This is a genomic window from Nonomuraea diastatica (assembly GCF_004349015.1).
Classification (GTDB): Bacteria; Actinomycetota; Actinomycetes; order Streptosporangiales; family Streptosporangiaceae; genus Nonomuraea; species Nonomuraea diastatica.
The window spans coordinates 1-51474 of the sequence record NZ_SMKP01000061.1; the positions used below are offsets into that span (position 1 = coordinate 1).

Below are 51474 nucleotides of genomic sequence, written 5' to 3' on the forward strand. Positions count from 1 at the left end.
GGCGGGGGGCGAGCCGCGCCAGCTGGTCGACTGCGGTTGTCAGGTCGTCCGCCAGCGGGTGGAGCAGGACGTGGTCGGCGCCGGCGGCCAGGTGCCGCTCCGCCCGGGCGGCGACGGCGTCGTCGTCCCCCCAGGCCACGATGGCGTCGACGAGGCGGTCGCTGTATCCGCCGTCGAGATCGGCGTCGCCGTACCCGAGCCTGCGGTAGTTGGCGGTGTAGGCGTTCTCGCTGCCGCCGGCGCCGAAGAGGGCGCGGATCCGTCCCCTGGCGCGGACCTCGTCGGTGTCGAGGATGAGGGCCAGATGCGGGATCAGCAGCGGCCCGGGGCCGAGAGCGTCGCGCGCGGTCCGGGTGTGCTCGACGGGTTGCAGGAAGGGGTGCACGCCGCCGGCTCGTTCGGCGGCCAGCCGGTGCGTTTTGGGGCCGAGAGCCGCCAGGACGCGCGGGTAGCGCGCTTCCGGCAGGATGCGCGCGGCGGCGGCGTCCATGGCGTCCAAGTAGGAGCGCAGTTCGGCCAGCGGACGCTCGCCGCCGTGGCCGCCGAGTCCGAGGATCACGCGGTCCGGGTACGTCTCGGCGAGCGTGGCCGCACCGCTGTGCGTCGCCCGCGGGTGGCGCATTTTGATGTTGGCGACGCCGGCGCCCGCGACCAGTCGTTCGGTGGCGGCGAGCACCACGGCCAGCTGGGTGAGGATGTCACGCCCGGCGATGGGGGCGGTCGCGGGGGGTTCGCCCGTCCACACCGAGCCGTACCCGAGCCGCTCGATCCGCGCGAACTGCTCGCGTTGCCTGGCCATCGGCGTGTGCAGCAGCGTCATCGGCGCGATCCACACGCCGAAACGGCCGAGGCGGTCCTGCGTCGGGTTCATCGTCACTCCTGCCGGGGGACTTTAGCGGAGCTAGCCTCCGCTTATCTGGAGCATACGATACGGAAGCAGGCTCCGGATTGTGAACTTCAGGAGGCGGATGTGAGCGACACCACCACCCGGCGCGCCATGCGGGCCGACGCGCGGCGCAACCGTGACCGGCTGCTGGCCGAGGCGCGCACCGCCTTCCTGGACCACGGCACCGACGCCTCGCTGGAGGACGTCGCCGCGCGCGCCGGGGTCGGCGTCGGCACCCTCTACCGGCACTTCCCCACACGGGAGGCGCTGCTGGCAGAGCTGCTGCGCGAACGATTCGACGCCCTCGCCGCGGGCGCGCGGCAGCTCGCCGGTCACCCGTCGCCCCGCGAGGCGCTGATCATCTGGACACTCGACTTCGTGCGGACCACCACCGTCTACCGAGGGCTGACCGCGGCGGTGACGGCGACGCTGCACGACCCGGCCTCGGCCCTGCACGCCTCCTGCGAGGCGATGCGCGGCGCGGCGACGGCGCTGCTGACCCGCGCGCAGGAAGCGGGTGAGGTACGCGCCGACGTCGCGCCGCTCGAGTTCCTGGCTCTGGTCGCGGGCGCCTCATGGGCGCGCGAGCAGATGCCGGGCGCAGGTGTCCGCGGCGACCGCCTGTTCCTGCTGCTCTTCGAAGGCCTGGAACGTCCCGATCAGGGACCGCCGGAAGATCAGTGACGGGTCGTGACGGCCGCCGGCGCCGGAGCCAGGCTGCTCAGCAGGTCGGCGGCGTCCAGCAGGCGGGCCGCGCCGAGCCCGTCCGCGTGCAGCGCGTACACCTGCGCGCCCGGCAGCCCGAGGTCACCGGAGACCAGGACCGCCAGGTCAGTGCCGTCCAGATGGTCCTCGAACGGCCCCTCGAACGGCCCCTCGAACGGCCCCTCGAACGGCAGGGCGGGGGCCCGCGCGGCGAGCCGCGCGGCGAACCCCTCGACGTCCTCACCGAGGCGGCGCTCGTACCGGCGGAGTGAGCCGTCGCGGCCGCGCACCACGACGTCGGCGGCGCGGGCGGCGGCGTGCCAGCAGGCCACCTCCCACAACGTCACCCGGCCGGTGAACGCGCTCTCCATCGCGGCGCCCAGCGCGGCCACCTCGCCGGCGCTGCCCGCCACGTTGTGGTCGTAGCCGGCGGCGGACAGGTTGAGGTCGGTCCAGCGCATCGTGCGCGTCCACAGGTCGGCCACCAGCGGTACGAGGATCTTCGCCGGCCCCGCCAGGTCGAACTTCTGCCGCACCGCCAGCGGGTCGAACAGCCCTTCCGGCTGCTCCATGAACCCGGCGAAGCCCCGCGGCAGCTCCTCGAACGGCACGTCGTTGTAGCTGAACACCACCGGGACGAGGTAGCGGGCGGGCAGGGCGCGCACGTCCACGTCGATGAACTCCGACGCCCCGAGCGGCTCGGGCGCGGAGGTCAGGTCGCCCGAGTGCACCAGGCCCTTGCCGAGGCGCAGGCGCGTGTAGTCGCACAGGCCCGCGAAGCGCCAGTCCTCGACGAACACCGCCACCGACAGGTCCAGGTCCACCCGGGTGCCCGGCGGCTCCGCCCAGTGCAGGAAGAACCGGATCCGCTCGGCGCGGGGGATGGGCTGGGTGCTGCCACGGGCCAGGCGGACGAGCGCTGCGCCCGCCGTACGCTCGGATGTGGGCGCGACCAGGTCGGCCAGCCACGGGGTCCTGATCTGGCCGAGCGCGGCGACAGCACCCCGGGCGTGACCCGGCGCACGGCGCCTTCCAGCGTCTTCAGCGGCGTCTCGGCGGCGCGCGCTCCGTCCGCGGCGGCGCCGCCGCCGTCGGCGTACGTCACGCGCAGCAGGCGGGACAGGCGGCGGAGGAGCTCGCCCGGACGGTGCGCGAGCAGCGTGACGGCGTCGGCGTGGCGGCCGTCCGCCAGTGCCGTCTCCACGCGGGACGCGAACGTCTTCGCGCGCACGCGCCCGTCGCGCACCTCCAGCTCGGGATGGCCGGCCGCCCGCTCCAGCAGGGCGCGCCCGAACGCCGTGCCGGGGTCGAGCCTGGTGCCGCGCAGCGCCGCGAACGCCAGCGCCGCGCCGGGGAAGCGGGCGTGCTGCTCGTGCGGGTGCAGCACCTCGGCCATGTGCTTCCACCGCTCGCGGTGGCGCAGCAGGTCCTCCAGCAGGTACGGCATCCCGTCCAGGCACGCCAGCACGGCCCGCCGTACCGCGCGGGGCAGCGACGTACGGCGCTCGGGCCGGATCCGCAGCCCTGGGTCGCCCCCCATCAGCGTGTGCAACACCCGCAGCACGTCGGTGGCGGTGCCGGCGTGGCGCGGCAGCAGCTCACCGGCTTCCTTGCGCAGCGCGTGCGCCAGCACCACCGCTCTGGTCTCCTTGACCGGGATCGTCTCCGGCAACCAGGAGAGCGCCGCGGGCCGGCAGGCGTCCAGCAGGGTCTCCAGATCGGCCCGCTCGTGCGCCGGCATGGGGGTGCGCCGCGCCAGCATGGCCGTGGCCAGCTCGCGGCAGGCGGCGCCGGGGTCGGCGCACGAGCCCAGCAGCACGGTGGTGGTCACGGCGTCTCGGTGCACGGAGACGCTTCTCTCCGACGGGCGCAGGAAGGGGTCGTCCAGGTGACGGCCGCGCTGGCGATGCGCCGGTGGCAGAGCGGGCAGGCGCTGAAGTCGGCGCCGTCCCAGCACGTACGGCACACCAGGTGGGCGCAGGGCGACACGGGGCGCACGGTCCCGGTCTCCCCGCACAGCACGCAGGGACGGGCCGGGTCCTGCAGCAGCAGGCTGAACACCCGGCGCACGTAGAAGTCCGCGGTGTCGGCCGGCACGCTGTCCGGAAATTTCCGGAACAACGGCACATGGGTGGCGTTCGCCCCGACGTCCTCGCGCAGGCAGTGCAGCAACCGCCGCCCCACCCGCGTCAGCTCGGCCACCTCTGATGTCTGCCGACCTGTACCGGGCGCTGGCGGGACTGGAGAAGGAAGCACGCCCAGGAGCCGCCTGTCCGGCACCTTACCCGGCTAGATCACGACATGCCGCTCAATTTCCTCACCGTGCTGATCACAGCCCCGTTGGCGACATGTCCGGCTGGCCGCGCCGGGCTTCGTACGCCGTTCGCCGACCAGACTTGACCGCTCACCGTAAACCTGTGCCTGGATCCGAAATACGGCATACCGTATGTGTTACCCGTATCTTCGTGGCAAACAGTACGAGGTTCGCGAGTCCCACAGGTTTCCTGAGCCGTTCCCGTACCGTGGCGGCGCCCACGTGGAGCCGGTGGCTGGTGCCGCCCGCCGCCCTCTCCGTGCATCTGGCGATCGGGCAGGCGTACGCGTGGAGCGTGTTCAAACCGCCACTCGAATCCTCTCTCGGCCTGTCGGGCACCCAGAGTGCCCTGCCGTTCCAGCTGGGCATCGTCATGCTCGGCCTGTCGGCGGCCTTCGGCGGCACGCTGGTCGAGCGCAACGGGCCGCGCTGGGCGATGTTCGTCTCGATGGCCTGCTTCTCCTCCGGGTTCCTGCTGTCCGCGCTGGGCGTGGCCACGGGGCAGTACTGGCTGGTGGTCCTCGGCTACGGTTTCGTGGGCGGGATCGGGCTGGGGATCGGCTACATCTCGCCGGTCTCCACGCTGATCAAGTGGTTCCCGGACCGGCCGGGCATGGCCACCGGCATCGCGATCATGGGGTTCGGCGGGGGAGCGCTCATCGCCTCGCCGTGGTCGGCGCAGATGCTCGATTCCTTCGGCACCGGCACGGGCGGGATCGCCACGACGTTCGTCGTGCACGGCGTCGTCTACGCCGCCTTCATGTCCATGGGCGTGCTACTGGTGCGCGTCCCCGCCGACGGGTGGGCGCCGAAGGGGTGGCGGCCGCGCGAGGCGGCCACACGCCGGCTGGTCACCACCGCCGACGTCTCGGCGCGCAACGCCGTCCGCACCCCGCAGTTCTACCTGCTGTGGCTGGTGTTGTGCCTGAACGTCACCGCCGGGATCGGCATCCTGGAGAAGGCCGCGCCGATGATCGTCGACTTCTTCTCCGGCACCTCCACGCCCGTCGCGGCGGGAGCGGCGGCGGGCTTCGTCGCGCTGCTGTCGCTGGCGAACATGGCGGGGCGCTTCGGCTGGTCGTCCACCTCCGACTTGATCGGGCGCAAGAACATGTACCGCGTATACCTGGGCGTGGGCGCGCTGCTCTATCTCGCGATCGCGCTGGCGGGCGACACCTCCAAGCCGCTGTTCATCATCTGCGCGCTGGGCATCCTGTCCTTCTACGGCGGCGGCTTCGCGACGGTCCCTGCGTACCTGAAGGACCTGTTCGGCACGTACCAGGTCGGGGCGATCCACGGCAGGCTGCTCACCGCCTGGTCCACCGCGGGCGTGCTCGGCCCGCTGATCATCAACGCGATCGCCGACGGGCAGGAGGCCGCGGGGCGCTCGGGACCCGCTCTCTACACCACGTCCCTCTACATCATGATCGGTCTGCTCGTGGTCGGCTTCGTCGCCAACGAGCTGATCCGGCCGGTGCACGAGAGGTACCACGAGCGGCCACGGCAGGAACAGGTGACGGGAAAGGGGCAGGCGGTATGACGGGCACCACGGACCGAGCGGGCGCCGCGGACACTGCGGGCAGGGCGGGCACGGCGAACCGGCGGACGGGGCTGATGGTGCTGGCATGGGCGTGGGTGGGGGTGCCGTTCGCGTACGGCGTCTACGAACTGTTCCTCAAGCTCACCCAGCTCTTCTCCGGCTGAGCGATTTCTGAGATAAATTCACTTTTCATTGCCTTGCGCGCGCAATTGTGTGTGATTTCCGGTTATATCTCCATTTTGGATGTTATGTAGATGCCTTGAATGGGGCACCGGATCCCAGGAGTGCTGCGAAAAAGAGAAGGGGGTTTGGCATTCTGTTGACCGAACGTTCTCACCCGGTCACAACACGCGGGAAAACGCACCCGGACAAGGAATGCCATGATCACATCGGATCTCCTGCTTGGGGCGCTGCTGGGCTGCTGCGCCGTCGTCGTGGTCGGAGGCGTCGTCGTCGCGCTGACGGTGCAGGCCCGCGCCAGGCGCACCGCAATGCAGGCCAAGGAAATCGCGGAAAAAGCCGCCCGTGACGCCGTCCAGGACAAGGCCACCGCTGTCGAGCAGGCCCAGGCGGCCCGCTCCCAGGCGCACGCCAACTGGCAGTGGTACGAAGCCGCCCAGACCGAGGGCGCCCGGCTCGTCGAACGGCTGCAGGCCGTGTCCGACATCGAGGCCAGGGGCTACACCGGCGTCGACATCCCCGGCCTCTTACACCCCTATTTCGCCGGCAGCCCGCTCGACAAGCAGCACCCAGCCGCTGAAGACCTGCTGCGCGAGGCGGTCGAGATCACCCGCACCGGCGTGGGCAGCGCGGCCAGGGCGGGCGTGCGCGGCGTCACCGACGGGGCGCAGATGTTCCTCAACCCGGCTCCAGCTGAAGATCGACGAGGAGCTCCGCGAGTTCCCCCAGGCCAGCGTCTACCACCAGAGCCTGGTCGACATCGACCACCTGGCCACGCAGGCCCTGCACAGCGTGCAGCGCCTGCGCCTGCTGGCCGGATCGTGGCCGGGCATCCAACTCGTCGTGCTGGTCGGCGCCGGGACCATCCCCACCGCGGCCTGGATCGCCTCGGGCCTGCGCCTGCTGCTGACCGACGACGATTACGCCGGCGACCTGATCGGCGGAGCCGTCACCGTACGCCGTGCCATGGACAGGGTGTTGTGGACCCGCTCGCCCATGGCGAACTTCTCCGCGCGCTACGCGCGCCACGCCACCACCCTGCACGGCGTCCCCGTTCCCGCCGGCGTGCCGATCCTCATCAGCCACGCCGCGACCGGCACCGATCCGGCGCTGCCCAGCCTCGGCTACGACCACCGCTCCCACCTGGCCTGGTCGGCCGGGCCGCACCGCTGCCCGGCCGACAGCCAGGCCGCCGTAATAGCGCAGACCGGGATCGAGACGCTCCTGGACCAGCTGTGGAACCTCGACCTCACCGACGCCGAGGTTCCCAACCGGCCGGGGCCCTTCCACACGTGCCCCGCTGCGCTGGGCATCCGCTTCCGTCCTCAGCCGGTCGACCCCCCTGCCACCGGAGGTCCCCGTGACCTGCACACCGCCGATCCTCGACACCACCGGCATCCACCTTTATGACCAGGTCGACGAACTGCGCGCCGCAGGCCCCGCCGTCCAGGTCCGGCTCCCCGGCGACCTCGTCGCCTGGTCCGTCAGTCGGGGCGACGTGGTCAAGCACCTCCTGACTCACCCCGACGTCTCCAAGGACGCCCGCAGATCCTGGCCCGACTACCGCCCCTTCGCCATCGCCTGGCTGACCGCCTGGGTCGACGTCGTCAGCATGTTCACCGCTGACGACGCCGACCACAAGCGGCTGAAGGATCTGGTCGGCCGGGCCTTCACCGCCCGCCGCATCGAAGCGATGCGGCCCGCGATCGAGGACATCGTCGCCGCCCTGCTCGACGACCTCGCCTCCGCACCTCCCGAGCAGCCGGTCGACCTGCGCGAACGGTTCGCCTACCGGGTCCCCACCCAGGTCATCTGCAACCTGTTCGGCGTGCCCGCCGAACAGCGGCCCACCATGCTGGGCGTCATCGACTCCGTACTCGACACCAGCCTCACCGCCGAGCAGGCCACCATCGTCCAGCGGGACATGTACGCCGCGATGCACCGGCTCATCGCCACCAAACGGGCCGAACCCGGCGACGACATGACGAGCCTGCTGCTGGTCGCCCAGGAGGCCGACGGTGACCGGCTCAGCATGGACGAGATGGTCAGCACCCTGATCCTGATGATCGGGGCGGGCAGCGAGACGACGGTGTCGCTGATCGACCGCGCGATCATCGCCATGCTGACCCATCCCGGTCAGCTCGCCACCGTCATGGCCACGCCGGACCGCTGGAGCGACGTCGTCGAGGAGAGCCTGCGCCGGCACGCGCCGATCATGCATCTGCCGCTCCGCTACGCCACCGCCGACATCGACCTCGGCGACGGCGTCATCATCGGCAAGGGCGGCCTCATCCTCATCGCGTTCGGCGCGCACGGCCGCGACCCGGACGTCAATCCCGACCCCGGCAGGTTCGACATCGACCGGCGCGACCGCCAGCACCTCGCGTTCGGGCACGGCATCCACTTCTGCCTCGGCGCCCCGCTGGCCAGGCTCGAGGCCGGCGTCGCCTTACCCGCCCTCTTCCAGCGGTTCCCGTACATGCGGCCGGCCGCCGACCTGAGCACGCTCCCGCCGGCACCGTCCTTCATCGGCAGCGACGTACGGTCGTTGCCCATCGTGCTGGGGCCGGCCGGATAGCCGGCGTCACGTCCGGCCGACCCGCAGGGGCAGCGTCCGCGGTCCGCGGACCTGCCCCGTCGCCCAGGTCACCGCCGCCGGGTCGGCCAGGGTGAACTCCGGGATCCGCTCCAGCCAGACCTCCAGGGCGACCCGCAGCTCCATGCGCGCCAGGTGGGAGCCCACGCAGCGGTGGATGCCCAGGCCGAACGCGACATGCCGGTTGACCTCGCGGTCGATGACGACCTCGTCCGCCCGCTCGACGTGCGCCGGGTCACGGTTGGCCGCGGGGAACGACAGCAGCACCCAGTCGTCGGCCTTCATGTCGACGCCGCGCCAGTGCATGTCCTGTTTGACCAGCCGCGCCATCGTGACCGGCGCGTACGCCCGCAGGAACTCCTCCATCGCGGTGGGCAGCAGCTCCGGCTCGGCCACCAGGCGCTCCCGGTCGGCCGGCGTCTTCGCCAGGTGCCACAGGGAGGCGCCGATCGCGCTCCACGTGGTGTCGATGCCGGCGATGAGCAGCAGGGCCATCGTGCCGGACACGTGTGCCGGCTGGAGCTTTTGGCCGTAGAGCTCCGCATCGATGAGGTAGGTGGTCAGGTCGTCGCGCGGGTTGTCGAGGTGGTCCCGGATCTGCTCCAGCAGGTAGTCGAACAGTTCCGACATGTGCGCCATGCGCTCTTCGGGCGGCAGGTTGACGCCTTCGAGCGAGTGCTCGATGAACGCGCGGAAGCGGGGCCCGTCCTCCGGGGGGAAGCCCAGCATGTCGGCGATGACCCGTACCGGGATGTGCTGCGCGTACTCGCGGGCCGCGTCGACGTCCCGCCGGCCCTCTAAGGCGTCGACGAGCGCATGGCAGTACGCCCGCGTGGCCGCCTCCCGCTTGGCGACGGTGCTCTTGGTGAAAGCCGGCAACAGCAGCCTGCGCGCGTCGCGGTGGAACGGCGGGTCGGAGGAGATCGGGGGCACGCCGCCGACCGGAGCCAGGTCGAGCGGCGGCCGGTAGTTGCTCATGACGATCGCGCGGGAGGAGAAGTGCTCGGTGTCGTAGGCGATCGCGGCGACGTCCTCATATCGCGTCGGCAGCCAGCCGCCGCCGAACCGCTCGGTGTGCGCGATGGGGCAGCCCTGCCGCAGCTCGTCCTGGATGGGGTACGGGTCGGCGGCCCACTCGGGCTCAAGGTGGGAGAAGTCGGTCGTCCAGTCGGAGACGGGACCGGTGACGATCTCGCTCCGGGTGCCGACGAACTCGTCGTCCTGCCCGTCCCGGTAGTCCTGTGTGAAGCGCTCGTCAACGGCCATGTCAGGTCTCCTCGTGCGCGTCGATCGCCCGTTCGGGACAGTTGGCCACCGCCAGGCGCGCCGCCTCCTCCTCGCCCGGCGGAACGACGCCGTGGCCGAGAACCTGCCCGTAACCCTCGTCGTCCTCGCCGAACAGGCCCGGAGCGAGGTCGTAGCAGCGCCCGTGCCCCTGGCACCGTTCGGGATTGATCTGTACTTTCACGAAGTCGACTCCCTCTTTTCTGTGATGCCGGCGGGGCCGAGGACCGTCACGACGCGGGCGAGCAGCTCGGCCCACTCCTCGTCGGCGACCGCGTGCAGGTCCGGCGTGACCAGCACGCTGCCCATAGCCAGCAGGAGGCAGAAGTGCGCCAACGCGTCGGGCGACAGCGCCGGATCGAGCTCGCCGTCGTCCTGCGCGCCGCGTACGAGCCCGGAGATCTGGCCGGCGCGTTCGCCGATGTAGTCGCGCATGGGCAGGGCGACGTCCTGGTCACGGCGGGCCGCGACGAGCGCCTCGACGATGAGACGGCCACGGATGTCGGGCCTGCGGGGGAGCCGGCGGCCGATGACGAGGAGCAGCTCCGTGACCGGCCGGGTGGGGTCGGCGGCGAGCAGGTCGGCGAGCATGCTGCGGCCGTGCGCGCGCAGGGCCGCCACGAGCAGGTCCGCCTTCGAACCGAAGTGCGCGTAGAGCGCGCCGTTGCTCACCCCGGCGGTGGCCGCGATGTCGGCGACACGGGTGCCGTCGTATCCGCGCTCGGCGAAGACGTCGGCGGCCGCCCGCAGCAGTCGCTCCCGCGTTTCCGCGGCGGTGACACCGGCTATGCGCCCCATGAACGAATTAAAAAGTCGTTCATTTGATTCGTCAAGGGCACCTGGCACTACATCTGTCTTGTCTGACGCGCTTGCAGATGTCAGTACGGCGCAGGAGATGTCAGCGGACTTGGCAGTAGGCCATCGGGGTGACGTTGGGGGCGATAGTTGGCCCCGCGTGTCCGACCATGCTGAAGATCACGTCAAGCCCGCAGACCCCTCCCCACTCAACGCCTATGACATGATCGCCGAGGGGTACGCGGCCGAGAACGAGACCCCACTGTCATCTTCACTGCGTCCAGACAGTGGTCGGAGTCATGCGGCTAGAAGAGCTGTTCTCTGCTCACCTGATCAGTGACCGGTCGCTGGATTCGCTGCTGCTGAGCCCGCAGTGGCCACGCCGGTGGAGTGCGACGTGGCGGACGCCGGTCGGTGAGCTGGCATGTCCGGCCCGTCAAGGGAGGAATCCGGTTCAGGCCGGATCTGGAGGTTCGATGGGATAGCCGCATAGCCCCGCAAGGTCATGACCCCGCCGGGCGAGATCATCGGCAGGACCTACGATCGGCGCATGACAAGCCATGTGATCGCTGTGGACGTGGGCGGGACGGCGATGAAGGGGGCACTCGTCACCCGCGACGGCGATGTGGAGGCCTTCGAGAAACGCCCGACCAGACGCGAGCGAGGGCCGGAGCACGTGCTGAACAGGCTCGGGGACTTCGCGGCAGACCTGGCGGCGCAGGCGCCAGTGCCGCCGCTGGCGACCGGTGTGGCCGTTCCCGGCCTGGTGGACGAGAAGGCAGGCGTCGCCTCCCGAGCGGCGAACCTCGGCTGGCGGGACGCGCCCATCTCCGCGATGCTCGGCGAGAGGCTGGGCATTCCGGTGGCCCTCGGGCACGACGTGCGGGCGGGCGGCCTCGCCGAGAACGTCTACGGCGCCGGGGCGCACGCGCGGAACTTCCTGTTCCTGGCGATCGGCACGGGCATCGCGGGCGCGATGATCCTGGAGGGCCGGCCGTACGGCGGCGCCTGCGGCCATGCGGGAGAGGCGGGCCACATCCCGGTCCGTCCAGATGGGGAGCCCTGCGTGTGCGGGCGACGCGGATGCCTGGAGACCTACGCCTCGGCCGCCTCGATCGTCCGACGCTACGGAAAGGGCCGCCTGCGGACGGAAGACGTCCTCGCCCGCGCCAATCAGGGCGACGACCATGCGAAGCGGGTGGTGAACGAGGCGATCGAGGCGCTGGCGACAGGTCTGGCCACGTGCACGCTCCTGCTCGACCCCGAGCTCATCGTGATCGGCGGCGGCCTGGCCGGCGCGGGGGAACGGCTCCTGGATCCGCTGGCGAAGGAGCTGGCGGCCCGGCTGTCGCTCCGGGAGCCGCCGCCCATCTCGCGGGGGGCGCTGGGAATCCGCGCGTCTATGCTCGGTGCCGGAATCCTCGCCTGGAGTGTGGTGGAATGACCGATCAGATTCTTGCCGGCGCCCGCGTGGTGACCCCCTCGGACGTACTCGAACCAGGCTGGGTCCAGATCAGGGGCGGGCGCATCGCCGGCGTCGGGGCCGGAGCGCCACCGCGTGATGGCACCCCGATCCGTGATCTCGGCGGTGGCTGGCTCCTGCCCGGGTTCGTGGACATCCACGCGCACGGCGGAGGCGGTGTGTCGGCGATCGACTCACCGGCCGACCTGGCGGCCACCGTGGCCTTCCACCGCTTACACGGAACCACCCGGACCCTGATCAGCCTGGTGTCCTCTCCCGTGGAGCAGATGGCCCGGGCCGCCGGTTGGGTGGCCGACTTGATGGCGAGTGAGCCCGGTGTGGCCGGAGCCCATCTCGAAGGGCCGTTCCTGTCCCACCTGCGTTGCGGGGCCCATGATCCTGATCATCTGCGCGCGCCGGCGACGGCGGAGCTGCGCAAGCTCCTGGAGGCCGGACAAGGCGGCATCCGCATGGTCACGGTCGCCCCCGAGCTTCCCGGTGGCCTGGATCTGGTCAGGGAGCTGGTGGCGTGCGACGTCATCGCCGCCGTGGGCCACACCGACGGCGACTACGCCACGTGCCGCGCGGCCTTCGAGGCCGGCGCGCGGGTGCTCACCCACACCTTCAACGGCATGCGGGGGCTTCATCACCGCGAGCCCGGGCCGTTCCTCGCGGCCTGCGAGTCGCCGGATGTCGTCCTCGAGGTCATCAACGACGGCATCCATCTGGCCGATCCCATCGTCAGGCTCATCGTGCGCCAGGCGCCCGATCGCGTCGCCCTCATCACCGACGCGTCGGCCGGGGCCGGCATGGGCGACGGCCGGTACGCGCGCGGCGCCCGGCAGGTGCAGGTGAGCGCGGGGCGCGCGGAGCTGGTCGGCAGCGGATCGCTGGCCGGCAGCACGCTCACCATGGCGCAGGCGGTACGGCGGGCCGTACGCGAGGTCGGGCTGCCGGTGACCGTCGCCTCGGCCGCGGCCTCAGCCGTGCCCGCCCGGCTGCTCGGCCTGGACTGCGGGCGCATCGAAGCGGGCCGCGCGGCGGAGTTCGTGGTCATGACCGACGACTTCGAGGTACGCGAGGTGCTGGCCCATTGACTCGGCCACGGCCATTGGTATACCAATGGTCTACTTAAGCCGAGGAAAGGGTTTCTGTGGCGCGTACGGCGAACAAGGCTCAGATGGTCAGGACCCTGATCGAGGCAAGGTTCATCACCGTTCCCGGGCCCGCCACCGTGCTTCCCTCGGAGCGCCGCCTCGCCGAAGAGTTCGGCGTCGCCCGCATGACTGTTCGCGCCGCGTTGAAGCTGCTGGAGGCCGACGGGCTGATCCGCTCGGCGCCCGGGGCCAGCTACATGGTGGTTCCTCCGCAGGTGTCCAAGGGCCCGACCCTGTCGTCGTTCACCCAGGACGCGCAGAAGCGCGGATGGCGGCCGGGATCCCGGGTGATCGAGCGGACCGCCTTCGACGCCGACGCGCGGCTCGCCGCCACCCTCGGAATCAAGCCCGGCGACGCCGTTTACCAGATCGGCAGGGTGCGGACCGCTGACGACACCCCGCTCAGCTACGAGCGGGTTTGCCTGCCCGCCGCCTTCGTTCCCGGACTGATCGACGAGGACCTCACCGGCTCGCTCCACCAACTGCTCGCCGATCGCTACGACATCCGGATAACCCGGCACGAGCGCACGATCACCGCTATCAACGTGGACGCGGAACAGGCCGAGCTCCTCGGCGTCGAGGAGGGCACCGCGGCCCTCTGCGTACCCCACATCGGCTACGACCAGACCGGTCGCCGGGTCGAGCAGGTGCACGCGCTGTACCGCGGTGACCGGTACGAGTTTTCCAGCGTGACCTATCTGCGGGAGACGAACCCATGAGGAAAGTCACCTTAAGCGTGGCGACGACGGCTCTGCTGCTAACGGGAGCCTGTGGCGGCGCGGAACCTCAGGAGTCGTCCGCCGCGGCGACCCTCACCTTCTGGACGCCGCACACCACACCGGACCGGCTGGCCGTCCAGCAGTCCGTCGCGGCGAAGTTCACCAGCAAGACCGGCATCAAAGTCGAGGTCGTGCCGCTCGAGTCCAAACAGGCCAGCCAGAGCCTGGTGACCGGCGCCGCCTCCGGCACATTGCCCGACGTGATCCTTTACAGCCCCAACCTGATCGCGGCCTGGAACGCCCAGGGCCTCATGGACACCGAGGCGCCGCGGCAGATCGTCGATGAGCTGGGAGCCGACACCTTCACCGAGAGCGCCATCCGGATGGCCACGGTCGGCGGAAAGCTCGGCGCTGTGCCCAGCGACGGCTGGGGGCATGTGATCTCCTACCGCAAGGACTTGTTCAAGAGCGCGGGCCTGGAGGCCCCCGAGTCGGTCGAGGACATCGTCACCGCGGCGCAGAAGCTGGCGAAGGACGGTGTGCGGGGCATCGCGATGGGCACCCAGCCAGGCGACGGCTACACCGGCGAGGGCCTGGAGTCGCTGCTGCAGGCCGCCGGCTGCCAGCTCGTCACGAACGGCACCGTCGCCATCGACTCGCCGGAATGCGTCACCGGCCTGGACGCCGTCCAGAAGCTCGGAGCCGCAGCGGGCACCGGGGAGCTCGACGTCGGCGCCGCACGAGCCGCCTACCTCGCCGGAGACGCGGCGATGCTCCTGTTCTCCTCGCACATCGTGGACGAGGTCGCCGGCCTGGACAAGGACAACCCGGTCACGTGCCAGGAATGCAAGAAGGACGCGACGTACCTGGCGGAGAACACCGGTTTCGTGACGGCTCTCGGCACGGCTCCGCAGTACGGCCAGACGTCCAACTACGCCATCCCCCGAGGCGCGTCGGTGGAGAACGCCAAGAAGTTCGTCTCCTTCGCCATGTCCGAGGGATACGTGGAGATGTTGTCGACGGCCGCCGAGGGCCGGATCCCGATGCGGCCGGGACCGGCGAAGGGGTCCACCGAGTACCTAGACGCGTGGGCCGATCTCCCGGTCGGCAACGACCCGGCCACGAAGAAATCGATCAAGGCGGTCTACGGCGAGGACGTCGTGGACCAGCTCGCGAAGGGCGCCGCGTCGTTCGGCCGCTGGGGATGGGGCACCGACGATGCCACCCTGGCCGGCGTGGTGTTCTCCCAGGGCACCCTGTCGAAGGAGCTCGGGCCCCTGTTCAGCGGGACGTCGCCGGCCGACGTCGCGAAGAAGATGGCGGCAGAGGTCGACTCCGTCAAGCAGGACCTGGGTGAATGACCTCGAAACGGCTGGTGTTCACCCGGTGGGGCCGCCCGCTCAACCGGTCCCAGCGGGATGACCTGCACGGCAGGTTGCTGGTCAGCCCGACCATGCTCGTCGTGCTGGCCTTCGTCGTGCTGCCCTTCCTGGCCGTCCTCGTGCTCTCGTTCGCCGATGTCCGGCTCGTCGACATCCCCCGGCTGTCGCTCGACCGGCTCACGCTGACCCTGGCCAACTTCCGGTCGGCCTGGGGGAGCGACAGGTTCTGGTCCGCGCTGGGCACCACGCTCGCGTACGCGGCCTGCACCACCGCGGGGGCGATCACGGCCGGTCTGGTGGTGGCGTTGGCGCTGCGCCGGCCGTTCCGTGGTCGTGGGCTGGTCCGGGCCCTGGTGCTGATCCCGTACGTGCTGCCGGTGGTGGCGGCCACCACCATCTGGAAGACTCTGCTCAACACCGAGTACGGCCTGGTCAACGCCGTCGGCAGGCAGCTGATCGGCTGGCAGGACCCGATCGCCTTCCTCACCACGCGCAGTCAGGAGCTCGGCGGGATCCCGATCCCGGTCGCGCTGGTGACCGTGATCGCCTTCGAGGTGTGGAAGACGTTCCCGCTGGCCTTCCTCTTCATCACCGCGCGACTGCAGGTCACGCCGATGGAGCTGGAGGAGGCCGCGGCGATCGACGGAGCGGGCAAGGTCAGGGTGTTCTTCCACATCGTCCTGCCGCAACTGCGCGGCGTGATCGCCCTGCTGATCGTACTGCGGTTCATCTGGTCCTTCCAGAACTTCAACGACATCTACCTGCTCACCGGAGGAGCGGGCGGCACCGAAGTGCTGGCCGTACGGGTGTACGAGGAGCTGGTCACCCGGGCCAACATCGGCACGGCCTCGGCCACCGGGCTCCTGATGACCGCCATGCTCCTGGTGCTGCTGGTCTTGTACGCCTGGATGATCAGGAGGGAGCGGACATGAGCGAGCGCAGCGAGCGACCGGGCAAACACAGCCGGCTGCCGTTCATGCCGCCGACGAAGGAGGCGGCATGAACGGCGGAGACCGCATCCTCGGGGTGCTCAAATGGCTGGTCATCACCTTGACGGTCATCGTGTGCGCGGGCCCGCTGGTCTACGGCTTCCTGCTGTCGCTGCGGCCGTTCGCGTCGGTCGCCGCGACGCCGCTGTCGCTGATCCCCTCGGCCGAGGAGGTGACGCTGGAGGCCTACCCCAGGGCGATGGGCGAGTACGGACTGGGCGGCTTCATGCTCAACTCGCTGCAGGTCGCTCTGGCGACCGTGGTGCTGGCCGTCCTGTTCAGCGTGCTCGGCGGGTACGCGGCCGTCCGGCTGGACTTCTTCGGGCGCCGCTCCGTCAACGTCCTCTTCCTGGGTGTCTACATGCTCCCCGGCATCGTCCTGGCCGTTCCGTTGTTCGTGCTGCTCAGCCGCGTGGGGCTGACCGGCACCCTGATCGGGCTGGTGCTGGTCTACATCGCCCAGACCGTGCCGGTCGCGCTCTACATGCTCCGCAACTACTTCGTCGCCGTGCCCGCGAGCGTGGAGGAGGCGGCGATGATCGACGGTTGCGGGCGGCTGGCTCTCATCCGCAGGGTCGTGCTGCCGATGGCGTTGCCGGGCATCGCCGCCACGTCCCTCTACGTCTTCATGATCGCCTGGAACGAGTACCTGTTCGCGCTGCTATTCCTCGTGCACGACCGGCCGCGCTGGACGGTGGCGCTGGGCATCTCGCAGCTCACCGAGTTCTCGGTGCCGGCCACCGTGCTGATGGCCGGGTCCATCGCGGTCACCATCCCGGTGGTCGCGGGGTTCTTCCTGGCGCAGCGGTTGTTGATCTCCGGGCTCACCGCCGGAGCGGAGAAGGGATGAAAGACATGCCGGTTCGGCTGGGCGTCCTCGGCGCCGGGAGCCGCGGGAGGGATTCCTACGGGCGATGGATCGTCCGGCATCCCGAGCGGGCGCGGATCGCGGCCGTGGCCGACCCGATCCCGGATCGCAGGGACGGTCTCGCGGCCGCGGCGGGGGTTCCGGACGAGCGCCGCTACCACGACTGGAAGCCGTTGCTGGCCGACGCCGAGCACCTGGACCTGGACGGGGTGATCGTCGCTCTGCCCGACCGTGACCATGTCGCGCCGACGCTGGAGGCGGCCCGCCGCGGCCTGGCCGTGCTCGTGGAGAAGCCCGTCTCGTCGACACCGGCGGAGCTGGAACAACTCGCCGATGGCGGCAGCCGCCTGAACGCGCGCATCTCCGTCGGCCACGTCATGCGCTACCAGCCGTTCTGGCAGACCCTGCACCAGCTGGTGGCGGGCGGCGCGATCGGACGCCTGGTCACCATGCGCATCGAGGAGAACATCGGTTTCTGGCACTTCGCGCACTCCTACGTGCGCGGCAACTGGCGAAACTCCTCGACGTCGAGCCCGATGGTGCTCGCCAAGACCTGTCACGACCTCGATGTGATCCGCTGGTTCGCCGGTTCCCCTCCGGTGAGCGTGTCCAGCGTGGGCGAGCTGACCTACTTCCGTCCGGAGAACGCGCCGCCCGGCGCTCCTGAGCGATGCCTGGACGGCTGCCCGCACGCGGACGACTGCCCCTTCTACGCCCCCCGCTACTACGTGGACGCGCTGCGCGACGTGCACGGCTCCCCGGTGGCGCTGCTGGGCGCCGACACCTCGCCGGAGGGACGGCTGCGAGCCCTCGAACACGGGCCGTACGGCCGATGCGTGTTCGGCGGCGGCAACAACGTCGTCGACCATCAGCAGACCGTGATGTCCTTTCCCGGCGGTCTCACCGCGACGCTGTCGACCTCGGCCTTCACCGGGCAGAACACCCGGACGGTGCGGCTGACGGGGACCGGCGGGGAGATCGCGGGGCATGTTCGGTCGGGGTCGGTGAAGATCGACCTCTTCTCCCCCAGCGCGGTCCTGCCCGAGCTGCCCCACGCCAGAGACGTCGTACGAGGCAGGCGGGGCCCCCTGCGGCACCAGGCGATCGAGCTGCTCGCCGGTCCGGCCGAGGGCGAGACGAGGGATCATCGCGGCCATTCGGGCGGCGACGACGGGCTCATGGACGCCTTCGTCTCCTCGCTGACCGGCGGCGGCGCTCCGGCGACTTCTCTTGAGGCGTCGCTCGACAGCCACCGGATGGCTTTCGCGGCCGAGAGATCGCGGTTGGAAGGCCGCACGGTGCTGTGGGGGGAGGCGTGAGCTGGTGGCGGGGCGCCGCGATCTACCAGGTGTACCTGCGCAGCTTCGCGGACGGGAGCGGCGACGGCGTGGGCGACCTCGCGGGGCTGCGCGCCCGCCTGCCGTACCTGCGCGAGCTCGGGGTGGACGCGCTCTGGCTCACCCCCTGGTACGTGTCGCCGATGGCCGACGCCGGCTACGACGTCGCGGATTACCGCGATATAGACCCGCTCTTCGGGACGCTGGCGGAGGCTGACGCCCTCATATCCGAGGCCCACGACCACAGGCTGCGGGTGATCGTCGACATCGTCCCGAACCACACCTCCGACCGGCATCCGTGGTTTCGAGCAGCGTTGGCCGGCGGACCCGGGTCCCCGGAACGCGAGCGCTACCACTTCCGCGACACTCCCAACGACTGGCCGTCGCGCTTCGGCGGACCCGCCTGGACACGGGTGCCCGACGGCGAGTGGTACCTCCACCTGTTCGACTCGTCCCAGCCCGACCTCAACTGGGAGCACCCCGACGTGCGGGCGGAGTTCGAGTCGATCCTGCGGTTCTGGCTCGACCGTGGCGTGGACGGCTTCCGCATCGACGTGGCCGACCGGCTGGTGAAGGCGGACGGCCTGCCCGGCCTCGGTCCCGACCCCGATCCAATGGACCAGCCGCACGCCGACCGCCCGGAGGTCCATGAGATCTACCGCTCGTGGCGCAAGCTGCTCGACTCCTACCCGGGCGAACGGATGTTCGTCGGCGAGATCTGGGTGAGCGACCCCGCCCGCTTCGCTCGGTACCTGCGCCCCGACGAGCTCCACACGGCGTTCAACTTCCCCTTCCTGCGCAGCCCCTGGGAGGCCGGCCGGCTGCGCGCCGTCATCGACTCCACGCTCGCCTCGCACGCGCCCGCAGGGGCGCCTCCGACCTGGGTGCTGTCCAACCACGACGTCACCCGGCACGTGACCCGCTACGGCCGGAGCGACACCGGATACAGCCAGCGGACCCGCGACGAGCCCGCCGACCTCGCGCTGGGCACTCGGCGGGGCAGGGCCGCCGCGCTGCTCACCATGGCGCTGCCCGGCGGCGTCTACCTCTATCAGGGGGACGAGCTCGGCCTGTGGGAGGTCCTGGACATCCCGGCGGAGCTGCGACAGGATCCCGTGACCCGCCGTACGAACGGGGCGGAGCTCGGCCGCGACGGATGCAGAGTGCCGATTCCCTGGGAGGGGGCGGACCCGCCGTTCGGGTTCGGCCCGGCACGCACGTGGCTGCCGCAGCCGCCGGAGTGGCGCGCGCTCACGGTCGCGGCGCAGGAGCGCGACCCGGACTCGATGTTGTCGCTGTACCGGACCGCGCTGCGGATCCGCGGAGACGGGCCCGCCCTCGGCGACGGCGCGATGACGTGGCTGCCCGCGGGGCCCGACGTGCTCGCCTTCACCCGCGACCCCGGCTTCGCCTGCGTGGTCAACCTGTCGCGGGCGCCGATCGAACTACCCGCGCACACCCGGGTGCTGCTGCTGAGCGGCGACCTGGCCCACGGCCTGCTCCCGCCCGACACGGCGGCCTGGCTACAAAAAGGAGAACCATGACACAATCCCGCGTCCGCGCCCTGATCGTCGTGCTCACCGCCGTCCTGTCCCTCGCCGCCACCCCCTCCCACGCCGACAGCGTCCGGCAGTTACGCGTCGCGACGTACAACATCCACCATGGCGTGGGCAACGACGGCAAGCTAAACCTCGAACGGATCGCGCAGGTCATCCAGGACTCCGGCGCTCAGGTGATCGGCCTCCAGGAGGTGGACCGCCACCACAGCGTGCGCTCCGACTTCGTGGACCAGGCGAAGTGGCTGGGTGCCCGGCTCGGCATGCACGCCGTCTTCGGCGCGAACATCGACCGCGATCCTCCCGAGCCCGGCGCCGAAAGGCAGCAGTACGGCACCGCCATCCTGTCCAGATACAAGATCCGCGAGTGGCGGAACACGCTGCTCCCCCGGCCGGAAGGCGGGGAGCAGCGGGGTCTGCTGGAGGCGCGGATCAAGGTGCGCGGCGTCGACGTCCGCGTCCTCACCACGCACCTCCAGCACAATTCCCAGGTCGAGCGCATCGCCCAGGTGGCCGCCATCCGGGACCTGCTCGCCGAGTCGCCCGATCCCATCATCTTCACCGGCGACACCAACGCCTTGCCGGACTCCGCCGAGATGGTCACGCTCAAGGAGTCTCTGGCCGACGCCTGGGACACGGTCGGCCACGGCGACGGTCTCACCTACAGCACGGACAACCCGCGCACGCGCATCGACTACGTCATGTCCTCGCCCGACGTCAGGGCGACCTCGGCCACCGTGCTGAACACTGACGCCTCGGATCACTTCCCCGTCGTGGTCGACGTCGAGCTGCCGTCACCTGCCTGATGTCCAGGTGACCCGCGGGGGTACCCATATGGCCAGCGATCTCCAGGGGTTCCCACGCGGTCACTGCGGGACCGGTTTGTCGGTCTTGATCGATAATGTGCCGCCGTTTCGGCTGCGGTTCGAGGCCGACGACGGGTTCCGCGAGCATGTCCCGGACTTCCTGGCGGTGCCGCGAGGCAGATCGGGATGGTTGTTCGACGTCCGGCCCGCTCCGTTGATCCGGAATCGAGCTGAGGTCGCCTTCGCCGCGTCGCGGGAGGCGGCGTGGGCGGTCGGGGTGGCGGTATTCAGCGGTGGCGGGATGGCGTCCGCACGTGCTGCTGAGCCCGGCGTAGGCGGCTGTGGCCGCCAAGACCGGTACGCTCAGCGTGGCCCCATCGGCCCAGCGCAGCACGGCCGGTGCAGGCGCTTCGGCCGAGAGTTCGGTCTCCAGTTTCCAGGCGCTGTTGATCAGGCTCCGGGCCACCCACCGCGGCGTGTGCTCCCATCGGCGCTAGGGTCAGGTTCCGCAGCGGGACGAACCCCCTGATCCAGGGCTCGCGCTCCGCGGAGGTCTGCCAGCGTTCGGCGACCTCACGGGCGCGATCGGTGAATTCGTCGGCAGTGACCGTTGCTCGGGCGGAACCGCAGGCCGCCGCGAGCACGAGCACCACTGCGGCTCAAAGTATGCGCATATCCGGTAGACGGGCCGACGGACGGCGCGGTTCGCTCAGCCCGCGGCTAAGCTCGGGCACGAATGCGGCGCTCTGGGAACAGCTGAGGGTAGTCACAATCCGCCTTGACCGCCCCTTACCGATCTCGACACCATGCCCAACATGAGTGTCGGCTTGATCATCGAGATGCCCTCCGTCAGTGGGGGCTCATCGACCTATTCATGGACAACGACGCCGGCGCCGAGACAGTGGACGGTGATCGTCAACGGGCCGACCTTGCGCGTCGAGCCCTGGAGGCATAGCCCCAGCCCACCCGAATTCATGGCAGGCGCGGTCTCGCTTGATCTTCGGTTGGGTACTGTCAACGTCGATGACGCGAGCACCGGTATTTCGGCGCCCGTCGAAGTGACAGTGCCCAGGTCGGGAGCAAGTCCTGCTGTCATCTTCGCTACGTCCAGACATCTGCTGTTGACGATGATCTGGCAGCGGTGGCGAGGCGGGCGGAGAGGGTGCGGATGCGGTCGACGAGCTCAGGCGGCTCGTGCACGTCGAAGTCGATGTCCATCAGAGCGACCCAGACGGCGAGTTCATCGAGGTCGTTCGCGCCGCTGGACAACGTGCAGGACCCCTCGTCGATCGGCTCGATCGTCCCCGTCGTGGGCGGCATGTGCTCGGCGACGACCTCGGCCGGAGCATGCATCGTGAAGCGGCCCTGGTAACGATAGGGCGCGCTGGAGATCGACCGGGACATGTAGGTGGCCAGGTCGGAGTCGGGTGGGTCCCGTGGGACGAACCGCGGTCCGTTCGGCGTCTGCAGGCTCAGGCGGTCGACCCGGTAGGTGCGCCAGTCGGCGCGGCTGGTGTCCCAGCCGAGCAGGTACCAGCGCCGCCCCGAATGGACGAGCCGGTAGGGCTCTGCGGCGCGGGTGCTCTCCTGCCCCTCGTGCGTCCGGTAGCCGAACCGCAGGGTCTCGTGGTCGCGGCAGGCGGCGGCGATCGCGGTCAGGGACGCCGGGTCCACCGCCGAACCCGCCCGTCCCATCGGCACGGTCATCGACTGCAGTGCGTGTACGCGATGCCGGAGCCGGGATGGCAGCACCCGTTCGAGCTTGGCCAGCGCCCGCATGGAGGTCTCCTCGATCCCCGACACCGAACCGCCGGCCGCGGTCCGCAGCCCCACCGCGACCGCCACCGCCTCGTCGTTGTCCAGCAGGAGGGGCGGCAGGTCTGTGCCTGCGCCGAGCCGGTAGCCGGGCGTGCCCGCGGTGGCGTGCACGGGATAGCCGAGTTCGCGTAGCCGCCCGACGTCGCGGCGGACCGTCCGCGCGGTCACGCCGAGCCGCTCCGCCAGTTCCGCGCCCGACCACTCCCCGTGGGTCTGCAGGAGCGAGAGGAGTCTGAGCAACCGGGCCGATGTCTCCACCATGCGCTCCAGATTGCCCCATTCCTAGGACTGATCCTGTCCTAACCCGTCTCTAGCGTGTTCCCCATGAGGTTCACCACGGAGATCAGCCCGTTCCGCATCGACATCGCGCAGTCCGCGCTCGACGACCTGCATGACCGGCTGGCGCGCACCCGCTGGCCCGACGAGCTGCCCGGCGTCGGCTGGTCGTACGGAATCCCGGTCTCGTACGTGCGGCGGCTGGCCGAATACTGGCGCAGAGGATATGACTGGCGAAAGCACGAGGCGGCGCTCAACGAACACCCGCAGTTCACCACCGAGATCGACGGCCAGAATATTCACTTCCTGCACGTGCGCTCCCCAGAGCCGGACGCGCTGCCGCTAATCCTCACCCACGGCTGGCCTGGCTCGATCGTCGAGTTCATGAAGGTCATCGGCCCGCTCAGCGACCCCCGGGCCCACGGCGGCGACCCCGCCGACGCCTTCCACGTCGTGGCCCCGTCCATCCCGGGCTTCGGTTTCTCCGGCCCCACCCGCGAGACCGGCTGGGACCTGCGCCGGGTCGCCCGCGCGTGGGCCGAGCTGATGAGCCGCCTCGGCTACGAGCGCTACGGCGCCCAGGGCGGCGACAGCGGCTCGGTCATCTCCCCCGAGCTCGGCCGCGTCGCCCCTGACCGGGTGGCCGGCGTGCACGTCAACGGCGCGCTGGGCTTTCCTGCCTTCGACCCGTCCGAGATGGAGGGCCTCACCGAGACCGAGCAGGCCCGCATGGAGATCTACACCGACGACGACCGCTCCGGCTACGCGATCGTCCAGGCCACCCGGCCGCAGACCGTCGCCTTCGGCCTGCACGATTCCCCCGCCGCCCAGCTGGCCTGGATCGTGGAGAAGTTCAAGGAGTGGACCGACCCCGCGCACGACCTGCCCGAGGACGCGGTGGACCTTGACCAGATGCTCACCGACGTGACGATCTACTGGCTGACCCGCACCGCCGCCTCGTCCGCCCGGCTCTACAAGGAGGGCTCGGCGCAGTGGGGCATGCCGGTCGAGCGATCGGAGGTCCCGCACGGGGTCGCGGTCTTCCCCGGCGACGGCGGGATCCGGCGTGTCGCCGAGCGCGAGCACAAAGTGATCCACTGGTCGGAGTTCGACCGGGGCGGTCACTTCGCCGCCATGGAGGCCCCCGACCTGCTGGTCGACGACGTCCGGGCGTTCTTCCGCAGGGTCCGCTGACCACGAGCTCCGCGTTGCGTCGGTCCGTGGTCAGGCCCGCCGTGTGTGGTCAGGAACACGAGCCGTCAGCTCGCCTGCTGGCGCCGCATCAAGTGACGTCCCCGGCCGAGGACCTCGGGCGGCCCACCGCCACGAAACCGAGCGGGCCAGAGGGCGAGGTGGTGCCGTGCTCTCCACCGCACAGTGCGGCTGCTGGAGCCACACCCGGATCGCACGGTCACGGTGAATGTCGTTCGGTGGCTCTGACGAGATGCTGACCTGAATGACAGTGCCCAGGTCAGCCGCAGGCTCTGCTGCCACGTTCAGGGGCGCCGCACAGGACCGTCCTGACGACGATCCTCAGCATCCCGTGGGATGATCCGGGTCCAGCCAGGATGTTGTGGGCATGGCCTACGGCGCTCGTTCTCCCTGAAGGAAGGCGGCGACGCCCTCGTATGCGCCCTGGGAAGCCTGGCCTGTCGTGTCGTACTCCAGGAGCAGCAGGCCGTTCGGTGTCGCCTCGTGGTGGACCAGGCGCAGGCCGGACGTGGCGCCCGGGCCGGTGACCAGGCGGCGGCCGGTGCGCAGCAGCGTGGGCGCGATGGCGAGGCGGAGCGTGTCGACCAGGCCTGCCGCCAGTAGCGCGTCGGCCAGGCGGGCGCTGCCGTGGACCTGCAGCTCCCGTCCTGGTCGTGTCTTCAGCGCGGCGAGCGCCTGGGCGACGTCGCCGTTGAGCACGGTCGTGGGGTGCCACGTTCCCTCGGTGAGGGTGTTCGACACGACGTACTTCGGCAGCGTGTTCATGCGTTCGGCATACGGGTCGGCCGGGTCGGTGATCTTCGGCCAGTCGCGTGCGAACGCTTCGTAGGTGCGGCGTCCGAACAGCAGGCCGTCGGCGAGGCCGAGCCATTCGGAGGTGCGCTGGACGAATGTCTGGTCGATGTGGGGCACGAGCCAGCCGCCGCCGGTGAAGCCGTCGCTGGTGTCTTCGTCCGGTGAGCCCGGTGCCTGGCTGACCCCGTCGAGTGTGAGGAACTGGAGCAGGGCGATCTTCATCACGGTGCCGTGCTCTCGGCGAAGGCGGCCAGCTGGCGGGTGACCGAGCCCCAGCCGTCGGCGAAGCCGAGTTTCTCGTGGCGGGCACGGGATTCCGGATCGCCGTGCCGGACGAGGATCCGGTAGTCGGTGCCGTCGGGGTGGTCGTTCAGGGTGATCGTGGCGGTCATGGCGACGGGTGCGGGATCGGCGGGGCGCCAGGTGCTGGTGACGGCGTTGGTGAACACGATCCGTTCGGGTTCGTCCACGGCGAGGAAGCACGCGTCCAGGTGGGGGGCGAACTCCGGCCCGCCGTCGCTCATCCGCGTCACGAACGCTCCTCCGGGCCGAGGGTCGAGGCGGTCCACCCGGCAGCGGAAGGGGGCGGGGATCCACCATTGCTCGAGCCGGGACGGGTCGGTCCAGGCGCTCCACACGGTGGCGCGCGGGGCGCGGATGATCCGCTCCAGACTGAGGTCGAGGTCGGGATTCATGGCCTGTTCTCCTGTGGGTCGGTGACGAACCGTTCGAGGCGGTCGGTGCGTTCCTGCCAGATCCGGCGCTGCTCGGCGAGCCAGTCGTCGACGAGGGCGAGTCGCTCGCGGTTGAGCACGCAGGTGCGTACCCGGCCGGATTTGGTCGTGCGGATGAGCCCGTTCGATTCGAGGGTCCGTACGTGCTTCATGAACGAGGGAAGTGTCATGGGGAAGTCGCGGGCGAGGTCGCCGACGCTCGTGGGCCCGTGGCCGAGGCGCCGGACGACGGCGCGCCGGGTCGGGTCGGCGAGGGCGAGCAACACGCCGTCCAGGTGCGCCGAATACTGTGCCATAAGGCTAAGTGTTGCAGGACATCATGGTCAGCGCAAGGGCTAAGTGTTCGGCTCGCCCGATGGACGGCAGGCCCGGCTCGGCCTCCTCCATCCGTTGCCCGGCCGGCGGCTGAGCGTCGGGTCAGGTGAAACGCCTGCCCTCGTCGCGGCGGTAGGCCCAGACGGCGGCGGCCGCCGTGGCGCCGGTCCAGACGGCCAGCATGACCAGCGGCACCGCGCCCGGCCGGGCACCGGCGATCGCCCACCAGATCAGCTCGGCCGCGCCCCTGGTGGGCACGTACGGCGAGACGGCCTGCACGAACCCCGGCAGGATCTGCGGCGGCAGCAGCAGCCCGCCGAGGATGGCCATGGGGAAGAACAGCAGTTGTGACACCGCCATGGCGGCCTTCGAGGTCAGCAGGAAGCCGACGCACAACCCCATCAGCATGAACGGCACCACGCCCGCGACCAGCGCGCCGATCCCCAGCAGCAGCCCGGCCGGCGTGATCGTCGCCTCCGTGAACAGCGTCGCCACCACCAGGACGGGGATCACCGAGATGAGCATGACGGCCAGTGTTGACAGGATCCGCCCGGCGAAGCGCGGGAGCGGGCCCGCGGGCAGCGTGCGCAGGTACGGGTTCCACGGCAGGTCGCGGTCCTGCGCGACCGCGCTGCCGAGCCCCATGAGCGCGGCCGACATGGCGCCGAAGAACCGACCAGCCGGTCGGGGTCGTTGACGACCAGGTCGATCCGGCCGCCCGAGCGTTCGGCGCCGAGCACGCCCGGCAGGTGCGGCAGGTGTTCGGCGACGAGGGAGACGCGCCGGGTGCCCACCAGGCCGCGGACGGCCCGCACGGTGCCGTCGGCCAGGACACGGCCGTGACCGACCACCAGGACCCGTTCGGCCAGGGCCTCGATCTCCTCCAGGTAGTGGCTGGTGAGCAGTACGGTGCCGCCCTTCTCATGGAAGGACCTGATGCCCTCCCACAGTGCCCGCCTGGCCTCGACGTCCAGGCCGGTCGTCGGCTCGTCGAGGAACACCAGCCGCGGCTTGCCCGCGAACGCCAGCGCCACCGCCAGCCGCCGTCGTTGCCCGCCGGACAGGCCGCCGACCTGCCGCCTGGCCAGGTCGGCGAGGCCGAACCTGCCCAGCAGCTCGGCCGTGCCGGCGCCGTTCGGGCCGAGCAGGCCGACCAGTTCGCCCGCTCTGATGTCGAGCGAGACGTGGTCGAGTGCGAGCACGTCGCCGTAGCGGCGGGTGGCGTCGATCGCCCTGGCGAGGACCGTCATGCCGGGTCTCCTGCGTCGTGGTGTCGGCGGGGTTCGGTCATCGCCGTGCCAGCCCTGGAATGAGCACGGCGCCGACGATCAGGTGCAGCAGGACCAGCACCAGCCTCGCGGTGGCGTCGGCCGCGCTGCCGAGCGGGCCGAGCAGGGACAGGGCGAGCACGACCAGGGCGACGATCGTCCAGAATCGGCCGGCCCGGGAGGCGAACCGCTCGAGAGCGGCCAGCAGCGCCCAGCCCGCCAGCCCGGCCAGCAGGCTCGCCACCACGACCGCAGCCGGCCCGACCTGCTGGGTGCCGCCGCCCGTCCGCACGGTCAGCGCGATTCCGGCCACCGGGACCGCCAGGACCCAGCAGGCCAGGGCGGCCGCGGACGCGCCGATCACGGTGAGCGGCCTTCTGGCGGAGGTGTTCACGGAGGCGTGCACGGGGGTGTTCGAGGACGTGTTCATGCCGGTCAGCCTCGCCCGTCGGCCCGGCCCGCCGCATCGGGCGCGCGGTCGCGCCGTGTCCTCCCCCCGGTGGGGAGCGGCTCCGACTTTGGGAGGTGATGGGCCTGCCGCACCGGCGACTGGCCGGGCCGATGCGCCGCGTTGCGCCCGCCCGCGCGGTGATGCCGGCTGTTCCGCTGTCGGGCACGGAGACGGTTCCCACGTCCCGGCGACGCTTCTCGCCAAGATCGGGTCAGCGCGGAGGCGGAACGGTGACGACGGACCCGGCCGGGATGCCGTGGCGTCTGGACCGTCGGGCCGCGGTTCACCGAGCGGCGGCGCGGCGGCGGGCGGGGTCGGAGAGGACGGCCGCGTTGTAGCCGGCGTCGTCGGGGTTGAGGTCGGTGCCGGGCGCCACGACGCGGTCGACGCGGTCCAGCACGGCGGGCTCCAGGACGATGTCCGCGGCGCTCAGCTGGGAGTGCAGGTGCTCGGCGGTACGCGGGCCGATGATCGCCGCGGAGACCGCCGGGTGTGTGGTGACGAACGCCAGCGCCAGCTGGATCAGCGTCAGGCCCGCTTCGCCGGCGATGCGGGCGAGCTCGGTGGCGGCGTCGAGCTTGGCCTGGTTGCCCGGCACGGTCAGGTCGTAGTGGGCGGACGTCTGGCGGAAGGGCATCGTCCGCGTGCGGTGGCTGGACAGGTCGGGGGCGCCGCGGCGCCAGCGGCCGGACAGCCAGCCCCCGGCGAGGGGACTCCAGGCCAGCACCCCCATCCGGTACGCCTCGCAGGTGGGCAGCACATCGGCCTCGACGCCCCGGCTCAGGAGGGAGTAGGGCGGTTGTTCGCAGACGAAGCGCTCGCGCTGCCGCCGCTCGGCGGTCCACTGCGCCTGCACGATGGCCGAGGGGGCGAATGTCGAGGACCCGGCGTAGCGGATCTTGCCGGCGCGGACGAGGTCGGACAGTGCCCCCAGGGTCTCGTCGAGGTCGGTGCCGGGATCGGGGCCGGTGCACCTGGTAGAGGTCGAGGTGATCGGTGCCGAGGCGGCGCAGGCTCTCCTCGCAGGCCCGGACGATCCAGCGCCGGGAGGCGCCGCGCTCGTTGGGGCCGGGACCCATGGGGCTCGACACCTTGGTCGCCAGGATGACGTCGTCGCGGCGTCCGGCGATCGCCTTCCCGACGATGACCTCCGATTCGCCGCTCGAATAGACGTCGGCCGTGTCGATGATGGTGACGCCGGCGTCGAGCGCCGTGCGGATGATGCCGATCGATTCGGCATGATCGGGGTTTCCCCACTTCCCGAACATCATCGCACCCAGGCACAGCGAGCTGACCTGGACTCCCGTGCCGCCGAGCGTGCGGTAGCGCATGACCTTGGACGGTCCTTCCGGTGATCGAGGCGGTGTGGTGTCAACGTCCGGCATGCCTCTGCTACCGTCCGCATAAGCGGAGCAGGGTCCGGTTGGCCGCCATGCTAAGCGGAGTCGACTCCATATAGCAAGCCGGGGAGAGAAGACGTATGCCTGAACCGTCCGGACGGCCGATCCGGGCCGACGCGCGGGCCAACGAGGACAAACTGCTCGCTGCGGCGGCCGCGGCCTTCGCGCGGGACGGCGCCGCCGCGACCCTGAAACAGATCGCCAAGGACGCGGGCGTGGGGATCGCCACCCTGTACCGGCGTTTCCCGACCCGCGAACAACTCGTCGACGCCACCTACCGCTACGAGACCGCCCGGCTCGCCTCCCGAGCCTCGGACCTCCTCGCCGGGCTGCCCGCCGACCGGGCCCTGCGGGCGTGGATGTCCGAGGTGCTGGACTATCTCGCCGCCAAGCACGGCATGGCCGAGACGCTCAAAACCCTCCTGCAGAGTGACCAGCGGCTGAGCTCGATGACGCGCGAGCAGCTGACCGGCGCGGTCGAGGAGTTCCGCGTCGCCGGGATCGCCCAGGGCGTGATCAGGGACGACGTGCCGTCAGGCGACATCCTCATGGCCCTGGCGGGCGCCACCCTGGTGACCGGGGCCGCCCACCAGCGCCCCCAGGCCGAACGGCTGCTCGACCTGCTGATGGACGGCCTCACCCGCGCGGACGGACGCCGCCGGGACACGCCGTGATCCCGGCGCGCACAACACTCCGGCCCGGGCGCGGCGCCCGATGCTGCGCGCCGGGCACGGCGGGCCCGCCGTGCATCCGCGATCAGGAGCGCGCGAGGCGCGCGGCCACCTCGAACAGCAGCGCCTCGTGTCCAGGACGGCAGACTAGCTGGAGCCCGACCGGCAGGCCGTCCACCGGGCCGCCCACCGGGCCGCCCACCGGGCCGCCCACCGGGCCGGCCGGCACGGTCAGCGCGGGCAGGCCGAGCACGTTCCACGGGCTCGTGAACGCCAGCAGGGCGGCCCGGACGGCGATCTTCTCCCCGTCGAGCACGGTCTCCCGCAGACCGATCAGGGGCGCGGTGATCGGCACGGCCGGCAGCGCGAGCACGTCATGGCGGCCGAACAGCTCTCCGATCATCGGGGCGAGGCGCTCGCGGGCGGCCATGGCGCGCACGTACCGCCGGCCGGGCACATCGGCGGCGGCCCGCAGGCGGTCGAGCACCTCGGAGTCGAACAGCTCGGGCGCCCCGGCGAGGCGGCCGGCGTGCACGGCGACCGCCTCGCAACTCTGGATCGTCGTGTACGTCTCCCGCAGCTCGCCTCCGGCGTCCGCGGGAAGCCGGACCTCCTCCTCCGCCCCCGACGCCGCCCGCACCGCACGCACGACGCGCGAGTCTCCGGGGAACAGCCCGGCCGGATCCAGCCACGCCACCCGCGCCCGGCAGGCCTCCTGCCCGCCGTCGTGCCCGCCGTCCTGAGCGGTCAGGCAGCGGTAGGCCAGCAGGCAGTCGCGGGCGTCGCCGGCGAGGACACCGACGTGGTCGAGCGTGCGCGACAGGGGGAAGACGCCGTCCGAGGGGATCGCGTCGTAGGCGGGCTTGAACCCGGCGATCCCGCACAACGCAGACGGGATGCGGACGGAGCCGCCCGTGTCGGTGCCGAGCGCGAGCGGGACCATGCCCGCCGCCACCGCGGCCGCGCTGCCGCCGCTGGAGCCGCCCGACATGCGCGCGGGATTCCAGGGGTTGCGCGAGGGTCCGGTGGCCGAGCGGTCGCCCGTGGGCCCGTAGGCGAACTCGTGGGTCGTGGTCTTGCCGACGATGACGGCGCCGGCCTGGCGGAGCCGCGTCACGCAGGCCGCGTCATGGTCGGGGACATAGCCGGAGAAGTGCCGCGACCCCATGGTCGCGGGCAGGCCGGCGACCATGATGAGGTCCTTCACGCCGACCGGGATGCCGTGCAGCGGGCCCCGGTCGGTGCCCCCGGCCAGCTCGCCGTCGGCCCGCCGGGCGGCTTCCAGCGCCCCGGCGGGGTCCACGTTGACGAACGCGTTGAGCGCCGGGTCGAGGCCGGCCACGGCGTCGAGCGCCTGCCGGGCCAGCTCGGTCGCGGTGGTGCGCCCCTCGCGCAGGTCCTGGCCGAGCGCGGCCACGGTGCGCCCGGCGAACGGTCCGGTCTTGATGGACTCTGGGGGTGTCGGCATGCATCCCTTTGTACGACATCGCGCCCGTCTCCCGCCGACCGGCGCGCATGGAGCCGGCCGAAGGCGAGGTCGGTACGGTGGCGCGCTCACGCGTTCAGCGGCTTGCGCGGCGGCGTACCACGGGCGATGCCGGGACCTGCGGGCCTCCTTCCCACGACTCGAAGATCAGCTGGGTCTGCACGCGTCCCACCTCCACGCGCGCGGTGAACTCCAGGACGAGCCGCTGCAGGTCCGCGGTGTCGGCGCAGGACACGTGCACCAGGTAGTCGTCTCCGCCGGTGAGATGGTGCAGGGCGCGCGTCTCGGGAAGGCCGCGGACGAACTCGACGAACGGTCCGACGAGAGCCCGTGAGTGCGCCTGGAACTGGATCGCGAGCAGTGCCTGCACGTTCCGGCCGATCGACGCCGGGTCGATCCTGGCCAGGAAACCCGTGATCACGCCGAGCCGCTGCAGCCTGGCCGTTCGGTCGAGGCAGGTGGAGGGTGCGATGCCGACCCGCTGGGCCAGGGTCTTGTTCGGGAGCCGTCCGTCGCTCTGCAGCTCGCGCAGGATGGCGATGTCCACCGGATCGAGAAGGTCGGTAGCGTCCATGTCCCGAATATAGTCCGGGTACACGTCCTGACTTCCGGGTCCGGCGGGGCGGGGAGGTGCCTATGCCGTCTCGTGCTGGATTCGGTCACGCTGGTGGATCAGCGAAGTGTTCCGTAGTCTGTCCGGGAAAGTTCGGCAGGACCGAATATAGTACGGCATATAGGCCATGATTCCGGATTCTGTGTCACCGTGGGCGCATGACCTCAGGACGCAGTTTGGACACCCGGGCCGTGCACGCGGGCCGCGACGACCTCGTCGATCACGGAGTGCACGCCGTACCGATCGACCTGTCGACCACGTATCCGTCGCGTGACACCGCCGGCGAGGCGGCCCGTCTCGACACCCTCGCCACGGGCGAGCAGGTGCCGGGCATGCCGATCTACGGCCGGATCGGCAACCCGACCGTGGGGCGTTTCGAGGATGCGCTCGCCGAACTGGAGGGCTGCGAGGCGGCCGTCGCCTTCGCGTCCGGCATGGCGGCGCTGAGCGCCTGCCTGCTGGCGGGTGTCGCCGCGGGAAAGGCGCATGTGGTTGCTCTGCGGCCGCTGTACGGCACCAGCGATCACCTCCTGAGCGCCGGCCTGCTCGGCACCACGGTCACGTGGGTCAACACGGCCGGAGAGATCGCCGGCGCGCTACGGCCTGGGACCGCCTTCGTCATCGTGGAGACGCCGGCCAACCCGACCCTGGCCGAAGTGGATCTCCGTGCCCTGGCCGAAGCGTGCGGGGACGTGCCGCTGCTCGTGGACAACACGTTCGCGACGCCGGTGCTGCAGCGCCCCGCAGAGCTCGGGGCCTCGATCGTGCTCCACAGCGCGACCAAGTTCCTCGGCGGTCACGGCGACGTGCTCGGCGGGGTGGTGGCGTGCGCGGAAAACCACGCGCGGACTCTGCGGCAGATTCGCCTCGCCACCGGCGCGGTGTTGCATCCGCTGTCGGGCTATCTGCTGTTGAGAGGTCTGTCGACGTTGCCGGTCCGGGTCAGGGCCGCGTCCGCGACGGCGGCCGAGCTCGCGAGCCGGCTGGTTTCGCACGCCGGTGTCACCGGCGTCTCCTATCCTGCGCTCGCCGCGAACCGTCCGGCACGCCAGATGACGGGAGGCGGGGCGCTGCTGTCCTTCGAGGTGGCGGGGGATCCGCACGCGGTGCTCGGCGCCGTACGCGTCATCACCCCCGCTGTCAGCCTGGGCAGCGTGGACAGCCTGATCCAGCACCCCGGCGCCCTCAGCCATCGTGTCGTCGACCCCGCGGACCGGGCACTCGGCGGCATCGGCGAGCGCCTGCTGCGGCTCTCCGTCGGCCTTGAGGACGTCGAGGACCTGTGGAACGACCTGGACCAGGCGCTCAAGGCCGGCGCGGGGTGAGGCGCCGTGGCCTCGCCTTTCCTAAAGGCGTCCCCCGGGCAGGTGCGGCCGGTCGACTCGACCGTCGCGGTGGCGTCGCTGCGGCTGCACGCGCCTGAGACGTTTCATGGAAGGCCCGGCCCGTCATGTGCGGCGGGTGGCGCTCAGCCGGTGGGCGAGGCGGTCGAGGCTGAGGTTGATGAGGATGAAGATGGCCGCGATGAGGATCGCCGCCGGGATGACGTTGGAGAAGTTGGCGGCGATCCCGTTCAGTCCCCGGTCCACCAGCTCGTCATAGCCGACGATCAGCCCGAGCGCCGAGTCTTTCAGCAGCACCACGAACTGGCTGACCAGGGCCGGCATCATGGCCCGCAGCGCCTGCGGCAGCAGGACGAGCCGCATCACCTGCCCCTTGCGCATGCCCATCGCGTACGCCGCCTCCCGCTGCCCCCGCGGCAGGCTCTGCACCCCGGCCCGGATGATCTCCGCGATCACCGACCCGTTGTAGAGGGTGAGCCCGAAGACGACGGCGCTGAAGGCGGAGATGTTCGTGCCCAGCAGGGCGAACGACCCGAAGAAGGCGAAGAAGATGAGCAGGAGCAGCGGGACGGACCTGAAGAACTCCACCACGGCGGCCGCGGGCACCCGGATCCACCGGTGCTCGGACATCCTGGCGGTGGCGAACACGATCCCGAACAGCCCGGCCAGCACCACTCCGGTCACGGCCGCGGCCAGCGTCCCGGCCAGGCCGGGCAGGATGAACGTGGCCCAGACGTCGCCGCGCAGCAGCGGCGCCCACTTGTCGGCGGCCCACTGGTCCTTCTCGTCGAAGCGCACGAAGACGAAGTACGCCACAGCCAGCAACACGAGCGCCACGCCCGCGGCCAGCGTCCGGTTGCGCCGGATCCCGCGCGGCCCGGGAGGCTCGTAGAGGTTCGCGTACGTCATCGCGCCACCGCCATTCGCCGCGACAGCCAGCCGAATGCCAGCCCCATGGGCAGGCACAGCAGCACGAATCCGGCGGCGAAGCCGAAGAAGATCTCGATCACCTGGTCCCCGTACGTCTCGATCATCTCGCGCATCCGCACGGACGCCTCGCTCACGCCCACCACCAGCGCGATCGTGGTGTTCTTGGTCAGCGCGATCATGATGCTGCCCAGCGGCGCCACCACGGAGCGGAACGCCTGCGGCAGCGTGATGAGCCCGAGCGTCTTGACGAAGCCGAGCCCCAGCGACCTGGCGGCCTCGGCCTGGCCCACCGGCACCGTGTTGAGCCCGGAGCGCAGGGCCTCGCAGACGAACGCCGAGGTGTAGGCGGTCAGCCCGATGACGGCGAGCCAGAAGTTGTTGGTCGCGATGTCGTCGGACAGCTCCACCCCGAGGTTCGCGCCGACGCCTAGCCCGGTGAAGAGCAGCACCAGGGTGAGCGGCGTGTTGCGGGCCACGGACACGTAGACGCTCGCGGCGCCCCGCAGGGAGGCCAGCGGCGCCACCCGCATGGCCGTCAGCAGCACCCCCAGCACCAGCGAGCCGAGCGCGCTGACGGCCGTCAGCCGTACCGTCATCCAGAACGCGGCGAAGACGGTGTCGCTCTCGATCAGCAACGCGTCCATGGGATCAGTACCGCTCCAGCTTCGGGGCCTGCGGCAGGGCGAAGCCCGAGGAGCCGACGCTGGCCTGCAGCGCCTTCGTCCAGCTCCCGTCGGAGAACATCTTCTCCAGCGCGTCGTTGACCGCCTTGCGCCCGGCCGTGTCGTCCTTCTTCAGCCCGATGCCGTACTTCTCGGTGCTGAACGGCTTGCCGACCACCTTGAGTTTGCCGGTGTGCTGGGCGGCGTAGCCGGCGAGGATGACGTCGTCGGTGGTGATGGCGTCGAGCTGGCCGCCGAGGACGCGGTCCACGCACGCCGAGTACGTCCGCTCCTCCTGCAGCTGCACCTCCTTGGCGTACTCCGCCTTGACCTTCTGCGCCGGGGTGGAGCCGGCGACGGAGCACAACTTCTTGCCGTTGAGCGCCTCCGGCCCGGTCAGCGCCGCGTCGGCGGCCCGCACCAGCAGGTCCTGCCCGGCCACGAAGTACGGCCCGGCGAAGGACACCTTCTGCTTCCTGGCGTCGGTGATGGAGTACGTGGCCACCACCATGTCCACCTGGCCCTGCTCGATGAACGCCTCCCGGTTGGCGGAGACGGTCTCCTTCCAGGTGATGTCCTTCGCCTCGACCCCGAGCTGCTTGGCGACGTACGTGGCGACCTCGATGTCGAATCCGGAGAAGTCGCCGTTGGGGGTGCGCAGCCCGAGCCCGGGCTGGTCCGCCTTCACACCGATGACCAGCTTCTTGGCGTTCTTGGCCTTGTCCACGATGGAGGCGTAGCTCTCCTGGCCGCCGCCGCAGGCGGTGGCCAGCGTGACGACGGCGAAAACGGCATAGAGGGATCTGCCGAACATGACACTCCTTAGTGGGTGAGGATCTTGGCGAGGAAGGACTGGGCGCGCTCGCTGCTCGGGGCGCCGAAGAAGCCGTCAGGGGTGTCCTGCTCGACGATCTCGCCGTCGGCCATGAACACCACACGGTCGGCCGCGCGCCTGGCGAAGCCCATCTCGTGGGTGACGACGACCATGGTCATGCCGTCGCGCGCCAGCGCCGTCATCACCTCGAGCACCTCGTTGACCATCTCCGGGTCGAGCGCGGAGGTGGGCTCGTCGAAGAGGATCACCTTGGGGTCCATGGCCAGCGCCCTGGCGATGGCCACCCGCTGCTGCTGCCCGCCGGAGAGCTGTGCGGGGAACTTGGCAGCCTGGCCGCCGATGCCCACCCGGTCGAGCAGTTCCCGGGCCTTGCGCACGGCCTCGTCCTTGGGCCGCCTGAGCACGTGGACCTGCCCGAGGACGACGTTGTCCAGGACGGTCTTGTGCGCGAAAAGGTTGAAGGACTGGAAGACCATGCCCACTTCGGCGCGGAGCCGGGCGAGCTGCCGCCCCTCGGCGGGCAGCGGGGTCCCGTCCACGCTGATCATGCCGGAGTCGATGGTCTCCAACCGGTTGATCGCGCGGCACAGGGTCGATTTGCCGGCCCCCGACGGGCCGATGATCACTACGACCTCGCCCTGCCGGACGGTCAGGTTCACGTCCCTGAGCACATGGTGCTCGCCGTAGCGCTTGTTGACCTGGTCCAGGACGATCAGGTCCGCCTGGGTCATGCGTCACGCTCCTCGTGTCGGTCAGCGTTGGCGTAACCGTAGGAGTCGCGTGTTCTGCGGAAAGGCTTGTGAGCGTTCTGCTCAGCGGTTAGCGGGGTTTCGACGATTCCGAGGTGGCGCCGGAGATCCCGATGGTGGACATGAAGGCGCGGTCCCACTGCCCGTCACGCAGCCAGCGTGTGATCAGCCCGTTGAGGTAGTCGCGGAAGACGGTGTCCTGCCTGCGGACCCCCATCCCGTACGGCTCGCGTCCGAACGGCTTGCCGACGAGCCGCAGCGTGTCAGGATGCTGGGCCATCAGCCCGTGCAGGATGGTGTCGTCGGTGCTGACCGCGTCGATGCGCCCGGATATGAGCGCGGGCACGCACACGCTGTAGACGTCGACGATCTCGAGGTCGGCGCCGGGCAGGAGGGTGCGCAGCCGCTCGACGGACGTGGAGCCCTTGGCCGTGCAGACCCGCTTGCCGTCGAGGTCGGACACGTCGCGGATGGTGGAGTCGCCCGACCTCACCAGCATGTCCTGCCCGGCGTAGTAGTACGGGTCGGTGAAGGTGACCAGCTCGGCGCGGGCCGGCGTGATCGAGTACGTGGCGATGACGAGGTCCACGACCTCCTGCTTGAGGAAGTTCTCCCGCTCGCGTGACACGGTCTCGACGAAGCGGATGTTGCGCTCGCTGCCGGTGAGGTCCTTGGCCACCAGCCGGGCGATCTCCGCGTCGAAGCCGGTGATCCGCCCGCTGGCCGGGTCCTTGTAGCCGAACAGCGGCTGGTCGAACTTGATGCCCACGGTGAGGACACCGCGATCCCTGATGCGCTTCATGGTGGAGCCCTCGGGGAACGGGCTCGCCTCGCCGCAACCCGCGGCCAGCAGGCATAACAGCGCGGCGAGCAGCGCCCTGAGCGCGGTCACCGTACGCGGTACCGGTGCTGCGGGCGCCCGGTGGGGCCGTATCTCGGCCGCCCCTCCACCAGGCCGCGCTCGGCCAGGTGCTCCAGATAGCGGCGGGCGGTGGCCCGGCTGACGCCGATCAGCTCGCCGAGCTCGTGTGCGGAGGCGTCCTGCTCGACGCCGGACAGCGCGTCGAGCACCGCCTGCTCGGTGGCGGCGGAGATGCTCCTGGGCCGGGCTCCCTGGTCGAGATGGAGCGAGCGGAAGATCCGGTCGATCTCCTGCTGCTCGGCGAAGCGGCCACCCGACTCCAGTTGCGCGACCGTCGCCGCGTACCGCAGCAGCGTCTGCTCCAGCGTGCCCGCCCGGGTCGGCTTGACCAGGTAGTACAGGGCGCCGCGCTGGATGGCCGCGCGGACCGTCGCGGACTCCTTGCGGCCGGAGATCACGATGACGTCGGCGGGCGGCTGGTCGGGCCGGCGCAGCCGGTGCGCGACCTCCAGCCCCGGCAGGTCCGGCAGGTGCAGGTCGAGCAGGACCAGACGGGGCGCGAAGCGGGCGGCGGCGGCGAGCGCCGCGTGCCCGCTGTGGGCGATGCCCACCACCCTGAAGCCCAGGACCCGGTTCACCTGCGCGTGCAGCGCCGCGGTGACGACCGGATCGTCGTCCACGATGAGAACGGTGATGTCCCTGGGCTCAGGCATCGCCACGCTCCTCGTCCAGCTGATAGGGGGTTCTTGCAGCTTAGGTGGCTTTTATCACAAAAGATCGACTTTTGCTTGTTCTGCTCATCATGAGCCGCCGCCCACGCCCGTTTCCTCCTAATCTGTACGCGAACGACAGCGGGAAGGGACGGACGCCGGTGAGATGGCTGCTCGCGGTCACGGCCCTGTGGACGTTACTCGGCCTGCTGCCCCTGGCACTGCTCACCTCCTCCAGCATCTCCCTGTCGGAGCAGGCGGTGCGGGACGAGGTCACCGACCGGGTCAGGACCACCGCCTCGGTGAGCCGGGTCGTGGTGGAGCAGCAGATGGACTCGCTCAAACAACTCGTCACCGCGTTCGCGCAACGCCCCCAGGTGCGCGAGGCGGTCGGGCGCGTCACCACGAAGTCCATGCGCGACTACCTCGACCAGCTGGAACGGCAGCGCGACGGCGTCAGCGGCCTGATCCTGATCACGCCCGACGGCGACATGATGGGCGCCGAGCCGCCGAGCGGCCTGCCCCAGGACATCGGCAACACCGACTGGTACCGCGCCGTGCGCGACCGGCGGCAGGCCCACGTCTCGCAGGCGTACACGCCCACGATGGTCGGCGTGTCCAGAGCCGTCGCCGTGGCCGCGCCCATCCCGAGCGCCGACGGCGAGCGCATGCTCGGCATCCTCACGGTCGTCTACAGCCTGGACGCCATCCAGAAGTTCGCCGAGCAGGCCGCGAACGCGCAGGGCATCAGGCTGCTGATCACCGACCAGGCGGGCGTTCTCGTCGCCGACCCCGGCAGGAAGCTCTACGCCCTCACCTCCCTGCGCGAGGACCCGCGGGTCGACGCGGCGCTCGCCGGGCGCACCTGGAACGGCACGTTCCGCGGTGTCGACGGCACGGTGCTGTCGGCGTCCGAGCCGATCCCCGGCATCGGCTGGACGGTCACCGCCGAGGTGCCGGCCGCCGCCGCGCTGGCCTCCGCCGAACAGCTCAGGTCCAACGTGCTCACCGTCGCGGCCCTGCTGGCGCTGCTCATCCTCATCGGCCTCGGCCTGCAGATCCACAGCACGCGCGGCCGCCGCCGGGCGCAGGCCACGCTGGCCAGGTACGCGGCCGAGCTGGCCGCCGCCAGGGACGACGCGGTCAACGCCTCCAGCGCGAAGTCCGAGTTCCTCGCCAAGATCAGCCACGAGATCCGCACTCCGATCAACGGCGTGCTCGGCATGAACTCCCTGCTCATGGGCACCCGGCTGGACGACGAGCAGCGGCACTATACCACCACGGCCCAGGGCGCGGCCCAGAACGTGCTGCGCCTGCTCGACGACTTCCTCGACCTGTCCAGGATCGAGGCGGGCCACCTGCAGGTCGAGGCGGTGCCGTTCGACCTGCCGCGGCTCTGCGACGAGGTGGTCGCGCCCTTCGCGCCGCACGCCTACGAGCAGGGGCTCTGGCTCACGCTCCGGCTCGACGAGGGCGTGCCGCGGCAGGTGGCGGGCGATCCCGCGCGGCTGCGCCAGGTGCTCACGAACCTGGTCGGCAACGCGCTCAAGTTCACCGTCCAGGGCGGGGTCGACCTGCACGTCACGCTGGACGAGGGCAGTCCCGGCGACCAACGGGCGGTGCTGCGGTTCGCGGTCGCCGACACCGGGATCGGCGTCGGCCCTGACGACCGTGATCGGGTCTTCGGCGTCTTCCGCCAGGTCGACTCGCCGATCACCCGCAGGACCGGCGGCAGCGGCCTGGGCCTGGCCATCAGCAGGCAGCTCATCGAGCTCATGGGCGGGCGGATCGGGCTGGACAGCGTGGAGGGCGTGGGCAGCCGGTTCTGGGCGACCTTGCCGGTCGACGTCCTGACGTGGTCGGAGCCGAAGCCCGAGGCGCTGGAGGGGCGGCGCGCGCTCGTCGCCGACCCGCGCCCCCAGGACCGCACCCTGGCCGGCAGATCCCTGGCGGAGGCGGGGCTCGCCGTGGAGGAGACCAAGGACGAGGCGTCCGCGCTGACGCTGCTGCGGGCCGCCGCGACGAGCGGGCGGCCGTACGAGCTGGCGGTCGTCGCCCTGGACCTCGGTGAGTCGGAGTCGCTCGCGCACGTGATCCTCACCGACCCGCTGCTCCAGGCCACCAGCGTCGTCGTGGTCGTGACGCCGGGCCGCGCGGGGTTCGCCTGGCCGGGCGCCTCGGGGGAGCGCGCCGTGCAGTCGATCACCCGGCCGCTCAGCCGCCGCCGGCTGCTCGCCGCCGTGGAGAACGCCCTGGGCACCGCCGATGCCCAGGGCGTTCTCCACGGCGAGCCGGGCGAGGGCGCGCAGGCCGAGGGGAAGGACGACGGCACGCGCATCCTGGTGGCCGAGGACGACGAGGTGAGCCGCCAGGTGGCGATGCTCATCCTGGAGCAGGCCGGGCACGAGGTCGAGACCGTGGACGACGGCGAGCAGGCCGTGCGGGCCGTGCTGGCCGGCGGCTACGACCTCGTGTTCATGGACTGCCAGCTGCCCGTGCTCGACGGGCTGGCCGCGACCGCGGAGATCCGCGGCAGGGAGGAGGGGCACACCCCGATCATCGCGATGACCGCGGCGGCGATGCCGGACGACCGGATCCGGTGCCTGGAGGCGGGCATGGACGACCACCTGGCCAAGCCGGTCGACTGGCCCAGGGTGCTGGCCAGGATCCCGGAGTGGGCGGCGTACTCGAGCCTGCCGCCGGAGCTGGCGGGCCTGTCTCCGGAGGCGGTCGCCGACGTGGCGCAGGCGTACCTCGCCACCGCGACGCGGACGTTCGACGAGCTGCGGCGGGCGGCGGAAGCCGGCGACGCGGCGGAGGCGGGCGAGCTCGCCCATCGGCTCAAGAGCGCCTGCGCGACCGTCGGCGCCGTCCGGGAGGCGGCGTTGTGCCAGCGCGTGGAGGACGCGGCCCGTACGGGGACCGTCGAGGGGGAGGCGATCGATGAGCTGGGCGGGCTGCTCGCGGAACCTCCCTCATGGATGAACGCCCTTTTAACATGAAATAGCGCTATATTCCTGGAGATTAGCCTGTACGAGGTTCGTCGCCGTCACTGTCTCTCTGTCGTTGCGTGATCGCCTACTGGTGAAGGAGGGGTCGATGGCGGATCCGTCCAGTGAGCCCGGCCCGGCACCCACCTCGGACGGCTCGACCGGCTCGGCGCCCCAGCCTTCGGAGACCCCGAGCGGCACGCCGTCCCCGTCGGAGAGCGCGACGCCCGATCCCACCCTGTCGCCGGACGCGCCCGCCGGGCAGACCCCGATGCCGCGCCGGCAGCCCCCGGCGACGCCGGGCGGGAACGGCGAACAACTCGCGATCGACTGGCGGTCGATCCGCGAACTCGCCTGGCTCTTCGACGAGACCGGTGACGAGGTGGTGACGCTACAGCACGTGGCCACGGCGCTCGCCGGCACGTCGGCCCTGGTCGGCGGCGACGACCAGGGCCACGCGTTCGCCCAGTGGTACGCCGACGGCTACGACTCCCTGACCGACGCCATGCGCCTCATCGCGGAGAAGAGCTTCGTCTCGGCGACCGGCCTGCGCGACTTCGACGAGCTGTGGGACTACCTGGAGTCGCAGATCATCGAGTCGCTTCCCGAGATCCCCGTCCTCGCGCCGCCGCCGATCCCGCAGGCGCCCCCGCCGAAGGAAGGCGCCTGATGTTCGACCCCTTCCAGGCGCTCGCCTGGTTCGCCGGGGTCCACGTGCCAGAGGCCGACACCACCAACCTGAGGGCGCGCGCCGAGGCCCTGCGGAACCTCGCCGACGCCATCGGCAAGGTCGCGGCGCGCACCGAGACCGCCGTCGCCGTGGCCCGCAGGCAGAACGACAGCAGGGCCGTGGACCGGTTCGCGGACGTGTGGCCGTACGAGCTCGCCCCCCGCTACGCCGCCCTGCGGGAGGAACTGCGCGAGCTGGCCGCCGGCTGCGACGAGTACGCCGACGCGGTCGACAGGCACCGGGACCAGCTCTGGATCATCGGCACCCAGCTGGCCGCCCTCGCCTTCACCATGATGTTCGGCTTCATCTACCCGGCGGCCAGGCTCGTGGCGCAACGGGCGTTCACCATGCTGGTCGCCAGGGCCAGGCTGGAGCGCACCCTGTTCCAGAAGATCGTCAAGCTGATCCTGGAACAGCGGCTGGGCAAGCGCCGCGTCGGCACTTACCTGGTGCGCGAAGGGCTCGACGCGCTGGCCGACTCCGTCACGTGGGCCGTGCTCAAAACCGGCGTGCACGCCGCCAGCTCCGCCGCCACCGGCCAGCCCATGGGCAACCTCTTCGAGTACGCGGGCAAGCACTTCGCCGCCGAGCTCGCCTACAACGGCGGCATCAAGGCCCTGAGCGACGTGCGCAGGTTCTTCCCCGCCACGAAGGTCACGGAGACGCTGCTGGGCACCGGCTCGGCCGGCCGGTTCTTCCGCCGCACCGTCTCGGCCTCCACGATCTACCCACTCGTCATCAGCGGGTCGCTGAGCGACGAAGGCGCCGTGCGCTCGGCCCTGGCACACGCGCCCAGGGCGTTCATCTTCAAACGTTGAGCGAGGAGCGAGATGATCACACCACCGCCCACCGGCGACCCCGAGCTCGACCGCGTCCTCGCCGAGATGGCCGCCCAGACGGCCGGGTTCGAGGAGATCAGCCGCCTGCTGCAGGAGACCAGGGGCCGCGGCGAGAGCGCGGGCGGGCAGGTCGCCGTCGAGGTCACGCCCGCCGGGTCCCTGGCCGCGCTGCACATAGACCCCCGCGCCATGCGGCTGGGCTCGCGGGCGCTGAGCGAGGCCATCGTGGAGGCGTACCGGTTGGCCGAGGAGGACGTGACGGGCCAGTCGTTCGACATCGCCAGGACCGCCACCGGACCCTGACGGCCGCGCTCAAGAGCAGTCGCAGCAGGTGCAACACTCGCAGCAGTCGCCGCACTCGCGCAGGTAGCAGCGCTCTTCGCACGGGCCGCCGGTCGCGCTGGTCCTCGGCCGCGTCCAGCAGATGCGCGATCCGGCCGAAGAACCGGCTCGCCTCCGCGACGGTGCCGAAGGCGGCGTCCCCGTCGGCGACGTGGTCCCGCAGCCTGCCGGCGACGAGGACGAGCGAGACCGCGGCCCCCAGCCGCGCGCCGCGCGCCCGCGCGTCCACCACCTCGGCCGTGCGGAATCCCCGCCCCGCCGCACGGCTCGGTCGTGCGGCGGGGCGCGTCCCCCGGGAGCTGGGCCTCGGTGAGCACAGAGAGGAGCAGCGTGTCGTAGTTGGTGGTCAGCCGTGCCCCTTGCCCCTGCTCGTCCCTCAACGTCAGGCACAACCCGCACAGATGCGCCCGCCACGCGGCACGCAACGACGGGCACCCATGGTCACCGCAGGGATGATTCCGAACACACGACCTCACAGACGTTCAGGCACGGCCAAAGGGAAAAGCGTAAAGATCGAGGCTTTCAGCCGGCCTGCACGGTCATGAAATGGTTTACGGCTTTCCGCCATCGAGGTCGGCGGATCGCCCCCATGGTGGCCGGAGCGGCGTCTGCCTAGCGTGGGGCAGTGTGATCAGTCTCAAGAACCTGAGCAAACGGTACGGCGACCGGCTCGCTGTCGACGACCTGTCGCTGGACCTGAAGCCGGGCGCGGTGACCGGCTTCCTGGGCCCCAACGGCGCCGGCAAGTCGACCACCATGCGGCTGGTCCTCGGCCTTGACCGGCCCACCTCCGGCACGGCTTTGGTCGGCGGCGTCCCGTACCAGAAGATCAGGAACCCGCTGCGCACGGTCGGGGCACTGCTCGACGCGCGCGCCCTGCACCCGGGGCGCAGCGGTCATGCGCACCTGGCGGCTCTGGCGCGCAGCAACGGCATCGCGCGGCGGCGGGTGGCGGAGGTGCTGGAGACGGTCGGCATGGCGAGCGCGGCGCGCAGGCGCGCGGGAGCGCTGTCGCTGGGCATGAGCCAGCGGCTCGGCATCGCGGCGGCACTGCTCGGGGATCCCCAGGTGCTGATGTTCGACGAGCCCGTCAACGGGCTCGACCCGGACGGCGTGCGGTGGGTGCGCGGGCTCATGCGGTCGCTGGCCGACGAGGGGCGCACGGTGTTCGTCTCCAGCCATCTGATGAGCGAGATGCAGCTCACCGCCGACCACCTCGTGGTGATCGGCAAGGGACGGCTCATCATGGACGCGCCGCTGGCCGACGTCATCGCGGGCAGCTCCCTCACGGCCGTGCTCGTGCGCACGCCGCACGCGGGAGACCTGGCAGTACGCCTGCGCGCCGCCGGGATCGCGGTGGACCGGCTCGGCGAGAACGAACTGGAGGCCACCGGTGCCGCCGTCGAGCGGGTCGGCGACCTGGCGCACGAGGCCGGCATCCGCCTGCACGAGCTGCGCACCCGCGAGGCGTCGCTGGAGCAGGCCTACCAGGAGTTGACGTCGCAGAGCGTCGAGTACGGCGCGGGGAGGGCCGGGGCATGAGCACGCTGTGGCGGGCTGTCGGGGCCGAGTGGAGCAAGTTGTGGTCGGTGCGGTCCACGTGGTGGTGCCTGGCCGGCGCGCTGGCGCTCATGGTGCTGAGCGCGGTCACGCTGGGGGGCGCGACGGTCACCGAGGCGCTGCGCGACGGCGGCTCAGGCGTGCGGATGACGGCCGGCGAGCCGGTGGTGTCGGCGACGTCGTTCGTCCAGTTCGCGATGGTGGCGGCGGCGATGCTGGTGGTCACGTCGGAGTACGCCTCGGGAAGCATCCGGGTCACGTTGCAGGCCACTCCCGCCCGCGGCGTGGTGCTGGCGGCCAAGGCGCTGGTCGTGGGGCCGGTGATGTTCACGGCCGGGGTGGTGTCCGGGGCCGTGGCGGCGGCGTGCGTCTACGTGGTGTTGTCGGCGGACGTGTTCGGGGGCCCGGTCGTGACGCCGGTCGGCGAGGTCGTGCCCGACCTGCTCGGAGCGGGGGTGTTCCTGGCGCTCGTGTCGGTGATGACCGTGGGAGCGGGGGCCGCGATGCGCAGCGCGGCCGGCACGCTGACCGCGGTGTTCATGCTGCTCATGGGTCTGCCGCTGCTCCTGCTGATGAGCGGCGCTCCGGTGGCCGTGGACGCCTCCATGCGCCTTCCGACGTTCGCCGGGCTGGCCTTCATGGGCAGCACGGACAACCTGACCGGCGGGCCGATCCCGTACTCCGCGGGGGAGGGGCTGGTCTGGCTGCTCGCCTGGACGGCGGCGGCGCTGGCGACCGGATTCGCCGTGCTGCGCCACCGTGACGCCTAGACTCGCGCCCGTGCCGGGGATCGTGGTCGTTCGTCTGCTGGCCGGGGTCCTCCTGGGGATGGTCCTCGGCCTCGCCGAGCTGGCGTTCCTCATGGTGGCGTGGCCCGCGGCGCTGATCCCGGCCGTCCGGCCGCTCGCGACGCGGGGGCGGGATCGGCTGGTGGCCGCCGAGCGGGCCAGGCTGTCCCGATGGTTCGGCCACGAGACGGCTCGGCCGGACAGCGGCTACGCGTTCCTCGCCGCCCGCGCCGCGCTGGGCGTCTTGAGCGGCTACGTCTGCGCGGTGGCCCTGTTCGTCGGCGGGCTGCTGCTCGCCGGTGGGTCGTGGGAGCTGATCGCGGGCGGGTCGGAGACGGTGCCGCTCGACCTGCCCGGCGTGCGGCTCGTCACCAGCGCATGGACGCTCGGGCTGACCGGCGGGATCGTGCTGCTGGCGGTGACCGCCCTGCTCGTGGTGGGGGTCGCGGCGCTCGAACGGCGGCTGGCCGCCCGCTTCCTCGGCCCGGGAGGCGAGGAGCTGATGCGCAGGCGGATCGCCGAGCTGACCGCCACCCGCTCGGGCATCGTCAGAGCCGTCGACGACGAGCGGCGCAGGATCGAGCGGGACCTGCACGACGGCGTGCAGCAGCGGGGCGTGGCCCTGGCCATGTTGCTCGGCCGTGCCCGGCACACCCGCGACCACGACAGGACCGCCGAGCTGGTCGGCCAGGCCTACACCGAGTCGCGCCGGCTGCTGGACGAGCTGCGCAGCGTCGCCTGGCGGATCTACCCGACCGCCCTCGACGAACTGGGGCTGCACGCCGCGCTGGCGGGTGTCGCCGAACGGTCGAGCGTGCCGGTGACCGTGCACGACGGGCTGGCCGGGCGGCCCGTCTCCGCGGTGGAGACCGCGCTCTACTTCGTGGCCCGCGAGGCGATCACGAACGCGATCAAGCACGCCGGCGCCCGTGACATCCTGGTGGTGCTGGACGAGGACGATCAGGTGGTGAGCGTGGCGATCTCAGACGACGGCGAGGGCGGCGCCGACCCCTCGGGCGGCGGCCTGTCCGGGCTGGCCAGGAGGGTCATGGCCCTCGACGGCACGTTCACCGTCGACAGCCCGCCCGGCGGTCCCACCAGGATCATCGCGTCGCTGCCGAAGGCGCCGCCGTGCGGGTGATCCTGGCCGACGACTCCGTGCTGCTGCGCGAAGGGCTGACCCGGCTGCTCGACGACGCGGGCCACGAGGTGGTCGCCGCCGTGGGTGACGCGCCCGCGCTGCTCGACGCCGTCGAGCGCCACCGGCCCGACGTGGCCGTGGTCGACGTGCGGATGCCGCCGACGCACAAGGACGAAGGGTTGCGGGCGGCGCTGGAGATCCGCGGCCGCCTGCCCGGCGTCGGCGTCCTCGTCCTTTCACAGTATGTCGAGCAGCACTACGCGACGAGACTGCTGGCCGGGCCCACCGAGGGGCTCGGCTACCTGCTGAAGGACCGGGTCTCCGAGGTGGGCGAGTTCCTCGACTCGCTGGAGCGGGTGCGTGCGGGCGGCACGGCGTTCGATCCGGAGGTGGTGCGCCAGTTGCTCGCCCGCACCACCCACGCCGACCCGCTGAGCAGGCTGAGCCCGCGTGAGGGCGAGGTGCTGCGGCACCTGGCGCAGGGCTTGGTCAACGCCGCCATCGCCGAGCGCCTGCACGTCTCGCTCAGCACCGTGGAGAAGCACGTCAACGCCATCATGGACAAACTCGACCTGCCCCGCGAACCCGGCTACAGCCGCCGCGTGCTGGCCATCCTGCGCTACCTCGAGGGCTGATCGGGGCCCAGCGCGTACGCCGCGTTCCTCGGTGAGCGGCGAGGGCACGAATGCGACAGAAGTGGTTGTTTCGGGTGGGTATCGGGCAAGGGTGTGGCCATGACCATCATGCTTTGCGACGGCCGCCCGATGCCGCGCCTCGGTCTGGGCACGTGGCCCATGAACGACGACGGAGCGCATCAGGCCGTGAAACACGCCATATCGCTCGGTTACCGGCTGATCGACACCGCCGCCAGCTACGGCAACGAGGCGGGGGTGGGAGCCGCCGTGGCCGAGGCGAGCGTGGACCGCGAGGACCTGTTCATCACCACGAAGCTGCGCGGATCCCACCACGGCTACGACGCGGCCCTGCGCGGATTCGACGAGAGCCGGGCCAGGCTCGGCCTCGACTACGTCGACCTGTACCTGATCCACTGGCCGCTGCCGGGTCGCGACCTCTACGCCGACACCTGGCGCGCCTTCGTCCACCTGCGCGAGCAGGGTCTGGCCCGCTCGATCGGCGTCTCCAACTTCACCCCCGCGCAGATCGAGCGGCTGGCCGAGGAGACGGGCGTCCTGCCGGCCGTCAACCAGGTCGAGCTCCACCCCGGCTTCACGCAGCGCGAGCTGCGCGCCTGGCACGCCGAGCACGACATCGTCACCGAGTCGTGGAGCCCGCTCGGCCGCGGCTCCAAGCTGCTCGACGAGCCCGTCGTCGCCGACCTCGCCACCACCCACGCGCGCACCCCCGCGCAGGTCGTGCTCCGCTGGCACCTGCAGCTCGGCGCCGTGCCGATCCCCAAGTCGGCCCACCCCGAGCGCATGCGGCAGAACCTGGAGGTGTTCGACTTCAGCCTGTCGGACGCGGAGATGGCCAGGATGGCCGAGCTCGACGGTGGCGGACGGCTCGGCGGCGACCCCGACACCTACGTCGAACTCTGATCTGATGTCGCATACGGCAGGTCCCCGATCGTCTGCCCAACGACGACCGAAGGAGACGGGACGATGGACACCGTGGAACACGAGAAGGAGCGGGCGCGGCCATGACGGACGTCCCCCACGCCGAACTGGCTCGCGTGGTGCGCGAGCATGCCGGCCGGCTGGCCGCCTCGCTGGTGACGCTGCTCGGCGACTTCTCCGCCGCCGAGGACCTGGTGCAGGACGCGGTGGAGAAGGCCCTGGTGCGCTGGCCGGAGGACGGCGTGCCGGAGCGGCCCGAGGCGTGGTTGTACACCGTGGCCCGCCGGCGCGGCCTCGACCTGCTGCGCCGCGAGAGCAACCACCGCGACAAGCTCGCCCTGCTGTGCGTGCCGGAGCCGGGCGAAACCGACGGGAGGCTCCGGCTCATCTTCACCTGCTGCCACCCCGCGCTGCCGCGGCAGGCGCAAATCGCGCTCACGCTGCGGGTGGTGTGCGGGCTGACGACCGCGCAGATCGCCGCCGCGTTCCTGACCCGGGAGAGCACGGTGGCCCAGCGCATCACCCGCGCCAAGAGAAAGATCGCGGAGGCGGGCATCCCGTACCGCGTGCCCGCGGCCGGGGAGCGGCCCGAGCGGCTGCGCGAGGTGCTCACCGTCATCTACCTGCTGTTCAACGAGGGCTACCTGTCCAGCACGCTGGAGCGGGCCCAGGCACGTGACCTGGTCGACGACGCCGAGTGGCTGGCCTCGCTGCTGGCCGGGCTGATGCCGGACGAGCCCGAGGCGGCCGGGCTGCTGGCCCTCATCCGGCTCCACCGGGCCCGCGGCGCGGCCAGGTTCGGCGCGGACGGCCGGCTCGTGCTGCTGGCCGACCAGGACCGCTCCCTGTGGGACCACGCCGCCATCGAGGACGCGATCCGGATCCTGACCCGGACGGCCCGCACGCACCGGCGTCCCGGGCCGTACCAGCTGCAGGCGGCCATCGCGGCCTGCCACGCCGAGGCCACGTCGTGGTCGGGCACCGACTGGCGGCAGATCGTCGTGCTCTACGACATGCTGCTGTGCCTCGCCCCGTCGCCCGTGGCCCGCCTCAACCGGGCCATCGCGCTGCGGTACGTGGACGGCCCGGAGGCGGCGTTCGCCGAGCTCAAGGAGCTCGGCGAGGTGCTCGGCCGCTACCCGCTCTTCCACGCCACCCGCGCCGAGCTACTGCGCGATCTCGGCCGGAGGGCGGAGGCCCGGCGGGCCGACGAGCGCGCCCTCGCGCTGACCGCCAACCCCGCGCAGCAGGCGCTGCTGGAGGAGCGGATCGCCTGGGGCTAGAACGCGGTGTGCGCCAGCCAGTGGTCGAGCAGCGCGCGGTCACCCGTGACGTTCCGCGGGGGCACGCGCCGGGTGAACACCAGCATGAGCTCCGTCACCGAGCCCGACACCACGACGTCGCCGTCGCCGCCCCCGCGATCGCAACGGATTCCGTCCGGCGTTCTGGTGATCATCCAGTCCTGCCCCGAGTCAGGCCGCAGCACGATCGTCTCGCCCCGGCCCCGCAGCTCCGCCAGCTCCGGCTTGAACTCCGCCGCGGCCGGCACCGCGAGCAGCCCCATCCCCTCGGAGATCACGTCGGCCGCCAGGTCGTCGGCGACGTCGAACGCGGCGCCGGTCGTGGCCGCCGCGTCATAGTGGTGGATGACCGTGTCGCCCAGCATCCTGCGCAACCAGAACACCGGCGGCGTCGGACCCATCAGCGACCAGACCCGGGCGTCGGCGGGCGCCTCCTGGACCGCGCCGATCACCTCTTCCGCGCCGTCCCGCAGCCACCGCGCCCACGTGTCCCGAGGACCGGGATCGTCGGTGGCGGGGTCGGCGATGGGCACGGGCGCGGCCTCGCGCACCAGCTCGGCCGCCCACCGGTGCGCGTGCCCGATGTGCCCGGCCAGCTCACGCAGCCGCCACTCCGGGCACGTCGGCACCCAGGCGTCCGGGTCGCCGCCGGTGACCGCGCGGGCGAACCCCGCCGTCTGCTCCCGCAACCCCTCCGCGAGCCGGGCGGTGTCCAGCGTCGTCATGGCGAAACTCCTCTCAACGGGTACGCCGGTACCGTAGAAACTCCAGCCCGGTGGAGGTTCAAGTGGTTGTGAGGCACGACACGCTCGGCATCGGCGATCTGGCGGCGCTGACCGGCGTACCGGTGCGGAACATCCGCTTCTACTGCGACGAGGGCATCATCGAGTCGGTGCGCAGCGCCGGCGGCCACCGAAGGTTCGACAGCACCGCGGTGGAACGGCTCGGCATGGTCAGGCGGCTGCGCGGGCTCGGCCTGGGGCTGGCCGCGATCGCGCGTGTGCTCGCCGGCGAGCACTCCGTGGCCGAGGCGGTGGCGGAGGAGCGCGCGGCGCTCGACGTCCAGCTCGCCGGGCTGGCCTGGCGGCGGGCCGCCCTGCGCGCCGTCGAGGAGGCGGGCCCGGCCGAGCGGGCGGCGCGGCTGGACCTGCTGGCCGCGGTCGAGCACGGCACCGCCGCCCGCAACGAGCTGATCGGATTCTGGCGGCGGCAGATGGTGGCGCCCATCTCCGACGAGATGTTCGCGTCGTTCGTGGCCATGGCCGTTCCCGTCCCGCCCGTCAATCCGACCCCGCCTCAGGTCGTCGCGTACGCCGAGCTGGTCGCCCTGGTCGCCGACCGCTCGCTGACGCGCCTCCTGCGCGCCCGCGCGCTGGAGAACGTGAAAGCGATCCGCGACGAGGACGAGCTGATGTACGGCGTCGGCGAGGCGTGCGCGCTGGTCGAGCCGCTCATCATCGCAGGAGAGGCACCGCGTCCCGGGCCCGAGCTGGACCGGTTCGTGGCGGTGCACGCCGCGGTGCGGGGCGTCGGCGACACTCCCGCGTTCCGGCGCGAGCTGTTGGCGAACGTGGCGCCCGACCGCGACCCGCGCTTCCGCCGTTACTGGCGGCTCGTGAGCGAGGTCCGCGGGGAGAAGGCCACGCTCGGCTCGACCCACCTGTGGCTCGCCGACGCGCTCGAGCGCGCCCTCACCGCCTGACCTGTCGCGCCCTCGCACTCCGGACCGTGGTGCCTTTACGGTCTGACCGTCGTTCCCCCGCGGAACCGTCATGCCTTACGGTGTGAGCCGTTGTCTCCTCCCCGCGGGTGACACGAGGACGGCCAGGCCCGCCAGCAGCAGCCAGGCCGACGTCAGGACCACCAGCCAGGTCCAGCCCGCGTGCCCGTACACGACGCCGCCCGCGCTGCCGCCCACGCCGCTGCCCAGGTAGTAGGCCAGGGTGTACATCCCGGCGGCGCGGCCGCGGGCCCGCGGCGCGGCATCGGCGGTGGCCCAGGCGTTCGCGATGGCGTGCGCGGCGAAGAACCCGGCGGTCAGCACGGCGAAGCCGAGCACGACGAGCGGCAGCGCCGGATGGGCGGTCATGACGGCGCCCGCCACCGTGACCATCAGCGCCGTGACGAGAGCAGGCGTACGTCCGAACCGGGCGGCCACCCGTCCGGCGGCGGCCGACGAGGCGGCGCCCATGGCGTACGCGAGGAAGACCAGGGATGCGGCGGCGGGGCTGAGCGAGATCGGCGGCGCGGACAGGCGGAAGCCGGCGGCGTTGTACAGCGCCACGAACGCGCCCATGCCCAGTGCGCCGACGGCGTAGGCGACGACCGGCCCCCCGCCGCTCGCCCCGCTCACGTCACCATCCGTCTTCTCCCGCCCGGCACCCGGGTCGGATGCCGCGCGCCAGGCTGGCGAGACTTGGGGGTGCGGCGGCGAGTCTGTGGCGTGCCCGGACGGCGGAGCCTGGTGGTGCGGGGTCTGGCGGTGCGGGGGCGTGCGTCCGGG

The 51474-nt window shown here is 71.4% G+C and carries 54 protein-coding genes and 1 pseudogene; 28 read left to right on the forward strand and 27 right to left on the reverse strand.

What is annotated here, in order from left to right:
• The coding region (locus tag E1294_RS21740; RefSeq protein ID WP_132510891.1) for a TIGR03620 family F420-dependent LLM class oxidoreductase at window positions 1-871 on the reverse strand (871 nt) is incomplete at its 3' end.
• Window positions 872-970: 99 nt separating this feature from the next.
• Here E1294_RS21740 and E1294_RS21745 point away from each other — a divergent pair.
• On the forward strand, window positions 971-1570 hold the full coding sequence (locus E1294_RS21745; protein ID WP_246083177.1) for a TetR/AcrR family transcriptional regulator: 600 nt from the start codon (window positions 971-973) through the stop codon (window positions 1568-1570).
• On the opposite strand, the gene E1294_RS21750 is transcribed toward E1294_RS21745, so the two are convergent.
• Genes E1294_RS21750 through E1294_RS21760 form a run of 3 tightly spaced genes read right to left on the reverse strand, consistent with a single transcriptional unit; the run spans window position 1564 to window position 3793 of the window.
• Window positions 1564-2397, reverse strand: coding sequence for a hypothetical protein (locus E1294_RS21750; protein ID WP_165977413.1), 834 nt, complete (start codon window positions 2395-2397; stop codon window positions 1564-1566). The two genes, E1294_RS21745 and E1294_RS21750, sit on opposite strands and share 7 nt — an antisense overlap.
• The gene (locus E1294_RS21755) at window positions 2304-3437 is read right to left on the reverse strand and encodes a hypothetical protein (protein ID WP_132510895.1); all 1134 of its coding nucleotides are present in this window, start codon (window positions 3435-3437) and stop codon (window positions 2304-2306) included. The genes E1294_RS21750 and E1294_RS21755 overlap by 94 nt, the downstream gene beginning before the upstream one ends.
• Window positions 3419-3793, reverse strand: coding sequence for an RING finger family 4 domain-containing protein (locus E1294_RS21760; protein WP_165977414.1), 375 nt, complete (start codon window positions 3791-3793; stop codon window positions 3419-3421). The genes E1294_RS21755 and E1294_RS21760 overlap by 19 nt, the downstream gene beginning before the upstream one ends.
• A gap of 263 nt (window positions 3794-4056) precedes the next feature.
• Here E1294_RS21760 and E1294_RS21765 point away from each other — a divergent pair, with 263 nt between their 5' ends.
• Both E1294_RS21765 and E1294_RS52850 read left to right on the forward strand, forming a co-directional pair.
• Window positions 4057-5445, forward strand: coding sequence for an OFA family MFS transporter (locus E1294_RS21765; RefSeq protein ID WP_246083178.1), 1389 nt, complete (start codon window positions 4057-4059; stop codon window positions 5443-5445).
• A complete protein-coding gene (locus E1294_RS52850) occupies window positions 5442-5609 on the forward strand; it encodes an MFS transporter small subunit (protein ID WP_165977412.1) in 168 nt (55 codons plus the stop codon). Before E1294_RS21765 ends, E1294_RS52850 begins: the two co-directional genes overlap by 4 nt.
• A 177-nt stretch (window positions 5610-5786) precedes the next feature.
• Here the strand turns inward: E1294_RS52850 and E1294_RS21770 are convergent, their stop codons facing one another.
• Complete coding sequence (locus tag E1294_RS21770) at window positions 5787-6035, reverse strand: hypothetical protein (RefSeq protein WP_132510901.1); 249 nt, start codon at window positions 6033-6035, stop codon at window positions 5787-5789.
• 382 nt (window positions 6036-6417) lie between these two features.
• Between E1294_RS21770 and E1294_RS21775 the strand changes: the two genes are divergently transcribed.
• Entirely contained in the window at window positions 6418-7035 is a 618-nt protein-coding gene (locus tag E1294_RS21775; protein ID WP_181958536.1) for a cytochrome P450 family protein, read from the forward strand.
• Entirely contained in the window at window positions 6986-8203 is a 1218-nt protein-coding gene (locus tag E1294_RS21780) for a cytochrome P450 family protein (RefSeq protein WP_132510903.1), read from the forward strand. The genes E1294_RS21775 and E1294_RS21780 overlap by 50 nt, the downstream gene beginning before the upstream one ends.
• Before the next feature lie 6 nt (window positions 8204-8209).
• On the opposite strand, the gene E1294_RS21785 is transcribed toward E1294_RS21780, so the two are convergent.
• From E1294_RS21785 to E1294_RS21795, 3 genes are read right to left on the reverse strand one after another with little or no spacing between them, the layout of a single operon-like run.
• Window positions 8210-9487: a cytochrome P450 gene (locus tag E1294_RS21785; protein ID WP_132510905.1), complete on the reverse strand. Its 1278-nt coding sequence runs from the start codon at window positions 9485-9487 to the stop codon at window positions 8210-8212.
• A 1-nt stretch (window position 9488) separates the two neighbouring features.
• Window positions 9489-9689 (reverse strand): ferredoxin, encoded by a 201-nt coding sequence (locus E1294_RS21790; protein WP_132510907.1) that lies wholly within the window; start codon window positions 9687-9689, stop codon window positions 9489-9491.
• Window positions 9686-10303 carry a TetR/AcrR family transcriptional regulator gene (locus tag E1294_RS21795; protein WP_132510909.1) on the reverse strand — a complete coding sequence of 206 codons (618 nt, stop codon included), beginning with the start codon at window positions 10301-10303 and terminating at the stop codon, window positions 9686-9688. The genes E1294_RS21790 and E1294_RS21795 overlap by 4 nt, the downstream gene beginning before the upstream one ends.
• A 547-nt stretch (window positions 10304-10850) precedes the next feature.
• Between E1294_RS21795 and E1294_RS21800 the strand changes: the two genes are divergently transcribed.
• From E1294_RS21800 to E1294_RS21840, 9 genes are all read left to right on the forward strand, one after another.
• Entirely contained in the window at window positions 10851-11744 is an 894-nt protein-coding gene (locus tag E1294_RS21800; RefSeq protein ID WP_132510911.1) for an ROK family protein, read from the forward strand.
• Window positions 11741-12859, forward strand: coding sequence for an N-acetylglucosamine-6-phosphate deacetylase (nagA, locus tag E1294_RS21805; RefSeq protein ID WP_132510913.1), 1119 nt, complete (start codon window positions 11741-11743; stop codon window positions 12857-12859). Before E1294_RS21800 ends, nagA begins: the two co-directional genes overlap by 4 nt.
• Before the next feature lie 83 nt (window positions 12860-12942).
• On the forward strand, window positions 12943-13638 hold the full coding sequence (locus tag E1294_RS21810; RefSeq protein ID WP_132510915.1) for a GntR family transcriptional regulator: 696 nt from the start codon (window positions 12943-12945) through the stop codon (window positions 13636-13638).
• Entirely contained in the window at window positions 13635-14999 is a 1365-nt protein-coding gene (locus tag E1294_RS21815; RefSeq protein WP_132510917.1) for an ABC transporter substrate-binding protein, read from the forward strand. Before E1294_RS21810 ends, E1294_RS21815 begins: the two co-directional genes overlap by 4 nt.
• A complete protein-coding gene (locus tag E1294_RS21820; protein ID WP_132510919.1) occupies window positions 14996-15952 on the forward strand; it encodes a carbohydrate ABC transporter permease in 957 nt (318 codons plus the stop codon). The genes E1294_RS21815 and E1294_RS21820 overlap by 4 nt, the downstream gene beginning before the upstream one ends.
• A 67-nt stretch (window positions 15953-16019) precedes the next feature.
• Window positions 16020-16859 (forward strand): carbohydrate ABC transporter permease, encoded by an 840-nt coding sequence (locus E1294_RS21825; RefSeq protein ID WP_132510921.1) that lies wholly within the window; start codon window positions 16020-16022, stop codon window positions 16857-16859.
• 5 nt (window positions 16860-16864) lie between these two features.
• Window positions 16865-18196: a Gfo/Idh/MocA family protein gene (locus tag E1294_RS21830; RefSeq protein ID WP_246083179.1), complete on the forward strand. Its 1332-nt coding sequence runs from the start codon at window positions 16865-16867 to the stop codon at window positions 18194-18196.
• Window positions 18193-19758 (forward strand): glycoside hydrolase family 13 protein, encoded by a 1566-nt coding sequence (locus E1294_RS21835; protein WP_246083180.1) that lies wholly within the window; start codon window positions 18193-18195, stop codon window positions 19756-19758. The genes E1294_RS21830 and E1294_RS21835 overlap by 4 nt, the downstream gene beginning before the upstream one ends.
• Window positions 19755-20576 carry an endonuclease/exonuclease/phosphatase family protein gene (locus E1294_RS21840; RefSeq protein ID WP_132510927.1) on the forward strand — a complete coding sequence of 274 codons (822 nt, stop codon included), beginning with the start codon at window positions 19755-19757 and terminating at the stop codon, window positions 20574-20576. The genes E1294_RS21835 and E1294_RS21840 overlap by 4 nt, the downstream gene beginning before the upstream one ends.
• Before the next feature lie 1101 nt (window positions 20577-21677).
• On the opposite strand, the gene E1294_RS21850 is transcribed toward E1294_RS21840, so the two are convergent.
• Window positions 21678-22655, reverse strand: coding sequence for a helix-turn-helix transcriptional regulator (locus tag E1294_RS21850; RefSeq protein ID WP_132510929.1), 978 nt, complete (start codon window positions 22653-22655; stop codon window positions 21678-21680).
• 63 nt (window positions 22656-22718) lie between these two features.
• Here E1294_RS21850 and E1294_RS21855 point away from each other — a divergent pair, with 63 nt between their 5' ends.
• On the forward strand, window positions 22719-23864 hold the full coding sequence (locus E1294_RS21855) for an epoxide hydrolase family protein (protein WP_132510931.1): 1146 nt from the start codon (window positions 22719-22721) through the stop codon (window positions 23862-23864).
• Between the two features lie 390 nt (window positions 23865-24254).
• On the opposite strand, the gene E1294_RS21860 is transcribed toward E1294_RS21855, so the two are convergent.
• The 8 genes and pseudogenes from E1294_RS21860 to E1294_RS55955 all read right to left on the reverse strand — a co-directional run.
• Window positions 24255-24899, reverse strand: coding sequence for a dihydrofolate reductase family protein (locus E1294_RS21860; protein ID WP_132510978.1), 645 nt, complete (start codon window positions 24897-24899; stop codon window positions 24255-24257).
• Window positions 24899-25372: an SRPBCC domain-containing protein gene (locus tag E1294_RS21865; RefSeq protein WP_132510933.1), complete on the reverse strand. Its 474-nt coding sequence runs from the start codon at window positions 25370-25372 to the stop codon at window positions 24899-24901. The genes E1294_RS21860 and E1294_RS21865 overlap by 1 nt, the downstream gene beginning before the upstream one ends.
• Window positions 25369-25707 (reverse strand): ArsR/SmtB family transcription factor, encoded by a 339-nt coding sequence (locus E1294_RS21870; protein ID WP_132510935.1) that lies wholly within the window; start codon window positions 25705-25707, stop codon window positions 25369-25371. The genes E1294_RS21865 and E1294_RS21870 overlap by 4 nt, the downstream gene beginning before the upstream one ends.
• Window positions 25708-25828: 121 nt before the next feature.
• Window positions 25829-26335 (reverse strand): ABC transporter permease, encoded by a 507-nt coding sequence (locus E1294_RS21875; RefSeq protein WP_246083184.1) that lies wholly within the window; start codon window positions 26333-26335, stop codon window positions 25829-25831.
• Window positions 26236-26976: an ABC transporter ATP-binding protein gene (locus tag E1294_RS21880; protein ID WP_246083181.1), complete on the reverse strand. Its 741-nt coding sequence runs from the start codon at window positions 26974-26976 to the stop codon at window positions 26236-26238. The genes E1294_RS21875 and E1294_RS21880 overlap by 100 nt, the downstream gene beginning before the upstream one ends.
• Before the next feature lie 37 nt (window positions 26977-27013).
• Complete coding sequence (locus tag E1294_RS21885; protein WP_132510937.1) at window positions 27014-27424, reverse strand: DUF6069 family protein; 411 nt, start codon at window positions 27422-27424, stop codon at window positions 27014-27016.
• Window positions 27425-27728: 304 nt separating this feature from the next.
• Window positions 27729-28439, reverse strand: coding sequence for an aldo/keto reductase (locus E1294_RS21890; protein ID WP_246083185.1), 711 nt, complete (start codon window positions 28437-28439; stop codon window positions 27729-27731).
• 22 nt (window positions 28440-28461) lie between these two features.
• Window positions 28462-28830: pseudogene (locus tag E1294_RS55955) on the reverse strand (aldo/keto reductase); the annotation flags it as partial.
• A gap of 95 nt (window positions 28831-28925) precedes the next feature.
• Between E1294_RS55955 and E1294_RS21895 the strand changes: the two are divergent.
• Window positions 28926-29519, forward strand: coding sequence for a TetR/AcrR family transcriptional regulator (locus tag E1294_RS21895; protein WP_132510939.1), 594 nt, complete (start codon window positions 28926-28928; stop codon window positions 29517-29519).
• An 82-nt stretch (window positions 29520-29601) separates the two neighbouring features.
• Here the strand turns inward: E1294_RS21895 and E1294_RS21900 are convergent, their stop codons facing one another.
• Window positions 29602-30984 carry an amidase gene (locus E1294_RS21900; RefSeq protein ID WP_132510941.1) on the reverse strand — a complete coding sequence of 461 codons (1383 nt, stop codon included), beginning with the start codon at window positions 30982-30984 and terminating at the stop codon, window positions 29602-29604.
• A 94-nt stretch (window positions 30985-31078) separates the two neighbouring features.
• A complete protein-coding gene (locus E1294_RS21905) occupies window positions 31079-31576 on the reverse strand; it encodes an Lrp/AsnC family transcriptional regulator (RefSeq protein ID WP_132510943.1) in 498 nt (165 codons plus the stop codon).
• 197 nt (window positions 31577-31773) lie between these two features.
• On the opposite strand from E1294_RS21905, the gene E1294_RS21910 reads away from it, so the two are divergent.
• Window positions 31774-32940, forward strand: a complete 1167-nt coding sequence (locus E1294_RS21910) for a trans-sulfuration enzyme family protein (protein ID WP_132510945.1) — start codon at window positions 31774-31776, stop codon at window positions 32938-32940.
• A gap of 123 nt (window positions 32941-33063) precedes the next feature.
• Here the strand turns inward: E1294_RS21910 and E1294_RS21915 are convergent, their stop codons facing one another.
• From E1294_RS21915 to E1294_RS21940, 6 genes are all read right to left on the reverse strand, one after another.
• Window positions 33064-33867, reverse strand: a complete 804-nt coding sequence (locus tag E1294_RS21915) for an amino acid ABC transporter permease (protein ID WP_132510947.1) — start codon at window positions 33865-33867, stop codon at window positions 33064-33066.
• Window positions 33864-34532 carry an amino acid ABC transporter permease gene (locus tag E1294_RS21920; protein ID WP_132510948.1) on the reverse strand — a complete coding sequence of 223 codons (669 nt, stop codon included), beginning with the start codon at window positions 34530-34532 and terminating at the stop codon, window positions 33864-33866. Before E1294_RS21920 ends, E1294_RS21915 begins: the two co-directional genes overlap by 4 nt.
• A gap of 4 nt (window positions 34533-34536) precedes the next feature.
• A complete protein-coding gene (locus E1294_RS21925) occupies window positions 34537-35364 on the reverse strand; it encodes a glutamate ABC transporter substrate-binding protein (RefSeq protein WP_132510950.1) in 828 nt (275 codons plus the stop codon).
• A gap of 8 nt (window positions 35365-35372) precedes the next feature.
• The gene (locus E1294_RS21930) at window positions 35373-36116 is read right to left on the reverse strand and encodes an amino acid ABC transporter ATP-binding protein (RefSeq protein ID WP_132510952.1); all 744 of its coding nucleotides are present in this window, start codon (window positions 36114-36116) and stop codon (window positions 35373-35375) included.
• Between the two features lie 88 nt (window positions 36117-36204).
• Window positions 36205-37026: a glutamate ABC transporter substrate-binding protein gene (locus E1294_RS21935; RefSeq protein ID WP_246083182.1), complete on the reverse strand. Its 822-nt coding sequence runs from the start codon at window positions 37024-37026 to the stop codon at window positions 36205-36207.
• Window positions 37023-37709, reverse strand: a complete 687-nt coding sequence (locus E1294_RS21940) for a response regulator (protein WP_132510954.1) — start codon at window positions 37707-37709, stop codon at window positions 37023-37025. The genes E1294_RS21935 and E1294_RS21940 overlap by 4 nt, the downstream gene beginning before the upstream one ends.
• Window positions 37710-37867: 158 nt before the next feature.
• Here E1294_RS21940 and E1294_RS21945 point away from each other — a divergent pair, with 158 nt between their 5' ends.
• The 10 genes from E1294_RS21945 to E1294_RS21990 all read left to right on the forward strand — a co-directional run bounded on the left by E1294_RS21945 (window position 37868) and on the right by E1294_RS21990 (window position 48953).
• Complete coding sequence (locus E1294_RS21945; protein ID WP_132510956.1) at window positions 37868-40708, forward strand: hybrid sensor histidine kinase/response regulator; 2841 nt, start codon at window positions 37868-37870, stop codon at window positions 40706-40708.
• 97 nt (window positions 40709-40805) lie between these two features.
• Window positions 40806-41366: a hypothetical protein gene (locus tag E1294_RS21950; RefSeq protein ID WP_132510958.1), complete on the forward strand. Its 561-nt coding sequence runs from the start codon at window positions 40806-40808 to the stop codon at window positions 41364-41366.
• A complete protein-coding gene (locus E1294_RS21955) occupies window positions 41366-42244 on the forward strand; it encodes a WXG100-like domain-containing protein (RefSeq protein ID WP_132510960.1) in 879 nt (292 codons plus the stop codon). The genes E1294_RS21950 and E1294_RS21955 overlap by 1 nt, the downstream gene beginning before the upstream one ends.
• A gap of 12 nt (window positions 42245-42256) precedes the next feature.
• On the forward strand, window positions 42257-42568 hold the full coding sequence (locus tag E1294_RS21960) for a YbaB/EbfC family nucleoid-associated protein (RefSeq protein ID WP_132510962.1): 312 nt from the start codon (window positions 42257-42259) through the stop codon (window positions 42566-42568).
• A gap of 666 nt (window positions 42569-43234) precedes the next feature.
• Window positions 43235-44149, forward strand: a complete 915-nt coding sequence (locus tag E1294_RS21965) for an ATP-binding cassette domain-containing protein (protein WP_132510964.1) — start codon at window positions 43235-43237, stop codon at window positions 44147-44149.
• Window positions 44146-44937: an ABC transporter permease gene (locus E1294_RS21970; protein ID WP_132510966.1), complete on the forward strand. Its 792-nt coding sequence runs from the start codon at window positions 44146-44148 to the stop codon at window positions 44935-44937. The genes E1294_RS21965 and E1294_RS21970 overlap by 4 nt, the downstream gene beginning before the upstream one ends.
• A gap of 10 nt (window positions 44938-44947) precedes the next feature.
• On the forward strand, window positions 44948-46096 hold the full coding sequence (locus E1294_RS21975; protein ID WP_246083183.1) for a sensor histidine kinase: 1149 nt from the start codon (window positions 44948-44950) through the stop codon (window positions 46094-46096).
• Window positions 46087-46731, forward strand: coding sequence for a response regulator (locus E1294_RS21980; RefSeq protein WP_132510968.1), 645 nt, complete (start codon window positions 46087-46089; stop codon window positions 46729-46731). The genes E1294_RS21975 and E1294_RS21980 overlap by 10 nt, the downstream gene beginning before the upstream one ends.
• Before the next feature lie 99 nt (window positions 46732-46830).
• Window positions 46831-47652: an aldo/keto reductase gene (locus tag E1294_RS21985; RefSeq protein ID WP_132510970.1), complete on the forward strand. Its 822-nt coding sequence runs from the start codon at window positions 46831-46833 to the stop codon at window positions 47650-47652.
• Window positions 47653-47753: 101 nt separating this feature from the next.
• The gene (locus tag E1294_RS21990) at window positions 47754-48953 is read left to right on the forward strand and encodes an RNA polymerase sigma factor (RefSeq protein WP_132510972.1); all 1200 of its coding nucleotides are present in this window, start codon (window positions 47754-47756) and stop codon (window positions 48951-48953) included.
• Here the strand turns inward: E1294_RS21990 and E1294_RS21995 are convergent.
• Complete coding sequence (locus E1294_RS21995) at window positions 48950-49696, reverse strand: maleylpyruvate isomerase family mycothiol-dependent enzyme (RefSeq protein WP_220447864.1); 747 nt, start codon at window positions 49694-49696, stop codon at window positions 48950-48952. The genes E1294_RS21990 and E1294_RS21995 overlap by 4 nt on opposite strands.
• 62 nt (window positions 49697-49758) lie before the next feature.
• Between E1294_RS21995 and E1294_RS22000 the strand changes: the two genes are divergently transcribed.
• A complete protein-coding gene (locus E1294_RS22000; RefSeq protein WP_220447865.1) occupies window positions 49759-50673 on the forward strand; it encodes a MerR family transcriptional regulator in 915 nt (304 codons plus the stop codon).
• A gap of 75 nt (window positions 50674-50748) precedes the next feature.
• Here the strand turns inward: E1294_RS22000 and E1294_RS22005 are convergent.
• Window positions 50749-51474, reverse strand: a 726-nt coding sequence (locus E1294_RS22005; RefSeq protein WP_132510974.1) for an MFS transporter, incomplete at its 5' end; no start/stop codon positions are given.

What these genes read in the sequence shown, in the direction of transcription:
- E1294_RS21885 (WP_132510937.1), bottom strand. Translation starts at nt 27,424, where the DNA reads ATGAACACGTCCTCGAACACCCCCGTGCACGCCTCCGTGAACACCTCC.
- E1294_RS21960 (WP_132510962.1), top strand. Translation starts at nt 42,257, where the DNA reads ATGATCACACCACCGCCCACCGGCGACCCCGAGCTCGACCGCGTCCTC.
- E1294_RS21820 (WP_132510919.1), top strand. Translation starts at nt 14,996, where the DNA reads ATGACCTCGAAACGGCTGGTGTTCACCCGGTGGGGCCGCCCGCTCAAC.
- E1294_RS21855 (WP_132510931.1), top strand. Translation starts at nt 22,719, where the DNA reads ATGAGGTTCACCACGGAGATCAGCCCGTTCCGCATCGACATCGCGCAG.
- nagA (WP_132510913.1), top strand. Translation starts at nt 11,741, where the DNA reads ATGACCGATCAGATTCTTGCCGGCGCCCGCGTGGTGACCCCCTCGGAC.
- E1294_RS21840 (WP_132510927.1), top strand. Translation starts at nt 19,755, where the DNA reads ATGACACAATCCCGCGTCCGCGCCCTGATCGTCGTGCTCACCGCCGTC.
- E1294_RS21825 (WP_132510921.1), top strand. Translation starts at nt 16,020, where the DNA reads ATGAACGGCGGAGACCGCATCCTCGGGGTGCTCAAATGGCTGGTCATC.
- E1294_RS21880 (WP_246083181.1), bottom strand. Translation starts at nt 26,976, where the DNA reads ATGACGGTCCTCGCCAGGGCGATCGACGCCACCCGCCGCTACGGCGAC.
- E1294_RS21860 (WP_132510978.1), bottom strand. Translation starts at nt 24,899, where the DNA reads ATGAAGATCGCCCTGCTCCAGTTCCTCACACTCGACGGGGTCAGCCAG.
- E1294_RS21970 (WP_132510966.1), top strand. Translation starts at nt 44,146, where the DNA reads ATGAGCACGCTGTGGCGGGCTGTCGGGGCCGAGTGGAGCAAGTTGTGG.
- E1294_RS21995 (WP_220447864.1), bottom strand. Translation starts at nt 49,696, where the DNA reads ATGACGACGCTGGACACCGCCCGGCTCGCGGAGGGGTTGCGGGAGCAG.
- E1294_RS21810 (WP_132510915.1), top strand. Translation starts at nt 12,943, where the DNA reads ATGGTCAGGACCCTGATCGAGGCAAGGTTCATCACCGTTCCCGGGCCC.
- E1294_RS21870 (WP_132510935.1), bottom strand. Translation starts at nt 25,707, where the DNA reads ATGGCACAGTATTCGGCGCACCTGGACGGCGTGTTGCTCGCCCTCGCC.
- E1294_RS21990 (WP_132510972.1), top strand. Translation starts at nt 47,754, where the DNA reads ATGACGGACGTCCCCCACGCCGAACTGGCTCGCGTGGTGCGCGAGCAT.
- E1294_RS21955 (WP_132510960.1), top strand. Translation starts at nt 41,366, where the DNA reads ATGTTCGACCCCTTCCAGGCGCTCGCCTGGTTCGCCGGGGTCCACGTG.
- E1294_RS21925 (WP_132510950.1), bottom strand. Translation starts at nt 35,364, where the DNA reads ATGTTCGGCAGATCCCTCTATGCCGTTTTCGCCGTCGTCACGCTGGCC.
- E1294_RS21985 (WP_132510970.1), top strand. Translation starts at nt 46,831, where the DNA reads ATGACCATCATGCTTTGCGACGGCCGCCCGATGCCGCGCCTCGGTCTG.
- E1294_RS21800 (WP_132510911.1), top strand. Translation starts at nt 10,851, where the DNA reads ATGACAAGCCATGTGATCGCTGTGGACGTGGGCGGGACGGCGATGAAG.
- E1294_RS21895 (WP_132510939.1), top strand. Translation starts at nt 28,926, where the DNA reads ATGCCTGAACCGTCCGGACGGCCGATCCGGGCCGACGCGCGGGCCAAC.
- E1294_RS21785 (WP_132510905.1), bottom strand. Translation starts at nt 9,487, where the DNA reads ATGGCCGTTGACGAGCGCTTCACACAGGACTACCGGGACGGGCAGGAC.
- E1294_RS21930 (WP_132510952.1), bottom strand. Translation starts at nt 36,116, where the DNA reads ATGACCCAGGCGGACCTGATCGTCCTGGACCAGGTCAACAAGCGCTAC.
- E1294_RS21940 (WP_132510954.1), bottom strand. Translation starts at nt 37,709, where the DNA reads ATGCCTGAGCCCAGGGACATCACCGTTCTCATCGTGGACGACGATCCG.
- E1294_RS21920 (WP_132510948.1), bottom strand. Translation starts at nt 34,532, where the DNA reads ATGGACGCGTTGCTGATCGAGAGCGACACCGTCTTCGCCGCGTTCTGG.
- E1294_RS21850 (WP_132510929.1), bottom strand. Translation starts at nt 22,655, where the DNA reads ATGGTGGAGACATCGGCCCGGTTGCTCAGACTCCTCTCGCTCCTGCAG.
- E1294_RS21900 (WP_132510941.1), bottom strand. Translation starts at nt 30,984, where the DNA reads ATGCCGACACCCCCAGAGTCCATCAAGACCGGACCGTTCGCCGGGCGC.
- E1294_RS21830 (WP_246083179.1), top strand. Translation starts at nt 16,865, where the DNA reads ATGCCGGTTCGGCTGGGCGTCCTCGGCGCCGGGAGCCGCGGGAGGGAT.
- E1294_RS21795 (WP_132510909.1), bottom strand. Translation starts at nt 10,303, where the DNA reads ATGGGGCGCATAGCCGGTGTCACCGCCGCGGAAACGCGGGAGCGACTG.
- E1294_RS21910 (WP_132510945.1), top strand. Translation starts at nt 31,774, where the DNA reads ATGACCTCAGGACGCAGTTTGGACACCCGGGCCGTGCACGCGGGCCGC.
- E1294_RS21905 (WP_132510943.1), bottom strand. Translation starts at nt 31,576, where the DNA reads ATGGACGCTACCGACCTTCTCGATCCGGTGGACATCGCCATCCTGCGC.
- E1294_RS21915 (WP_132510947.1), bottom strand. Translation starts at nt 33,867, where the DNA reads ATGACGTACGCGAACCTCTACGAGCCTCCCGGGCCGCGCGGGATCCGG.
- E1294_RS21950 (WP_132510958.1), top strand. Translation starts at nt 40,806, where the DNA reads ATGGCGGATCCGTCCAGTGAGCCCGGCCCGGCACCCACCTCGGACGGC.
- E1294_RS52850 (WP_165977412.1), top strand. Translation starts at nt 5,442, where the DNA reads ATGACGGGCACCACGGACCGAGCGGGCGCCGCGGACACTGCGGGCAGG.
- E1294_RS21865 (WP_132510933.1), bottom strand. Translation starts at nt 25,372, where the DNA reads ATGAATCCCGACCTCGACCTCAGTCTGGAGCGGATCATCCGCGCCCCG.
- E1294_RS21815 (WP_132510917.1), top strand. Translation starts at nt 13,635, where the DNA reads ATGAGGAAAGTCACCTTAAGCGTGGCGACGACGGCTCTGCTGCTAACG.